The sequence below is a fragment of the Franconibacter daqui genome (assembly GCF_014644275.1).
Taxonomy (GTDB): Bacteria; Pseudomonadota; Gammaproteobacteria; order Enterobacterales; family Enterobacteriaceae; genus Franconibacter; species Franconibacter pulveris.
On record NZ_BMKJ01000006.1, the window covers coordinates 170,293 to 227,801 of the forward strand.

Genomic DNA, 57,509 nt, shown 5'->3' on the forward strand with positions numbered 1-57,509 from the left:
ATGGTCGAGACGTTGTCCACGTTATGCAGGCCGCTGCGCTCAAAGCGGGTCGCCAGACGGGCGATTTTGCCGCCTTTTCCCTTGCCCGCCATGCCAAGGCCCAGCATGGCGTCGACTTCGTAATCCTGAATATGCAGCAGCGTTTTCGCGCCGGAGAGCTTCGCCAGCAGGCGCATGCCCGGCGTGCAGAACAGCGTCGGCACCACGCCGATAATGCGGTCCGGCTTCCAGTTGCGCTGCGCCAGCAGCGGGAAGAACGAACTCACCGCAAAGCTGCCCAGGTGAATCAAACGCTTCAGCGTCGAAGGCTGCTTCGGCACATAAAGCGGGCAGCGCCATACGGTGGCGGCGCCCTGCTCTTTGCGGTAGCGCCAGGCGGAGTAATTCTCTCCTACCTGCCACTGCGGGTAATAAGGGGGTGCGGTAATGACCCGCACCTCATGGCCCTGACGGGCCATCCATTCCACCATCTCGCCGGTGTACTTACCGATGCCGGTCAGCTCCGGCGAGTAGTTGATGCCGTAGACCAGGATCTTCATAGCCCCGGCACCTCCGCCTTGCGTTCGGCAAGGAAATAGGCGCGGCTGTTGTCATGCACCTCTTCGCTTGCCGTAAGCTGTTCGGGCTTCATCCAGCGGTAGGCATTGTGCTGTTCGGTCGGCAGCGTTAACGCCGCCTCTTTCACCCGCAGGCGAAAGCCCAGCACGATGTAGTGCGTGGAGAAATCCTCCCCGGAGAAGTTGTCGTCGTAAAAATGTTGCCAGACGCCGTAAAACTCCCCTTCTTCCATGGCGAAACGCTTGCCGAGCTCGGCCTGCGTCAGGCGCTCAAAGGCGAGCGCGAGCGGTTCGTCCTTCTGCACGCGCCCGCCCGGCACAAACCAGTAGCCCTGCGCCGGTCGGTTGGTGCGTTTGCCCAGCAGGAACTCCCCGCGCTCGTTCTCCACGATCAAATCGATGGAGATGAGCGGCGTGGAACGCACCACGGTGGCAAAGTCTTCCTGGCTTAAAAACATCGCTTACCCCCGGAACCGGTGCTGGTTTTCAAGGAACCACTGGTAAGTGCTGGCGAGGCCCGCCTCCAGGGTTATCTCGTGATACCAGCCCAGGCTGTGCAAACGCGTCACGTCCAGCAGCTTGCGCGGCGTGCCGTCCGGTTTCGAGGCGTCGAACACCACGCGGCCCTTGTAGCCCACCACTTTGGCGATGGTTTGCGCCAGTTCGCGAATGGTGCAGTCCACGCCAGTGCCGACGTTGATGTGAGAAAGCATCGGCTCGGTATTTTCCAGCCACACCTCATGCGCCAGCTCCATCACATGAATGCTGGCGGCCGCCATATCATCCACATGCAGGAATTCGCGCATCGGCGTGCCGCTGCCCCAGACCACCACGTCGGCCGCGTTCTCCTGCGTCGCCTCGTGGAAGCGTCTGAGCAGTGCCGGGATCACGTGCGAGTTGCTCGGGTGGAAGTTATCGTTCGGCCCGTAGAGGTTGGTCGGCATCACGGAGCGATAATCGCGGCCATGCTGGCGGTTGTAGGACTCGCACAGCTTGATGCCCGCTATCTTGGCGATGGCGTAAGGCTCGTTGGTCGGCTCAAGCGTGCCCTGCAGCAGCTCGCTCTCTTTAATCGGCTGGTTCGCCATCTTCGGATAGATGCACGATGAACCGAGGAACAGCAGCTTATTCACGTCATGCTTATGCGCCGCGTGAATAATGTTGCTCTCAATCATCATGTTCTCGTAGATGAAATCCGCCGGGTAAGTGTTGTTAGCGACAATGCCGCCCACTTTCGCCGCCGCCAGGTAAACCTGATCGAGCTTCGCGTCGGCGAAGAAAGCATCCACCGCCGCGCTGTCCAGCAGGTTCAGCTCGTCGCGCCCCTTAAGAACCAGTTCAACGTCGTCGCGCTGCTCAAGCTGGCGGACGATGGCCGAGCCCACCATTCCACGGTGGCCGGCGACAAAAACACGTTGTTTCTTCATCCTCAGGACTCCAGCGCGATGGCCACCTCGTAGCCGTGAGATTTGAGCAGCGAGTGTTTTTTGGCCGCTTCAAGATCTTTGGCTACCATCTCAGAAACCATCTCCTGCAGCGTGATTTCCGGTTTCCAGCCCAGTTTTTCATGCGCTTTGGTCGGGTCGCCGAGCAGGGTTTCCACTTCAGCCGGACGGAAGTAGCGCGGGTCAACCTGAACGATAACGTCGCCCGGTTTTACGCCCGGCGCGTCATGGCCGGTTACAGAAACCACGATGCCTTTTTCTTCCACGCCTTTGCCTTCAAAGCGCAGTTTGATGCCAAGCTGTGCGGCGGCCATTTCGACAAACTGGCGAACGGAGTACTGCACGCCGGTGGCGATAACGAAATCTTCCGGCTGCTCTTGCTGCAGCATCATCCACTGCATTTTCACGTAGTCTTTGGCATGGCCCCAGTCACGCAGGGAGTCCATGTTGCCAAGGTGCAGGCAAGACTCGAGGCCCTGGGCGATGTTGGCGATTGCGCGGGTGATTTTGCGGGTAACGAACGTCTCGCCGCGACGCGGAGATTCGTGGTTGAACAGGATGCCGTTGCAGGCGTACATGCCGTAGGATTCGCGGTAGTTGACGGTAATCCAGTAAGCGTAAAGTTTGGCCACCGCATACGGGGAGCGCGGGTAGAACGGCGTGGTCTCTTTCTGCGGGATCTCCTGCACCAGACCATACAGCTCAGAAGTAGAGGCCTGGTAGAAGCGCGTTTTCTTCTCAAGACCCAGGAAACGGATGGCTTCCAGCAGGCGCAGGGTGCCGATGGCGTCTACATCCGCGGTGTATTCCGGCGATTCAAAAGAGACCGCTACGTGGCTCATTGCCCCCAGGTTGTACACTTCATCCGGCTGCACTTCCTGCAGGATGCGGGTCAGGTTAGACGTATCAGTCAGGTCGCCGTAATGCAGGTGGAATTTCGGGTTAGCGGCGTGCGGATCCTGATAGATATGGTCAACGCGCTCGGTGTTGAACGATGAGGCGCGACGCTTGATGCCGTGTACTTCATAGCCTTTCTCAAGCAGGAACTCAGCCAGATAAGAGCCGTCTTGTCCGGTTACGCCGGTAATGAGAGCAACTTTACTCATAATGTCTATTTCCTCTGTTTAAATCGGACCTTGCCTGCCCACCAGGCTCGTTAATCATTCAGGGTTCAGTCGCCTGTTCCCCTTACTCAGGCCCTCTCGCCTGGAGAGGGGAAAATCTTTCTTATCTGGCGGCGTGACGCCGCCGCGTTAATTCATGCCCGCCGCTTTCTTCCGCTCCTGATGGAGAGGATCCAGGGGGGAGGTTTGCGCCACCCGCTCGCGAACGATGTGCGCCGGGTTGCCGCGACAAATCACATTCGCCGGCAGCGGCTTAAATACGCTGCTTCTGGCGCCGACAACCGTGCCGTCGCCAATGGTCACGCCAGGGGCGACAAAAACATCTGTCGCCAGCCAGCATTTCTCGCCAATCACAATTGGCGTGGCGTTAATATCGAAATGGTCTGACATATAGTCGTGGCTGCCGGTGCAGAGATAACATTTCTGCGAAACCACCGAATTGGCTCCGATGGTAATATCGCCAAGGGTATATAAAACGGCGTCGTCGCCGACCCAGGCATAATCCCCAAGCGTTAATTTCCAGGGGTACGTTATTTTTACCGAAGGGCGAATAACCACCCCTTTGCCGATTCGCGCGCCAAAAAGCCGTAATAAAAAGGCGCGCCAGCGATACAGCACTTGCGGGGACCAGGCAAATAACGTCGCCTGAACCGCCCACCACAGTTGAACCTTAATAGGGTGCCCGCCCCGGAAGCCTTTCGGCACCGAGAATCCGCTTAAATCCTGCATAGTTTTTCCTTATGCTTCAGGCGTTATGCTTTGTGATACATCGCCTTGGCTTTGCCGGTCGTACGCAGGCGCAATAAATAAGATAATTCCGCCCAGAAGCCGGGCACGCCTAATATTTTGCGCTGAACATTTCTGGCGTCGCGGCATAATTCCAGATTATTCGAGGTTGACACGCCGCCCATCGAAAATTCCGAAACCAGACCTTTTAATTTTTTAAAACCATAGCCTGCTTTATAGAGACGAGCGGTTAAAGCGTAATCGGATGAGACTTTATATTGCAGGTCATAAGGATAATTGCGCAGCCCTTCTACCGGAAAGAAGATAGCCTGATGGCTGGCTGGCAGGCTGTGATAAATATACCAGCCATGTTTCGCGCCGCGGCGCACTTTATTGCCATCGCCAAAATCGAGCAGCGCGTCGCCAATATACATAGCGCGTTCAGTGGTCGGCGTAGCGGCGAGTTGATGCGCGACCTCCGCCACTTCCGAATGAAACACGTCGCCGGAATTCAGAAAAATAGCGTAACGGCCTTTAGCCATTGCGATGCCTTTATTCATGGCATCATAAATGCCTTTATCCTTTTCGCTAACGTAGCGTAAATTATATTGGCCGTGCAGATTTTTCAGAAATTCCTCAGTACCGTCGTTAGAGCCGCCATCGACGACAATCCATTCAAATTCAATCCCTTTGGCTTTCGCCAGATGGGCCAGCGACTGCCAGGTTTTCACCACCCCTTCGTAATTGCGCCAGGCGACAGTAATTACACTCAAAAGCATCATGGCTGACCTCATCAGGAAGCTGTAATGTTTAACGCTTTACGCAGAATAAACGGACAAACTATTAAAAACGCATATTCCGGGCTAAATATCGAACCGGTGAAGAACAGCGATACCGGCGTGAACAACCAAAGCTGAACGCGAAAATTCTGATTATTACCAAACGCGTTAAGCATCATTTTCACAACCCGGTACATATACCAGCACGTTAATAAAACCGCGAACCATGAAAAATAAATGATTAGCAGATACAGCCCATTGTCTATGGTTTTACCGACGTCCGCACCGTTAAAAATTCCGAATGATGCGACATATTCATAAAGCGAACCGAAACGCACAACGCCATCGATGTTTGTCAGCGAATACCCGACCATCGCCAGCGGACCGATAATTCGGTAATAAGAGGAAGATCCTTCCGTTCCGAGGTCGCCGAGACGCGTCGCAATATAGGGAAAAGCAAACACAACGCCGACAATGAACACCGCCAGTGAAATAATTGCCAGGGGCAACTTTTTACGGATCGCATTTTTGTTGAGATACTGAAACGCCCATTCCAGCAGATAGAAGAGAATAAACGTCATTACCCCTGAAAACGACCCGGATAAAATTATCCCCAACAGAATCATACCATCCGTTTTCGGTGTTTTGATACCAAACTGTTTGATACTGAGCCAAATTGAGATTAACGCCAGAGCGAAGAAGGCGGGTTCAAAATAGAGCGCCGTAGTTCGCCGCCCGCCAAACTTGATAAAATTCAGTACATAGCTATTGCTGTAGATAAGAAATTTAGAAATATTCTCCATCAGGCTGCTGCCGCCAGTGAGAATAATCTGAGCCATTTCCATCGCCGCGAGCGCCACAATAATCCCCACCACGATGTAAAATAAACGTAATATCTTACGATAGTTTCGCGGCGAGATGGTTTTGAAGCGGATGCTCCAGGTCATGCCAATAATGATGACGATATAAACAAAAAGCATCGTCGAGGTAACATACTTGCTGGCGTCGAGCGACTTGCCAAAAACGAAGTTAAACAGCGTCAGCCCGGTCCCGATCCCCAGTGCAATAAGTAATTTCTTAACGCTTATTTTTTCCACGTACAGCAGCAAAATAAGCGGCAAGAAAGTGACAACGGTAATGGGGAAGCTTTCGCCGAGCTGCAGCAGCTTAACGTTCACCACGAGGTAGATGAACGGCAGCAGCAGATAGCTACAGACTCTGATAGAACGAGACATATTCCTCCAGCATCTGTTCGCCGCTGTATGCCGCCCGGCTGCGCGCGGTAAAGTCCTCAAGAGAGGCGTTAAAGACAGCCTGAGCGATTTGCGCCTTACCCTGCTGCGCTAATCGCAGCGCGGTCTCGTCATCCACGGTTTTACCGCCCGATTTATGCAGCACTTCACGGGCCGCGTCGCTGTGGGTGGCGATAACGGGCACGCCAATAGAGAGCGCTTCGCACAGAATGAGCGGGTAGTTATCCACGCGTGAGGTAAACAGCAGCGCGTCCATCTGATTCAGCTCGCTCATCAACTGGCGCTTGTCGGTCAGAAAGCCGTGATTAATTACGTTGCCGCCTTCGAAGGGGGAAAACTTGCCGAAGGTATGCACTTCCACTTTATCCCCCAGCGCCACCAGCTCACGCACCAGGCGCTGGTTAGTTTTTCCGTCGTAGCGCAGGTCATGGGCCACCACGGCAATCTTCGGCCTGGCTGACGCCGCCTGGACCGGCGGCAGCTCCGCCAGAATCGCCTCGGTGGCAACGTCGATGCCGTTGTTGATGATGTGGCAACGCCCTGCCCCGTAGAGTTCGTTAAACGCGTCCGCCACATGCTGGCTTGGCGAAATAAAGCGGCAGCCCAGGGCCAGCATGTCACGAAAGAGCTGGCGCTTGCCTTCCACCAGGCTGTGGGCGCGGTCGATTTTTACCGGCGGATAGTTGCTGAGCGTCGGACATTTGCGACAGCCGCTCTTCCAGCCTTCGCAGCCGTCGAGAAAGGCGCAGCGGCCGGTCACGCTCCAGTGGTCATGCAGCGTCCAGACAAACGTGACGTCCGCTTTATGCGCTTTCAGTCGTTTGCAGAAATCCACTACCTCTTCCAGATTCAGCCAGTAGCTGTGCAGCACATGAAAATGCAGCACCACCGGTCCTTCGGTACGGGTCAGACGGCGATAAAGGCCGTTGAGATTGCCGAACAGGTCGCGGTTGAAAAGCCGAAACAGCGCGATATTGGCGACTGACGTTAAACGCGGCGTATGTTTTTCAACATGCGGGAAGCGGTCATGGCTGACGCTTTTTTTGCCGCCCTTGCCATAGCCGTAGATAAAGCGAGAACGCAGTCCCTTTTGCAGCGCGCGCTGGTGAAGATCCAGCGCCACGCCCGCCGCCCCGCCCTCGGCGAGGCGAACATTAAATTGCATAATGTTCATTTGATTACCTTTACCCGCGCTTTTTCGCCTACCACCAGCGCGTTGTCCGGCACGCTGTCCAGCACCACGCTGCCTGCGCCAACGGTCACGTTATTGCCGATGGTGATATCGCCAATCATGACGACATTCGCCCCCAGTTCGACGTTATTGCCGATAACCGGACAGGCGAGGTTTTCGGCGCCGCGGTTGCCAATGGTTACGCCGTGACGGATAACAAAATCGTCGCCCGCCACCACGTTTTTGTTAATCACCACCGCGTAGCCGTGATGGATGGTGAAGCGGCGCCCGATGGTGGCGGCCGCCTGAATTTCATAACCAAACAGGCATTCCGTAACAAAACGGTAAAGCAGCAGTACCGGCACCGCCCAGAGGTTGTTCAGTACGTTTTTCTTGCGCCAGACTGAACAGAAATGGGCCACGCGATAGGCGGTCACCATGCAGCAGGGGCGAAGATTCCATGAGTTGGCGCGTAGATCCTCAAGCAGCATTATTTCCCCCGCAGTCCGTCAGCCAGTCGCTTGGTATTGCGAACGGAGAGCAGCGTCAGCAGCGTGCGCCAGGTCATGCGTTTGTTGCGGATCTGGTAGAGCGTGAAGAGCTGATACTTTTTGCTCGCACGGTCGAATTTATCTTTGTGTTTACGGTAGAAGTGAAAATAGCCGGCAAACTTTTTCGCCGATTTGGTTATCTGCATCTCGCCGTGGTTTACGTGCAAGATTTGCGTCGCCTCTTCCACTTTCCACGGTTCGCCGTATTCCACCACCATGCGCAGGAAGATGTCGTAATCCTGCGCGGCGGCAAGCTCCGTATCGAACAGGCAGCTTTTAAAACGCCAGGCGTAGGTAAAAACCTGGTTGCCGACGATATTGCGCTTGAAGAAAAGCTTCAGCGACCAGGGCGATTTGGGATAGAGCGGCAGGCTGGCCGGCTGCGAATAGACCTGCCCTTCGCACAGATAGTCGTTAGCGTACAAAAACGCATGGGTGACCAGCTGGTGCTTATGCTCAAGAAACGTGGAAAGGCGATCCGGCATCCACTCGTCATCGTCATCGATACCGGTAATAAACTCCCCTTTCGCCTGCAAAATAGCCTGGTTGCGCACCGCGCAGGCGCCGGAGTTGTAATCATTGCGGGTATAACGCACGCGAGGGTCGTTCAGCCCCTCCACGAAGCTTTGCAGTTGTTCATAAGAGGACGAACAGTCATCAACTATGATCATCTCCCAATGCTCATAGTCCTGGCGCAGCACCGAATTGATGGCGCGGATGGCCAGCTGTTGGCGATTCCATGTCGGCATATAAATGGAAATTAATGGGCGCGCTGTGCGGGTCATTGTTGTTTCTCCGAATGCAGATGGAAGTTATGCACGTTAGCGGCGACTACCTTTGACTTCCGGCTTCGCTCAGGGAGGTAAACCAGAAGCGTTCTCTTTGTCGTATTCCCCCTCTCCCGGGCAGGCGCTTTTCCCTCTCCCTTTGCGGGAGAGGGCGGGTTCAGGGACGATCGGGGGTTATTTGTGGTCGGACTTATACTCGTACTCGTAATAGCCGTAATCCTGGTACCCGGTCGCGCGGCGGAAAATGGAGTTCAGAATCACCCCTTTAACCTGAATGCCGTTCTGCTCGAAGCGGCTCAGGCTGGTTTCCACCTCTTTCAGGGTGTTGACCGCGTAGCGCGCCACCATCAGCGTGGTGCCCGCATGGCGGCCCACCACGGCGGCGTCGGTGACAGCGAGGATAGGCGGCGTATCGATAAGCACCATGTCATACTGGCTGCTCGCCCACTTCACCAGCTCAGCGAAACGCTCGCTCATCAGCAGTTCAGACGGGTTCGGCGGGATCTGCCCGCGCGGCACCAGGTCAAAGCCGGGGATAGAGGTTTTCTGCGCGCAGCGGGAGATATCCCCCTGCCCTGCCAGCACGTCGGAAAGACCGTTGACGTTAGTGGTGCCGAGCAGCTCGTGGGTATATCCCTTGCGCATATCGCAGTCGATGAGCAGCACGCGCTTGTTGGTCTGACTGATAACCGCCGCCAGGTTGGCGCAAACGAAGGTTTTACCGATAGAAGGGCTTACGCCGGTCAGCATCAGCACGTTGTTGCGCGCCTGCATCATGGCGAAGTGCAGGCTGGTGCGCAGGCTGCGGATCGCTTCAACCGCCAGATCGGTCGGGTTGCCCACCGCCAGCAGTTGGCTTTGCTTGTAACGCTTAACGCCTTTGACGGTTTTCACGCTGTCGCGCTCTTTTTGCCATTCAGAGAGCGGGATGCTGGCGTAAACATTGATACCTGCCTCTTCCAGCGCCTGCGGGCTTTCAATGCCGCGGTTAAAGAGCGAGCGCAGCAGCACCACCACGACCGAGAGCAGCAGGCCAAGAATCAGGCTGCCCAGGATTATCAGCGCTTTTTTCGGCTTCACGATGCCCGGCTGGGTGATAGCCGGGTCGACGATGCGCACGTCGCCCACGGTGCTCGCCTGGGTAATTTTCAGCTCCTGCTGTTTGTTCAGCAGCTGCATGTAAACCTGCTGGCCCGATTCCACATCACGCGTCAGGCGAACAATCTCCTGCTGCGTTTTCGGCATCGCGGTCACGCGCTTGTTCAGCTTCGCCTTTTCATCTTCCAGCGCCTGACGTTTTTCCAGCAGCGTGCGGTACGCCGGGTGCGCCTTGGTATAGAGCTTGGAGATTTCCGCCTCTTTAAAGGTCAGCTCGTTGAGCTGGGCGTCAATGTTAACCATGGAATCCAGCACCGACTTGGCCTCAAGCGGCAGGTCGACCGAGTCTTTTTCCTGGCGGTAAGCGTTAAGCTTGTTCTCTGCATCATCCAGGCGCGCGCGCACTTCCGGCAGCTGTTTATCAAGGAAGGCCAGGCTCTTCGCCGCCTCTTCCGACTTGCGCTGCACGTTCTGCTCAAGGTAGTTGCGGGTAATGCTGTTAAGAATGTCGCGAATCTTATCGCGGTCTTCGCCGGTGAAGGTCAGACTCAGCACGCCGGTATCTTTACCGTTTTCCGTCACCGTCAGGTTGCCCTGCAGCTGATTAATCATGCCGAGCGTGGAGTATTTGGTTACGGTAAAATCGCTGCCTTCGCCAGCCTGAATGGCGCTGACCATCATCTGCACGCCATCTTTCGACAGCATCTGGCCTACGGTGCCGCGCGCGCTAAAGCCCGCATCGCTGGTAAGCTGATACTGCTGCGGCCCCAGCACTTCCAGAGTGAACGTATCCTGCGCCATGCCTTTTGGCAGGTTGAAGGTCGTCACCTTCACCGTGTCATTGGCATGCCCTGTCAGGCGATCCCAACCGGCGCCGAAGACGGGAAAGGTGTTTTTCTCAACCGCGATATCAAGGTCAAGATCGTCCACCGTTTTGCCGAGCACCAGGCGCGACTGGATCAGCTGAATTTCCGCATCGGATGCGGGCGGCTTGTTGGTCAACGCGCTGTTGATATCCTGTACCAGCGAATTGCCGGCATCCTGTTCTATCTGCACCAGCGCGTCGGCGCTGTAAATAGGCGTGGCGAATAAAACATAGATAAGCGCCAGCAGGCCGAACAGCGCGGTGATGCCAAGCACCCACCACTTCGCTTCAATCACCGTGCCGATAAGGCGCCCGATATCAATTTCGTCACTGCCCTCAGACGAGGCGGCAGAATGTCTTACTTTCTCTGTCATCGTTATCCCTGCTGCGTATTCAGTGCCTGCGCCCACTTGCGGGCCGACCGATCGAGAAGTGAATAGACCGCTTCAAACGCTTCGCGGCTTTTACGGTAAGGGTCCGGAATTTCGCTCTCGCCATCCCAGTGGCCAAACAGCATGACCTTGCCGCGCATTTCCGGCGCGATGTCGCACAGCGAATGAATATGCCGCCGCTCCATCGTCAGGATCAGATCGTATTCACGGCACATCTGAGCGGTAAGCTGACGGGCGCTATGCCCGTCGAGCGACAGATCGTTAGCCTGCGCCACGCTCACCGCATTGGCATCGGCCGGCTTTCCCACCAGCGCGCCGAGGCCCGCTGAGTGGACGGTCAGTTCCGGCTGGTAGCGCTTAAGCAGGCGCTCCGCCGTGGGGGAACGGCAAATGTTCCCCACGCACACCACAAGAATTTTGTTAAACATAGGCCGTTACCAGTTGTGAACGTCGCTTGCCGTATCCGTCATATAACGAACACCACTGATGGTCGGCAGCAGTTGGTTGATAAGGCGGTTCCAGCGGGCCACCGGCGCGGTTGTGACGTAAACCACGTCGTACGGCTGCAGGCGGAACTCGGTCGCCATCACAAGCGAGGTGGCATCCGACATATCCAGCTGGTAGATGTTGGCAATCTTGCCGTTGCGCTGCCCTTCGCCTTTGAGCGGACGAATAACAAAGATGCCGCTGGCGTTGGAGGTATTGAGGTCGATGCCCTCCGCCTGGCCGAGCGCTTCGGTCAGCGTCATGCCGCTGAAGTCCATCTTGAGCGTGCTCTGTTTCTTCACTTCGCCCATCACGAACACTTTGAGATCGTCATTACGCGGCACGAAGAGGATATCGCCCGGATAAAGCAGGCGGTTCTGGCTGAGATCGCCGTTTTGCATCAGCGCCTGCAGGGAAATGCGGTTTTCACGTCCGTTATGGGTAAGCACGACGTTGCGCCAGTCGGCGTCTTCGGTCAGACCGCCTGCGGCGTTAATCGCATCCAGAACGGTAAGCGGCACGTTGGTGATAGCCTGCTGCCCCGACTTCTGTACCTGGCCTGATACATAGGCTTTCTGCGAACGGAACGCGGCGATATTAACGTCCACCTGCGGGTCAGCGATGTATTGCGCTAAACGGCCGGTAATATCACTACGAATTTCCGAAAGGGTTTTACCCGCGACATGGACGCGACCGATATAGGGGTAGAACATGGAGCCGTCGGGCTGCACCCAGTTGCCGGTGTCGCTGGAGCTGCGGTACTGCCCCGCTGGCGTGGTCAGTTCAGGGTGATCCCAGACGGTGACGTTAAGCACATCGCCCGGCCCTACCCGATACTGATAATTAGAGATTTCCTGATCCAATGACATATTGGGCTGCGCGACATTGGGCCGGGGTCTTAATTGCTCAACCAGCCTTGGCGTAAGAGGATAAACATTTACCATCCGGTCAAGGTCAAAGTCTGCATCCTGTTGTTTGATCACATCTTTGCCCATTGTGGACATATTACTACCGGGAAAGACGGTGCAACCACCTAGCAAGGTTACAGACACCAATAAAGGCATCAGTTTCAGTCTGGATCTCATCATTGAATATTTATCACTTAGGCAAAGTTATTATCCAGGATGTTTTAAATAAGCAACCCTGTTTTTCACTGCCCGCAATAGTGATGCCTGCGGGCGAAGTTAATAAACAGAATCAGTCCTAAAATTGCTTATTAAACCGCATATCGTTGACAGAAAAATTATCGGCTCATCTCCGGGCGCGGGCATGCTACCGCCCTTGGCTTACAGCAACCAACCCACTGAAATAACGCAGATAATTTAGAGAATATGAGTTAAACCAGAATAATCTTATTTATTAATACCATCAGCAAAACAGCAGTATCCGGCCCCGCAAAGCGTGCGGAAAAAGAATAGCCGGCGCGGCGTTGATGAATATCGAAAGTTAGTTTTGCAGTTCCTGCTCTTTCAGGCAAGGCATGCGGACGGGAACGATTCATTTTAAGAAAATCCCGGTAAATACCCCTCTGGTTTTAGGATTTTCTTCATCTTGACGAAATGGCATTGATAAATTAAAGCCCCAATATTTAATGAAGTGCTACATGCGGAAATTCTTAAAAAAAAGGAGCCATCAGAAAGCGCTATGAAATAATAATGAAGGGTTCATGGCATATCAGTGATTAAATAATGACAAAACAATCAGCCGTCCCGAAATAATAAGATAAATCTCAGTAGTGATTGCTTTTCAGGGCGCCTTTAACCATGATCATCAAAGACATTTGTAGACAACACAGGTAAATAACCCTTTATGGAATGGATTGCCGATCCGTCAATCTGGGCCGGGCTCGTGACGCTGATTGTCCTCGAGCTGGTGCTCGGTATTGATAATCTGGTGTTTATCGCCATCCTCGCCGAGAAACTTCCCCCCGCTCAGCGCGACCGCGCCCGTATCACCGGCCTGCTGCTTGCAATGGGGATGCGGCTGCTGCTGCTCGCCTCTATCTCCTGGCTGGTGACGCTCACAACGCCGCTTTTTACGCTTTACAGCCACGCGTTTAGCGCCCGCGACCTGATAATGCTCGTCGGCGGGCTTTTCTTACTGTTTAAGGCGACGGTAGAGCTCAACGAAAGGCTGGAGGGGAAAGACGCGCAGGGAACCACGCAGCGGCGCGGCGCGAAATTCTGGGCGGTGGTTACGCAAATCGTCATTCTCGACGCTATCTTCTCGCTGGATTCGGTGATTACCGCCGTCGGCATGGTGGATAAGCTTGCGGTGATGATGGCGGCGGTCGTTATCGCCATCTCGCTGATGATGCTCGCCAGCAAGGCGCTTACCCGCTTTGTAAACAGCCACCCGACGATAGTTATCCTCTGCCTGAGCTTTTTGCTGATGATAGGCTTTAGCCTGATTGCCGAAGGCTTTGGCTACCACATTCCGAAAGGCTACCTCTATGCCGCTATCGGCTTCTCGATAATTATCGAGGCGCTAAACCAGCTTGCTATCTTTAACCGCCGCCGCTTTCTTTCCGCCACCAGCCAGAACCTGCGCCAGCGTACGGCGGAAGCGGTGCTGCGGCTGTTGAGCGGCAATAAAGAGGAAGCGGATCTGGACCCGCACACTTCATCCCTGATCGCCGATTATGACAACACCCCGGTGTTCGACCCGCAGGAGCGGCGGATGATTGCGCGCGTGCTGCACCTCAACCAGCGGCGCGTCGGCAGCATTATGACGCCGCGTCACGATATTGAGCATATCGACCTCAGCGCGCCCGAAGAGCAGGTGCGCGCCTTGCTGGATAAAAACCAGCATACCCGCGTGGTCGTGACCGGCGGCGAGGAAGACCTGCTGGGGGTGGTGCATATTATTGACCTGCTGCAACAGGCGCTACACGGACAACGGCTCGACCTGCGCGCGTTGATTCGCCAGCCGCTGGTCTTTCCGGAGTACTTGCCGCTGTTGCAGGCGCTGGAGCAGTTTCGCAATGCGCGTACTCACTTCGCTTTTGTGGTGGACGAATTTGGCTCGGTGCAGGGGGTTGTCACGCTGAGCGACGTTATGGAAACCATCGCCGGCAACCTGCCAAATGAAGTCGATACCCTGGACGACCGGCATGACATCCAGAAAAACCCGGACGGCAGCTGGACGGCGAACGGCCACATGCCGCTGGAGGATCTTATCCAGTACGTGCCGCTGCCGCTGGAGGAGAAGCGCGATTACCACACGCTTGCCGGGTTGATAATGGAATACCTGCAGCGCGTTCCGCAGGAAGGCGAAGAGGTGCAGGTGGGCGACTACCGGCTGAAAACCGTGCAGGTAGAAAACCACCGGGTGCAGAAGGTGCATATCACGCCGCTGGCGCAGCCGGAGCATAATTACGACGTGTAGAAAAGAAAAACCGGGAGACAGGCTCCCGGTTTTTTTATCAGAGTTTATCAAGCAGCTTCTTCAAATCCTTGCTTTTGCTGCTGTCCTGATGGCGTTCCACCCAACCGTTCAGCCGACGCTTAGCCTCTTCCTGCAGCCGCTTACGCAGCAGGTCGTCAACTTCAAGGTTGTAGTTGAGTTTCTGCCAGGGGCCGTAAACCCGCAGCGGCACCGGCGTCTCTTTCAGCCAGGCGATCAGCTTGTCATTGCCCTGCCAGCCGCCGCTGACCAGCACCTTAAAGCGCGTATCGCACTGCTCGCGAACCAGGTCCAGCGCCCCTTCGCCCGTAAGCGTCAGCAAAGACGAGCGCCCTTGCATATCGTTAAGCGTCAGCTCGCCGTTATCCAGCGTCGCCGCCGCGCTGAACTGCTCAAGGGTGGTGGCGTTATCGTAATCCTGCTGCGCTTTTACGTCGCCGTTGCTGCGGGCCACCGCCTGCTGAATAAGCTGCTGGAAATTCATGCCTTCAAGCCGGGAGTGACTCATCATCACGGAAGCGTCGCCGACCCAGCGCTCGCGGAAGGCTCTGGCATCAATTCTGTCGCCTTCAAACTCGCCATTCAGGGAAAGCTTGCCGGTCAGCGCAATGGGGTAATCAAAGGCTTTAAGAATGGAGCCGACTTCAATGTTCTCTAACTGCGCTTTGAACGCGGCGTGCGGCTCGTCGTTTCGCGCGTCCAGGCTGCCCGGCAGCGAAAGTTTGCCGTCGCCGAGATGGCCTTCCAGTTGCGAAATCGTCAACATTCCCGCGTCATTGGCAAGCTGGGCGCCAACGTTGGTGAATTCGAGCCCGCGCCAGCGCACTACGCGGGCGTGAAGATTGGCCCTGGCGGTAAAACCGCGCAGCTCATGATACTGCGCTTCCTCCACCTCGCTTGCGACGACAGGGCGCGGCAGCGAAGCCTGCTGCTGCCCCTGCTGGGGCGCGGCTGAATCGGTGGCGGCGTCAGAGACCAGCAGGTTTTCGAAATTAAGCCGATCAGACTGCAAATCAAGCGTCCACTGCGGCTTATCCGCCAGCACTACGCTCCCCTGCCCTGTCAGCGCGCTGTCGTTCGCTTTAAGATTAAGCTGCGAGAAAGAGAGGGTTTTTGACGCTTCCTGCCACTGCGCCTGCAGCGTCGCCTGGCCATTTATCCCCTGGCGCGGCAAATCGGCGCCCTGAAGCTGCCAGCTGAACTGCGAAACCGAGGCGAGCAGCCGCTGAGGATAGTCCGCCGCGTTCAGGTGCGCCGTTAGCGAGAAGGTTAAATCGCGCTGATCGCGATTCACCCTGGCGCTCATTTCAAGCTGCGCCTGATCTTTCTCATCCTGCTCCATTTGCAGGTTAAGGTTACGCACCGTGACCTGCTCATCGTTTTCATGCTGGAACACCAGCAGGCTGTCGGCCACTTTCAGACGAGAGATATCAAACGACCAGCCGCGCTCGCTTTCCTGCGGCGCCACGCCGCCTTTCGGCCCAACCGGCGCCCCTTGCGGGTGGCGCTCTTCGCTTTGCGGAGTCAGTTGCACCACGGCGCCTTTCAGCATCACCTGGCGCACCTCTAAGCGATGCGAGAACAGCGGCAGGAGCGCTACGTCAAGGCGCATATTGTCGGCGCTCACCATCGGCACGCTCGCGCCCGGCGCGGTAAGACTCATGCGGCCGGACAGAATGCTCAACTGCGGCCATACATGCCAGCGCAACGGGCCGTCGAGCTTGAGCTGATAGCCGCTGCGCGCCTCGACCTGGCGAACCATATACGCGCGAAAATCGTTAGGATTGACCAGCAGAACAAGCGCGGAAAGGCCGGCGAAAAAGACCACCAGCAGAATCATCAGCGCGGTCAGAAGTCGTCTCATGTCATCCTCAGTTGACTGTGCCGACAGGCTCAGTCTTTATCAATTCGACTGGCGACCGCACCCTGCTGATCGCGATATTTAGCATCCTGACGGCGGTTATAAGGCCGCGCGGCGGGGCCTGAAAGCGGCTCGAAGCTGAGCGCACCGATAACCATGCCGGGGCGCAGCGCCAGCGGCAGCTTGCCGGAGTTATAAAACTCAAGCACGATGCAGCCCTGCCAGCCCGGGTCGATTCGGTGCGCGGTCACATGGACCATCAACCCCAGGCGCGCCAGCGATGAGCGCCCGTCAAGCCAGCCGACTAAATCTGCAGGCAGCGTGACGGATTCAAGCGTTACCGCCAGCGCCAGTTCGCCCGGATGCAGGAAAAACGCCTCGCCGTCGTTAAGAACTATCTCGTCGCTCATAACGCGATCGAGCGCGGCGCTGACTTCATCCTTCGGTCCGCTGAGATCGATATACGCGGCGGTATGGCCGCTAAAAGTACGGAATTTATTGCCGAGGCGCACATCCACGGTCGCGCCGTTGATGCGCTCCACCGGTGGACGCGGGGTGATCGACAAACGGCCTTCATCAAGCCAGGCTTCAATATCTCGGTCACAAAGACGCATCGCACGCTCTCCTGTTGTGCTGTTGTCCCGGCCTGCAGGCCGGGAGCGGAGGTAACTCTTTGAACGTTACACGCAAAATCTGCGTTATTCAAAAAACTGGCTGATTTTAGCCTTCAGGATATCAATCGCGATGCGGTTTTTTCCGCCGCGCGGCACGATGATATCGGCATACTGTTTGGAAGGGTCGATGAACTGCAGGAACATCGGGCGCACCGTTTTCTGATACTGCGCCATCACCGAGTCCATTGAGCGGCCGCGCTCATTCACGTCGCGCTTGATGCGGCGCATCAGGCAGATATCAAGCGGCGTATCGACGAAAATAGAGAAGTTCATCTCTTCACGCAGGCGCGCGTCGGTCAACAGCAGGATCCCTTCCAGAATAATGACCTTTTTCGGCTCGATATGAACGGTTTCTTTCATGCGGGTGTGTTCAACATAGCTGTACACCGGCAGCTCGATGGGCTTGCCCGCCTTCAGCATTTGCAGATGTTGAAACAGCAGATTGTGGTCCATCGCGCTTGGATGGTCGTAGTTGGTTTTAACCCTTTCTTCCATCGACAGATGACTTTGATCTTTGTAATAGCTGTCTTCCGGAATTACACCAATGTGTTCATCACCTACCTGTTCACGTAACTCCCGATAGAGCGTACTGGCGATTAAACTCTTACCTGAAGCCGATGCGCCGGCGATACCGATAATGACGCATTGATGGGACTTGTCAGTCATAAATTAGCGACCTGGTTTACTTAATTGTTAAGGAAGGGAGACGCGGGGGGCGTCAAACGCCGCAATTATAGGGATTTCCCTGTGGTGATACCAGCAAGAGCTTAATCGCGTCTGGGTGCGCCATAAAATCTGCTGAAAAAACAATAAGCCAAAAGTCGCAGGCGCAGATAAATCTCTACGAAATAATTATGACGGCGGAAAGGCAATTTCTGATCGTGCGCCATAGGAATTGTAAATTGTTTGTACTAGCATACCGAAAACTCTTTTTAAGATGCGTCCGGGCCTTGCTCCTGACGGCAATGCTTTTGCGGATTATGCGGTAATGACCAATAAAAAGAATAAGCGCGCTTTAGTTGCTACGCCACAGCCCCTGTTGCGCTGCCTGACGCTTGGGCTGCTTTCCTTTATTTTTACGCTATTTTCGCTGGAGCTGACGCTGCTCGGCACGATGCTGGCGCCGCTGTGGTTTCCCACGTCCTTAATGATTGTGGCGTTTTATCGCCACCCGCTGCGGCTGTGGCCCGGCATCGCCGTCGCCTGTTCGCTCGGCAGCATAGCGGCGACCATCGCGCTTTTTTCCGTCCAGCATGTCTTGCTGGGGTATACCTTTATTAACCTGTTCGAAGCGCTGGTCGGCGCGGTTTTGCTGCGAAAGTTACTGCCTTATTACAACCCTCTGCAGAATCTTAATAACTGGCTGCGGCTGGCGCTTGGCAGCGCGCTTATTCCTCCGCTTCTCGGCGGCCTGCTGTTACTCGCCTTTACTCACCCGGCCGACCCGCTGCGCAGCTTTTGCGTCTGGGTGCTTTCTGAAGCTATCGGCGCGCTGTCGCTGGTGCCGCTGGGGCTACTTTATAAATCGCACTATTTATTGCGCCATCGCGACCCGCGCCTGTTGCTGGAAACGCTGGGCACGCTCGCCGCTACGCTTTTCCTGAGCTGGTTCGCGCTGCATTATCTCCCCTGGCCTTTTACCATCGTTATCGTGCTGCTGATGTGGAGCGCTCTCCGGCTGCCGCGCCTTGAGGCCTTCGTCGTTTTTCTCGCAACGGTAATGGCGGTTTCCTTTATGCTCGCCTCCCAACCAGAGCTGGTGCAGTTGCCGAAGCCTAATGCGATGGCGAATGCGCCCTGGTTGCCCTTTTTGATGATTTTGCTACCAGCTAATATCATGACGATGGTGATGTACGCTTTTCGCGAAGAGCGTAAGCATATTTCTGAAAGCGAAGCGCGTTTTCGCAACGCCATGGAGTATTCCGCTATCGGCATGGCGCTGGTCTCTACAGACGGTCAGTGGCTGCAAGTCAACAAAGCGCTGTGCCGTTTTCTCGGCTACACCCCGGAGCAACTGCGCTCGCTGACCTTTCAACAGCTGACCTACCCGGAAGATTTGCACGGCGACCTCGAACAACTCGACAAGCTCACGCAGGGCATTATCAATAATTATTCTCTGGAAAAACGGTATTACACCAGCAATGGGGATATCGTCTGGGCGCTGCTGGCGGTTTCGGTCGTGCGCCACACCGACGGCTCGCCGCTCTACTTCATCGCCCAGGTGGAGGATATTACCGATCTCAAGCATACCGAGTGGGTTAATAAGCGTCTGATGGAGCGCATTACCCTTGCCAACGAAGCGGGCGGCATCGGCATCTGGGAGTGGGAACTGGGTCCTGACGTGATTACCTGGGACAAACGGATGTTTGAGCTTTATGACGTGCCGCTGCATGTCAAACCGACCTGGCAGCTCTGGCGTGAACGGCTCATTAAAGAAGACAGGCCGCTTGCGGAGAAGACCGTTCAGGAAGCGCTGCGCAACCGCATTCCCTTTAAGCTTGAATTTCGCATTCAGGTTCAGGGCCGTATTCGTCATATCCGCGCCCTGGCCAACCGCGTGCTGAATAAAAACGGCGAAGTGGAACGCCTGCTTGGCATCAACATGGACATGACCGAAGTAAAACAGCTTAACGAAGCGTTGTTTCAGGAAAAAGAGCGTTTGCACATTACGCTCGACTCCATTGGCGAGGGGGTTATCTGCGCCGATCAGGAGCTGAACGTAACCTTCATGAATCCGGTGGCGGAAAAAATGAGCGGCTGGACGCAGGAGCAGGCGCTGGGTCAGCCGCTCGCAAACGTGCTGCGCATTACGGTGGGGGATAACGGCCCGCTGCTTGATAACATCCACAGCGGCGACTCATCCCGCACCAGCGCCATTGAACAGGATATCGTTTTACACTGCCGCAGCGGCGGCGCTTACGACATCCACTACACCATCACGCCGCTCAGCACGCTCGACGGGCAGAATATCGGCTCGGTAATGGTTATCCATGACGTCACTGAATCGCGCAAAATGCTGCGCCAGCTCAGCTATAACGCCTCGCATGACGCCCTGACTCATCTCTCCAACCGCGTCAGCTTTGAAAACCACCTCAAGCGCTTGTTGCAAAGCGTAAATGACAACCATCAGCGTCACGCGCTGGTGTTTATCGACCTCGATCGCTTTAAAGCGGTTAATGATACCGCCGGCCACGCGGCGGGCGACGCGCTGCTGCGCGAGCTTGCCTCAATGATGCTTGGCATGCTGCGCACCACCGATGTGCTGGCGCGCCTTGGCGGCGATGAATTCGGCCTGCTGTTGCCTGATTGCAGCGTGGATAACGCCCGCACCATTTCCGAGCGCCTGATTGCCGCCGTCAATGATTACCATTTTATCTGGGAAGGCCGGCTGCACCGTATCGGCGCCAGCGCCGGGATTACCATGATTGACGCCAGCAATAATCAGGCCTCTGAAGTGATGTCGCAGGCGGATATCGCCTGCTACGCCTCAAAAAATAACGGTCGCGGCGTAGTGACGCTGTATGAGCCGCAACAGCAACGGCTACAGCAAAGCCGCGAAGCGCTGCCGCTCGATGAACAGTGGCGCATGATAAAAGAGAACCCGATGGCGTTAGTCGCGCGCCCTGTCGCATCGCCCCGCATACCGGAAAGCACCAGCTTTTTGCTGCTCTCAGTCCGACTGTGGACCAGCGAAGGCACGGTAGTGGAAGAGCAGGCGTTTCGTTCCACCATCAACGAAACGGAACTGTTGCATGCGCTCGATCGCCGCGTACTGCACGACTTCTTTAACGAGCACGCCGCCGACGCGGCGCGCAAAGGCTTTGGCGTCGCGCTGCCGCTCTCCGCGGGAATAACCGGCCCGCGTCTGGTTGATGAACTGCTGGATTTGCTCGACGCCGGTCCCTTCCCGCCTCGCCTGCTGCATCTGGTCATCAATAGCGACGCGTTTGAAAAAGATCCGCTCATGACCAGCCGCCAGCTCGACAGGCTGCGCCAGGCGGGTTGCCATATCATCCTGAGCCATGTCGGCCGCGACCTGGAGGTCTTTAACCACATCAGCCGCGCCGTTGCGGATTATGTCATGCTCGATCCGGAAGTGGTGATGAACGTCCATACCAATCTGATGGACGAAATGCTGGCTACCATCGTGCTGGGCCACGCGCGGCGGCTCAAGGTCGCCTGCATCGCCGGCCCCGTGGCCCATCCGGTCATGATGGAGACGCTGGCGGGCATCGGCGTCGACATGGTTTACGGTGACGCCCTGGCGCCAGGGCAGCCGCTCAGCCTGCTGCTCAACAGCAGCTATTTCGCCATCAACTGATCGTCAGGCCGCCAGCCGTAACTAAACCAGATATGCAGCAGCGCGTAGGAGCGCCACGGCTGCCAGCGCAGCGCATAACGGCGAATTTGCGCAGGCGTCATACCGGCGAAGCGCTGTTTGATGGCGTAGTCGTCAGCCAGAAAAACATCCGGCGCCTGCCAGCCGCGCAGCGCGAAATAGTTCGCCGTCCAGCGGCCTATGCCGGGCATTTGCATGAGCGCTTTCATCCCATGCTCTACATCCGTCGGCCGCGTCAGGGGGAAGCGCCCCGCTTCGCATTCGCGGGCCAGATGAATAAGCGCCTCGGCGCGCTTAAGCGGCATCCCCAGCGCCTTCAGCACCAGCGGGTCGGCCAGCGCCAGCTGCGCGGCGGTGGGAAAAAGCCGCCATTCTCCCTGCTCATCCAGCGGCGCGCCATACGCCGCCACCACTTTGCCGGTCAGCCGCGCCGCCTGTTTGACGCTGACCAGTTGACCGAGAATGGCGCGTACGCCCTGCTCAAACACATCCATGCAGCCCGGCAACCGCAGGCCGGGGCGGTTGCTTGCCAGTTCGCCCAGCGTCTGGTGAACGATAGCCGGGTTCATATCCAGATCCAGCAGCCGACGCACGCGTTCAACCACCTTATCGACGACAGGCTGCAACCCTTCGCTTATCTCCACCTCCAGCTGATGATTTTCCGCACGCGGCGTCAGCGTCAGCCATCCGTGATGCCCTTCCATCGCGAGCGTGCGGCGGTAGCGCTCGGGCGTGACGGTTTCTACGCCTTCAACGGCGCGGTCACCCAGAAAAGCGAACATCCACGTCCAGTCATAGGGCGGCTGATAGCTAAGGATTATCATGGCGTCTCCTTTGTTAATGATTTCCTTAGCATAATGGGTAATCGCGCTTTTCGCCTTGCCCACATATTCTGTTTGCCCGGCAGGCCGCATTCGGCTAAAGTCGCCCCCCTTCTTCACCGGCATGGGGATAACGATGTTTATTGGTTTTGACTACGGCACCGCCAACTGTTCGGTAGCGGTGATGCGCGAGGGCTCGCCGCAGCTGCTGACGCTGGAAAACGGCTCGCCGCTTCTGCCTTCCATGATAAGCGCGCCGACGCGCGAAGCCGTCAGCGAATGGCTTTATCGCCACCACGGCGTCGCCGCGCAGGAAAAAGAGACGCAGGCGCTGTTAAGACGCGCCATCGCTTACAACCGCGAAGAAGATATTGAGGTGACGCCAGGCAGCGTGCTGTTTGGCCTGAACGCGCTTGGGCACTATATGGTCGACCCGGAAGAGGTCTGGTTCGTCAAGTCGCCGAAATCCTTCCTCGGCGCAAGCGGCCTGAAGCCGCAGCAGGTGGCGCTGTTTGAAGACCTGGTCTGCTCCATGATGCTGCACATCCGCAACACGGCGCAAACTCAGACGCAGGAAGCGATAGACCAGGCGGTAATTGGCCGCCCGGTTAACTTCCAGGGGCTCGGCGGCGATGAAGCGAACGCGCAGGCGCAGGGCATTCTGGAGCGCGCGGCGAAACGCGCAGGCTTTCGCGACGTGGTGTTCCAGTTTGAACCGGTGGCGGCCGGGCTTGATTTCGAAGCGACGCTCAAAGAAGAGAAGCGCGTGCTGGTCGTGGATATCGGCGGCGGCACCACCGACTGCTCTTTATTGCTGATGGGCCCGCAGTGGCGTGGACGCCGCGACCGCGAGGCGAGCCTGCTTGGCCACAGCGGCTGTCGCGTGGGCGGCAACGATCTTGATATCGCGCTGGCGTTCAAACAGCTCATGCCGCTGCTGGGGCTTGGCGGCTTGACGGAAAAAGGCACCGCCCTGCCGGCGCTGCCCTGGTGGAACGCCTGCGCGATTAACGACGTCCCGGCGCAGAGCGATTTTTACAGCGCAGCCAATGGCCGCCTGCTGGCGGACCTGGCGCGCGACGCGCGGGAAAGCGAAAAGGTGGCGCGGCTGCAAAAAGTCTGGCGTCAGCGTCTGAGCTACCGGCTGGTGCGCGCGGCGGAAGAGAGCAAAATCGCCCTTTCCGGCGCCCGCGAGACCCGCGCGATGCTGCCGTTTATCGCCGAGGCGCTGCAAACCGATATCACCCAGGAAGCGCTGGAGGCCGCGCTTGCCCAGCCGTTGCAGCGCATTCTTGAGCAGGTTTCCCTGGCGCTGGAGGAGAACCGCGAGCGTCCGGATGTGATTTATCTCACCGGCGGCAGCGCCCGTTCTCCGCTGATTAAAACAGCGCTGGCGCAGCAGTTGCCCGGCATTCCCATCATGGGCGGCGACGACTTCGGCTCGGTTACCGCCGGGCTCGCGCGTTGGGCGCAGGTGGTGTTTGGCTAAGGCTTAAAGGGGAAACGTCGACGTTTCCCCGTTCATTTCCACTTTAAGCGAAAGTTTGCCGCCCAGCGCCTCAATATAGCGTTTGAGCGTAATGAGTTTGATATCCACGCCGCGTTGCTCCAGGGCCGCGATCGCAGGCTGAGTCACGCCCATCATTTCCGCAACCTGCTGCTGAGAGATAGCAAGTGTTTCACGCAGCCGTTGAAGTTCAACCTCCAGCACGCTTTCTTCCGCCATCTTTTTTACCCGCTTGCGCCGTTCTGGCGGCATTTGCGCGATGACATCCTGCAATGTTTTCATTTTGTTTTCTCCACTGAAAGCAGATGGCGCGAAAACGCCTCGTCGGCAAGACGAATGCAGGTCTCGTAAAAACGCTTCTGATTCGATTTATCGCCACCGCACAAAACCACAGCCCGACGCTGCGGGTCGAATGCATAAAACAGTCGATAGGCGCGCCTGAAAAAAGAAAACGCAGCTCTTTCATATTCACAAAAGCCGAACCTTTTACCCGGTCGGTCCAGGGGCGGCCTAACAGGGGACCATACTGTTCAAGCTTCGCCAGTTCCGCGATAGCTTTATCCTGCAACTCAGGGCGTTGCTGCTGATACCACTGCATAAATTCAGGGCTAAAAAGCACAGTCCATGTCATGCCTGCTCCATAAATTGTAGTTTATATTTTATCGATAAACCACACTTTAAGCGCGGATAACCATCACCGCGAGCCTGTCGGCATAACTTTGCGAGGTATTTCCCGCAACCCGCGCCATTCAGACTTATCCTGACCTTGTTTCATATTTCCTCCATTATTCTCCGGCGTCGCGTAACTAAACTAGTATCATTACGCCTAATCGTTTCAGGAAAAGAAGACGTTTAACTTATGAAAGGCAATAAGCATTCCCGCTGGTGGCTGTGGGCTGGCGTTGTCGTGGTGGTGATTGCCGCCGTGCTGTACTGGCACAACGCGCATCAAAGCGCGCCTGAGTCATCGCAAGCTTCCGCGCAGCAGCGCCCGACGACTGGCGGCCGTAAAGGGATGCGCGGCGGAGCGCTTGCGCCCGTACAGGCCGCCGTCGCCACCAGCCAGACCGTGCCGCGCTATCTCACCGGCCTTGGCACCATTACCGCCGCCAATACCGTTACGGTGCGAAGCCGCGTCGACGGCCAGCTGATGGCGCTCCACTTCAAGGAAGGCCAGCAGGTAAAAGCGGGCGATCTGCTCGCAGAGATCGATCCGAGCCAGTTTAATGTCGCGCTCGCCCAGGCGCAGGGGCAACTTGCCCGCGATAAGGCAACCCTCGCCAACGCCCGCCGCGACCTGGCGCGCTACCAGCAGCTTTCAAAAACCAATCTGGTTTCACGTCAGGAGCTTGACGCCCAGCAGGCGCTGGTGAGCGAAACCGCAGGCACCATCAAAGCGGATGAAGCGGCGGTCGCCAGTGCGCAGTTGCAGCTCAACTGGAGCCGCATTACGGCGCCGATTGACGGCCGGGTCGGTTTAAAGCAGGTGGATATCGGCAACCAGATTTCCAGCGGCGACACCACCGGCATTGTGGTGCTGACGCAAACCCATCCTATCGACCTCGTTTTTACCCTGCCGGAGAGCGAAATCGCCACGGTCGTACAGGCGCAAAAAGCGGGCCAGACCCTGACGGTGGAAGCCTGGGATCGCACCAACAAGCAGAAACTCAGCACCGGCGCGCTGCTGAGCTTTGATAACCAGATAGACGCCACCACCGGCACCATCAAGCTGAAAGCGCGTTTTGAAAACCAGGACGACGCGCTGTTTCCTAATCAGTTTGTTAACGCCCGCATGCTGGTGGCTAAAGAAGAGAACGCCGTGGTTATCCCTACCGCCGCGCTGCAAATGGGCAATGAAGGCAACTTCGTCTGGGTGCTGAACGACAAAAACCAGGTCAGCAAGCACACCGTCACCACCGGCATTCAGGACAGCGAAAAAGTGGTGATTACCGCCGGACTGTCGACGGGCGACCGCGTAGTCACCGATGGCATTGACCGTCTGACCGAAGGGGCACACGTAGAGGTAGTTGAGCCTCAGGCGCAGGCGAGCGGTGAACAGAAAAAAGCGCCCGCCACCGGCTCTCACGCCGGGCCGCGCAGTGAGGCCTCGCGCACGGGAGCCGCGTCCTGATGCAGGTGTTACCTCCGGGGTCTACAGGCGGCCCGTCGCGCCTGTTTATCATGCGTCCTGTCGCCACCACGCTGCTGATGGTGGCAATCCTGCTCGCCGGGATTATCGGCTACCGCTTTTTACCCGTTTCGGCGCTGCCGGAAGTCGACTACCCCACCATTCAGGTGGTGACCCTCTACCCGGGCGCCAGCCCGGATGTGGTGACGTCCGCCATTACCGCGCCGCTTGAGCGGCAGTTCGGCCAGATGTCGGGCTTAAAGCAGATGGCGTCGCAAAGCGCCGGCGGCGCTTCGGTGGTGACGTTGCAGTTCCAGCTGACGCTGCCGCTGGATGTCGCCGAGCAGGAAGTGCAGGCGGCGATTAACGCCGCCACCAACCTGTTGCCGAGCGACCTGCCCAACCCGCCGGTCTACAGCAAAGTTAACCCGGCGGACCCACCCATCATGACGCTCGCAGTCACCTCCTCCGCCCTGCCGATGACGCAGGTGGAAGATATGGTGGAAACGCGTGTGGCGCAGAAAATCTCCCAGGTGGCGGGGGTGGGACTGGTGACGCTTTCAGGCGGCCAACGTCCGGCGGTGCGGGTGAAACTTAACGCCCCGGCGCTGGCCTCGCTGGGGCTGACCAGCGAAACGGTGCGCACTGCCATCAGCAATGCCAACGTCAACTCGGCGAAAGGCAGTATGGACGGCCCGACGCGGGCGATCACGCTCTCCGCCAACGACCAGATGACCTCCGCCGCCGAGTATCGCAACCTCATCATCGCGTACCAGAACGGCGCGGCGATCCGCCTGGGCGACGTGGCAACGGTGGAGCAAGGCGCGGAAAACAGCTGGCTTGGCGCCTGGGCTAACAAACAGCAGGCAATAGTAATGAACGTGCAACGCCAGCCGGGCGCCAACATCATCACCACTGCCGACACCATCCGTCAGATGCTGCCAACGCTCACGCAGAGCCTGCCGAAGTCAGTGAAAGTAGAGTTGCTTACCGACCGCACCACCAATATCCGCGCCTCGGTGGATGACACCCAGCATGAATTGATGCTGGCTATCGCGCTGGTAGTCATGATTATTTACCTGTTTCTGCGTAACGTGCCGGCGACCATTATCCCGGCGGTAGCGGTGCCGCTCTCGCTGGTAGGCACCTTTGCGGTGATGGTGTTTCTTGATTTCTCCATCAACAACCTGACGCTGATGGCGCTGACCATCGCCACCGGCTTTGTGGTGGATGACGCCATCGTGGTGATTGAGAACATCTCGCGCTATATCGAAAAGGGCGAAAAACCGCTGGCCGCCGCGCTGAAAGGGGCGGGCGAAATCGGCTTTACCATTATCTCCCTGACCTTCTCACTGATAGCGGTGCTGATCCCCCTGCTGTTTATGGGCGATATCGTCGGCCGTCTGTTCCGCGAGTTCGCCGTTACGCTGGCGGTGGCTATCCTGATCTCCGCCGTCGTCTCGCTGACGCTGACGCCAATGATGTGCGCGCGCATGTTAAGCCATGCCTCGCTGCGCAAGCAGAACCGTTTCTCGCGCGCTTCTGAACGCTTCTTTGACCGGGTGATTGCGGGTTATGGCCGACTGCTGAAACGGGTGCTTAACCATCCGTGGCTCACGCTCGGCGTGGCATTGGGCACGCTGGCGCTCACCGTTCTGCTGTGGGTGCTTATCCCGAAAGGCTTTTTCCCGGTGCAGGACAACGGCATCATTCAGGGGACGCTGCAGGCGCCGCAGTCTACGTCGTTCTCCAGCATGGCGCAGCGCCAGCGGCAGGTGGCGGACGTTATCCTTAAGGATCCGGCCGTAGAGAGCCTTACCTCGTTTGTCGGCGTGGACGGCACGAACCCGTCGCTCAACAGCGCCCGCCTGCAAATCAACCTCAAAGCGCTGGACGAGCGCGACGACCGCGTGCAGACGGTTATCGAGCGCCTTCAACAGGCGGTGGCGAAGGTGCCCGGCGTGCAGCTCTATTTGCAGCCGATTCAGGACCTGACGATTGACACCCAGGTGAGCCGCACCCAGTACCAGTTCACGCTGCAGGCGAACTCTCTTGACGCGCTCAGCGTCTGGGTGCCGAAGCTGATGGATGAGCTGCGCACGCGCCCGGAACTGGCGGACGTCAGCAGCGACTGGCAGGATCAGGGGCTGGTGGCCTACGTCAATGTCGATCGCGCCAGCGCCAGCCGTCTTGGCATCAGCATGGCGGACGTGGATAACGCGCTCTATAACGCCTTTGGCCAGCGCCTTATCTCCACCATCTATACCCAGGCGAACCAGTATCGCGTGGTGCTGGAGCATGACGCCGCGGCGACGCCCGGTCTTGCGGCGCTGGACAACATTCGCCTCGCCAGCAGCGAGGGCGGCGCGGTGCCGCTAAGCAGCATTGCGAAAGTTGAGCAGCGCTTCGGGCCGCTGTCGATAAACCATCTCGACCAGTTCCCGTCCACCACTATCTCGTTCAACGTGCCGGAGGATTACTCGCTGGGCGACGCGGTGCAGGCGGTAACCGAGGCGGAGCAGGCGCTCGCCTTCCCGACCGACATCACCACCTCTTTCCAGGGCAGCACGCTGGCGTTCCAGGCGGCGCTCGGCAGCACCATCTGGCTGATTGTCGCCTCGGTCGTGGCGATGTATATCGTCCTTGGCGTGCTCTATGAGAGCTTTATTCACCCGATAACCATTCTCTCAACGCTGCCCACCGCAGGCGTCGGCGCGCTGCTGGCGCTGCTGCTGGCCGGCAGCGAGCTGGATGTTATCGCCATCATCGGCATCATTTTGCTTATCGGCATCGTGAAGAAAAACGCCATCATGATGATAGACTTCGCGCTGGCGGCGGAGCGCGAACAGGGAATGTCGCCTTATGAAGCGATTTACCAGGCCTGCCTGCTGCGCTTCAGGCCCATTCTGATGACCACGCTGGCGGCGCTGCTTGGCGCGCTGCCGCTGATGCTAAGCACCGGCGTGGGCGCGGAGCTCAGGCGCCCGCTCGGCATCGGCATGGTGGGCGGCCTGCTGGTAAGCCAGGTGCTGACGCTCTTTACTACGCCGGTGATTTATCTGCTCTTCGACCGGCTTGCGAACGCAGCCCGCAGCCGCTTCCCGCAGCGTGAAGAGGAGGCGTAAGTGAAGTTTTACGCCCTCTTTATCTACCGTCCGGTGGCGACCATTCTGCTGACCATCGCCGTGACCCTGTGCGGCGTACTGGGCTTTCGCCTGCTGCCGGTCGCGCCGCTGCCGCAGGTCGATTTCCCGGTTATCATGGTCAGCGCGTCGCTGCCGGGCGCGTCGCCGGAAACCATGGCCTCGTCGGTGGCGACGCCGCTTGAGCGCTCACTCGGGCGCATCGCGGGCGTTAACGAGATGACCTCGTCAAGCTCCCTTGGCAGCACTCGCATCATCCTGGAGTTCAATTTCGACCGCGACATCAACGGCGCGGCGCGCGACGTGCAGGCGGCGATTAACGCCGCGCAAAGCCTGCTGCCAAGCGGCATGCCTTCGCGCCCAACCTACCGCAAGGCAAACCCCTCAGACGCGCCCATTATGATCCTGACGCTCACCTCGGAGACCTACTCCCAGGGCGAGCTCTATGATTATGCTTCGACGCAGCTTGCGCAAACCATCGCCCAGATTGATGGCGTGGGCGATGTGGACGTCGGCGGCAGTTCGCTGCCTGCCGTGCGGGTGGCGCTTAACCCGCAGGCGCTCTTTAACCAGGGCGTCTCGCTTGACGACGTGCGCAGCGCCATCAGCGACAGCAATGTTCGCCGTCCGCAGGGCGCGGTGGAAGACGCCAGCCGCCGCTGGCAGTTACAGACCAACGATGAGCTGAAAACCGCCGCCGAGTACCAGCCGGTCATTGTGCACTACAACAACGGTGCGGCGGTTCGCTTAAGCGATGTGGCGACCATCACCGACTCGGTGCAGGATGTGCGTAACGCCGGGATGACGAACGCGAAGCCCGCTATCTTGCTGATGATCCGCAAGCTGCCGGAAGCCAATATCATCCAGACGGTGGACCGCATTCGCGCCAAAGTGCCGGAGCTTCGCGACACCATCCCCACCGCTATCGATTTGCAGATAGCGCAGGATCGCTCCCCGACTATCCGCGCCTCGCTCGCCGAGGTGGAGCAGACGCTGGCGATTTCCGTCGCGCTGGTCATTCTGGTGGTCTTTTTGTTCCTGCGCGACGGGCGCGCCACCTTTATCCCGGCGGTAGCGGTGCCGGTTTCGCTGATAGGCACCTGCGCGGCGATGTACCTGTGCGGCTTTAGCCTCAATAACCTGTCGCTGATGGCGCTGACCATCGCCACTGGCTTCGTGGTGGATGACGCTATCGTGGTGCTGGAGAATATCGCCCGCCACCTGGAGTCGGGAATGAAGCCGCTGCAGGCGGCGTTGCAGGGGGTGCGCGAGGTCGGCTTTACGGTGCTCTCCATGAGCCTGTCACTGGTGGCAGTTTTTCTGCCGCTGCTGCTGATGGGCGGCCTGCCGGGCAGGCTGTTCCGCGAATTCGCCGTCACGCTTTCGGTGGCGATAGGCATCTCCATGGTCGTTTCGCTGACGCTGACGCCGATGATGTGCGGCTGGCTGCTGAAAAGCGAAAAACCACACCGCCCCGCCCGCAAGCGCGGCGTGGGCCGACTGCTTATCGCCTTGCAGGGCGGCTATGCCCGCTCGCTGAAATGGGTGCTTAACCATGCGCGGCTGGTGGGCGTTATTTTTATCGCCACCCTCGCGCTGAACGTCTGGCTTTATATCGCCATTCCGAAAACCTTCTTCCCCGAGCAGGATACCGGCCAGCTGATGGGCGGCATTCAGGCGGACCAGAGCATCTCGTTCCAGGCGATGCGCGGCAAGCTGCAAAACTTTATGAAGATTATTCGCGACGACCCGGCGGTGGATAACGTCACCGGCTTTACCGGCGGCTCGCGGGTTAATAGCGGCATGATGTTTATTACGCTCACGCCGCGCGACGAGCGCAATGAAAGCGCCCAGCAGGTTATTGACCGGCTGCGTAAAAAGCTCGCCAAAGAGCCCGGCGCCAGTTTGTTTCTGATGGCGGTGCAGGATATCCGCGTCGGCGGGCGTCAGGCCAACGCCAGCTATCAGTACACGCTGCTTTCCGACGACCTCGCCGCGCTGCGGGAATGGGAGCCGAAAATTCGCGCCGCCTTCGCGAAGTTGCCCGAGCTTGCCGACGTTAACTCCGACCAGCAGGACAACGGCGCGGAGATGAACCTGATTTATGACCGCGAGACCATGTCGCGCCTCGGCATCAGCGTGCAGGACGCCAACAGCCTGCTGAACAACGCCTTCGGCCAGCGGCAGATCTCCACCATCTACGAAGCGCTTAACCAGTACAAGGTAGTGATGGAGGTGGACCCGCGTTATACCCAGGATATCAGTGCGCTGGACCAGATGTTTGTGGTCAACGGCGAAGGCAAACCGATCCCGCTCTCTTATTTCGCGAAGTGGCAGCCCGCCAACGCGCCGCTTTCTGTGAACCACCAGGGGCTGTCGGCCTCCTCCACCATCGCCTTTAACCTGCCGACCGGCGTGTCGCTCTCTGAGGCGAGCGCGGCTATCGAGCGCGCCATGGTCACGCTTGGCGTGCCCACAACGGTGCGAGGCAGCTTCGCCGGCACCGCTCAGGTGTTCCAGCAGACGATGAACTCGCAGGTGATTCTGATCCTTGCCGCTATCGCCACGGTCTATATCGTGCTCGGCATTCTCTATGAAAGCTATGTACACCCGCTCACCATTCTCTCCACCCTTCCCTCGGCGGGCGTGGGGGCGCTGCTGGCGCTGGAGTGGTTTGGCGCGCCGTTTAGCTTGATCGCGCTCATCGGTATTATGTTGTTAATTGGCATAGTGAAGAAGAACGCCATCATGATGGTCGATTTCGCCATCGAGGCGCAGCGCAACGGCAATCTGACGCCGCAGGAGGCGATTTTCCAGGCGAGCCTGCTGCGCTTTCGCCCCATCATGATGACCACGCTGGCGGCGCTGTTCGGCGCGCTGCCGCTGGTGCTTTCCGGCGGAGACGGTTCGGAACTGCGTCAGCCGCTCGGCATCACCATCGTCGGCGGGCTGGTCATGAGTCAGCTGTTAACGCTTTACACCACGCCAGTGGTTTACCTTTTCTTTGACCGCTTACGGCTGCGCTTTGCGCGCACGCCAAAACAGGATAAAACGCTATCGATAAGTGAGTAAGCCTATGACAGACCTGCCCAACAGCGTGCGCTGGCAACTGTGGATAGTCGCCTTTGGCTTCTTTATGCAGTCGCTCGACACCACCATCGTCAATACCGCCCTCCCCTCCATGGCGGAAAGCCTGGGGGAGAGCCCGCTTCATATGCACATGGTGATCGTCGCCTATGTGCTGACGGTAGCGGTGACGCTGCCCGCCAGCGGCTGGCTGGCGGACCGGGTTGGGGTGCGCAATATCTTCTTTTGCGCCATTGTCATTTTTACGCTCGGATCGCTGTTTTGCGCCATGGCCAATACGCTCAACGGCCTGGTGGCGGCGCGCGTGGTGCAGGGGATCGGCGGGGCGATGATGGTGCCGGTGGGCAGGCTGACGGTAATGAAAATCGTCCCGCGCGAGCAGTACATGGCGGCAATGACGTTCGTGACGCTCCCAGGCCAGGTCGGGCCGCTGCTTGGCCCGGCGCTCGGCGGTGTGCTGGTGGAGTACGCCTCCTGGCACTGGATCTTCTTAATCAACCTGCCGGTAGGCGTAGTGGGCGCCATCGCTACCCTGTGGCTGATGCCGAATTACACCATGCAGACCCGGCGCTTCGATTTTTCCGGCTTTTTGCTGCTCGCGGTGGGCATGGCGGCGCTGACTATCGCGCTCGACGGGCAAAAAGGGCTTGGCATCTCGCCGGTGGCGCTCAGTTTACTCATCTCGGCGGGGGCCGCCGCCCTTATCTTTTATCTCTGGCACGCGCGCGGTAATGAGTCGGCGCTCTTTAACCTGCGGCTTTTTGACACCCGAACCTTCTCGCTTGGCCTGTTCGGCAGCCTCTGCGGACGCATCGGCAGCGGCATGCTGCCCTTCATGACGCCCATCTTCCTGCAAATCGGCCTCGGCTTTTCGCCGTTTCACGCAGGGCTGATGATGATCCCGATGGTGCTTGGCAGCATGGGGATGAAGCGCATCGTGGTGCAGGTGGTGAACCGCTTTGGCTACCGCAACACGCTGGTGGTTTCCACGCTGGCGCTGGCGCTTATCAGCCTGCTGTTTATGTGGGTGGGGCTGATGGGTTGGTATTCTCTGCTGCCGGTGGTGCTTTTCTTCCAGGGCGTTGTTAACTCCGTGCGCTTTTCTTCCATGAACACGCTGACGCTTCGCGACCTGCCGGACGAGCTGGCAAGCGGCGGCAACAGCCTGCTTTCGATGGTGATGCAACTTTCCATGAGTATTGGCGTTTCGGTCGCCGGGATCCTGCTCGGCGCCTTCGGCCATAACCAGCTGGCGGCCGACAGCGGCATCGCGCATGAGGTTTTCCTCTACACCTATTTCTGCATGGCGGCGATCATCGCCTTGCCCGCGCTGGTTTTCGCCCGCGTGCCTAAGGACACCATGAAAAACGTCGTTATCGCGCGGCGTAAAAGGAGCCACAAGTAAATGAAATTCTGGCGGCCCGGCATCACCGGCAAGCTGTTTTTAGCGATTTTCGCCACCTGCATTCTGCTGCTTATCACCATGCACTGGGCGGTGCGGTTGAGCTTTGAGCGCGGCTTTATTGACTACATTAAGCACGGCAACGAACAGCGAATGTCGATGTTAAGCGACGCCCTTGCCGAGCAATACACCACGCACGGCAACTGGGAATTTTTGCGCCATAACGATCGCTTCGTGTTTCAGATCCTCCGCTCGTTCGATCGGGAAAATGAACATGATGACCGTCCGCCGCCGGATCGCCCGCCGCCGGACCTGCCGCCTCACGGCTGGCGCACGCAGTTCTGGGTGGTCGATCAGGATCAGAACGTACTGGTTGGGCCGCGCGCGCCAGTGCCGCCGGACGGCGCGCGCCACGCAATCCAGGTGAATGGCGCCACGGTAGGCTGGGTTATCGCCTCGCCGGTCGAGCGGCTGACCCGCAGCACGGACATTAACTTCGACAAGCAACAGCGGCGCACCAGCTGGCTGATTGTCGCGCTCGCCACGCTGCTGGCCGCGCTCGCCACCTTCCTGTTGGCGCGGGGGTTGCTGGCGCCGGTAAAACGGCTGGTGGAAGGCACCCACAGACTGGCGGCGGGCGATTTCACCACCCGCGTGGCCTCTACAGGCCAGGATGAGCTTGGCAAGCTGGCGAACGATTTTAACCAGCTCGCCAGTACGCTTGAAAAAAACCAGACCATGCGCCGCGCTTTTATGGCCGACATCTCCCATGAACTGCGCACGCCGCTCGCCGTGCTGCGCGGCGAACTGGAAGCGATACAGGACGGCGTGCGGCAGTTTACGCCGGAATCGGTCGCCTCGCTGCAGGCGGAAGTAGGCACGCTCACGAAGCTTGTGGACGATCTGCATCAGCTTTCGCTTTCTGACGAAGGGGCGCTGGCTTATCAGAAAGCCCCGGTGGATGTGGTGAACCTGCTGGAGATGGCCGCTGGCGCGTTTCGTGAGCGCTTAGCGGGGCGCGGGCTTACGATTGCGCTCTCTTTGCCAGACAGCGCTCAGGTCTTCGGCGACCGCGATCGCCTGATGCAGCTTTTCAATAACTTGCTTGAGAACAGCCTGCGCTACACCGACGCGGGCGGCCAGTTGTTGATTCAGGGCGAAGCGCAACCAGGGCGGCTGGTGCTGACCTTTGCCGACAGCGCGCCGGGCGTGAGCGACGCGCAACTCGGGCTGCTGTTTGAGCGCTTCTACCGCGCCGAAGGGTCGCGCAACCGCGCCAGCGGCGGCTCCGGCCTTGGGCTTGCCATTTGCACCAATATCGTTGAAGCGCATGGCGGCACCATTTCCGCCGCGCATTCGCCTTTGGGCGGTGTAAGCATTACAGTAACCTTACCGCTCGATTCTGACCTGCCGAGAGATGTATGACCGATATGCCGATTGACGACAATGCGCCGCGTATTTTGATTGTGGAAGACGAACCCAAGCTCGGGCAGCTGCTTATCGACTATTTACGCGCCGCGAACTATGCGCCGACGCTCATCAGCCACGGCGACAAGGTGTTGCCCTGGGTGCGCCAGACGCCGCCGGACCTTATCCTGCTCGATTTGATGCTGCCGGGCACCGACGGCCTGACGTTGTGCCGTGAAATCCGCCGCTTCTCTGAGGTGCCGATTGTGATGGTTACGGCGAAGATTGAAGAGATTGACCGCCTGCTGGGGCTGGAGATTGGCGCCGATGACTATATCTGCAAGCCTTACAGCCCGCGCGAAGTGGTGGCGCGCGTGAAGACTATTCTGCGCCGCTGCCGTCCGCAGCGCGAGGTGCAGGCGCTGGATGCCCAAAGCCCGCTGGTTATCGACGAGAGCCGTTTTCAGGCCAGCTGGCGCGAGAAAGCGCTGGATCTCACGCCTGCGGAATTTCGCCTGCTGAAAACACTCTCCAGCGAACCGGGCAAAGTGTTCTCCCGCGAGCAGTTATTAAACCACCTGTATGATGATTACCGCGTGGTAACGGACCGCACCATCGACAGCCACATTAAAAACCTGCGCCGCAAGCTGGAGGCGCTGGACGCCGAGCAGTCGTTTATTCGCGCCGTGTACGGCGTGGGGTATCGATGGGAGGCGGACGCCTGTCGGATGGGGTGATGCGCCCTCTTCGACAGCGGTGCTTCAAAGGCGGGCAGCGCAGTATGACCCGCCTTCTCCCTTTCAGCCTTTCCCCCTTTCAGCCTTTCCCCCTTTCAGCCTCTCAGCCTTTCAGCCTTCAGCGAAAACTTCGGCCTGTTCATTATCGGCCCTTGAAGCGCGGACGTTATCCGGCCTCAAAATTGCCTCAGCTTTTTTACGGTGGCCGGGTCACGCCGGCTGGACCCGGCGTGAGGGCATGTCGGCACAAGGATGTGCCGTCATGCCCGACCCGAAGCCAACGAAAAAAAGATGAGGTTTCCCGCTTAGCGGGCAATTTTGCGAGCCGGGAGCCGGGGTCGCCAGGGGGCTGGCGGCGAAGCCCCCTGGCACGTTCGCAGGAGTAGCACTTACATAGTGAAACAGCGCATCGCGAACGTAACACTAACTGCCCCAGCATAGAGTGATAGCCCCATAGCTCCATAGCTCCATAGCTCCATAGCCCCATAGCCCCATAGCCCCATAGCCCCATAGCCCCATAGCGTTATAAATCTACAACAACCGTGGCTAACCGAAGCCCCGTTTGCACCGCGCTGCGCCTGGCGCTACAATTCCCGCCCTTAACGTGGGGTAAAGGTGCCCCCGTCCGCCTTATTTCAGGCGGGTCTGACCTGTCATCAGAACGAGAACGCCATGTTTAAACCGGAACTCCTTTCGCCTGCGGGCACGCTGAAAAATATGCGTTACGCCTTCGCTTACGGCGCCGACGCCGTCTATGCGGGCCAGCCGCGCTACTCCCTTCGCGTGCGCAATAACGAATTCAACCACGAGAATTTACAGCTCGGCATTAATGAAGCGCACGCGCTGGGCAAGAAATTCTACGTGGTGGTGAATATCGCCCCGCACAACGCCAAGCTGAAAACCTTTATCCGCGATCTTAAGCCAGTGGTGGATATGGGTCCGGACGCGCTAATCATGTCCGACCCGGGGTTAATCATGCTGGTGCGCGAGCATTTCCCGCAGATGGATATTCACCTCTCGGTGCAGGCGAACGCCGTTAACTGGGCGACGGTGAAGTTCTGGAAACAGATGGGCCTGACCCGCGTTATTCTCTCCCGCGAGCTTTCGCTGGAAGAGATTGCCGAAATCCGCGAGCAGGTGCCGGATATGGAACTGGAGATCTTCGTCCACGGCGCCCTCTGCATGGCCTACTCCGGCCGCTGCCTGCTTTCGGGTTATATCAACAAGCGCGACCCGAACCAGGGCACCTGCACCAACGCCTGCCGCTGGGAATATAAAGTGCAGGAAGGCAAAGAGGATGAGATAGGCAATATCGTGCATATCCACGAGCCGATTCCGGTACAAACCGTTGAACCGACGCTTGGCGTCGGCGCGCCTACCGATAAGGTTTTCATGCTGGAAGAGACGATGCGTCCGGGCGAGTACATGACCGCATTCGAAGACGAGCACGGCACCTATGTCATGAACTCCAAAGACTTGCGTGCTATCCAGCACGTTGAGCGGCTGACGAAAATGGGTGTGCATTCGCTGAAAATCGAAGGTCGCACCAAATCGTTTTACTATTGCGCCCGCACCGCGCAGGTTTATCGTCGCGCTATCGACGACGCCGCCGCGGGCAAGCCTTTCGACCCAAGCCTGCTCGAGACGCTGGAAGGGCTGGCGCACCGCGGCTACACCGAAGGTTTCCTGCGTCGTCACACCCATGACGACTACCAGAACTATGAATACGGCTACTCGGTTTCCGACCGTCAGCAGTTTGTCGGCGAATTTACCGGCGAGCGCAAAGGCGACCTCGCCGCCGTGGCGGTGAAAAATAAATTCTCCCTCGGCGATAGCCTGGAGTTGATGACGCCGCAGGGCAACGTGAGCTTTACGCTGGAGCACCTGGAAAACGCGAAAGGCGAGAAAATGGAGGTGGCGCCGGGGGATGGTTATACCGTCTGGCTGCCGGTTCCGCAGGATATGACGCTGGAATATGCGTTATTGATGCGCAATCTCGCTGGACAGACCACCCGCAATCCGCACGGTAAATAATTAATCTTAGTTATTTTTTCGGCGTGAATGATTTTAGAATCGGATCACACACGGTTACGATTGATCCGGTTATTATCCCAGCGCTGAAAAACATAACCGATAAATGCCAGCAGTACCAGGAACCACCTCCTTCGCCTGCGTAATCTCCCTTACGCAGGCTTATTTTTTTCTTCCATTTTCAGCCTCTTCTGACTGGCTGCGATAAACTCTGCGGTAGACTCTTTTCAGTGGGCTTTCAGAGGTCGCAATGGAAAATTACCCGGTGTCACTCATTATTCTTAACGGCAAGAGCGCCGATAACGACCTGCTGCGCAGCGCCGTTGAAATGCTCCGTGAAGAGGGCTTTACGCTGCACGTTCGCATAACGTGGGAAAAAGGCGATGCTATCCGCTTTGTCGCCGAGGCGGCCAGGCTCGGCGTCGATACCGTTATTGCCGGCGGCGGCGATGGCACTATCAACGAAATCGCCACGGCGCTGGCGAAGCTCCCTGCGGATAAGCGTCCGGCGCTGGGCATCCTCCCGCTCGGCACGGCCAATGACTTCGCCACCAGCACCGGTATTCCCGCTGAGCTGGATAAAGCGCTACAGCTGGCGATTATCGGCAAAGCGACGCCGATTGATATCGTGCAGGTTAACGACGACGCCTTTTTTATCAACATGGCGACCGGCGGCTTTGGCACCCGCATCACCACCGAAACGCCGGAAAAACTCAAGGCCGCGCTGGGCGGCGTCTCTTATTTAATCCATGGTCTGATGCGCATGGATACCCTTAAGCCGGACAGCTGCGAGATTCGCGGCGATAACTTTCAGTGGCAGGGCGACGCGCTGGTGATTGGCATCGGCAACGGGCGTCAGGCGGGCGGCGGCCAGCAGCTTTGCCCACAGGCGCTTATCAATGACGGTCTGCTGCATCTGCGGATTTTCACGGGCGAAGAGTTGCTACCGGCGCTGCTGACGACGCTTACCCGCCCGGAAGAGAGCCCAAATATTATTGATGGCATATCGTCGTGGTTTGAAATCACCGCGCCGCATGAGATTACCTTTAATCTCGACGGCGAGCCGCTAAGCGGCCAGCATTTTCGCATCCAGGTGCAGCCCGGCGCGCTGAGCTGCCGTCTGCCGCCTGATTGCGAACTGTTAAAGTAAGCCTGTTGTCTGGCGGGTGGCGCGTCTGAATACCCGGCCGCTTTCCCCGTCGGGAAGAGCGCTACGCAGGCGCGCAATGCCTCCTGTTTCATCGTCAAAAAAAACGCGCCCACAGGCGCGTTTTCTTCTGAGCAGGTCTGTCAGGCAATCGTCACTTTAGCGTCGAGGTAAACATCCTGCACCGCGTTAATCAGCTTCACGCCGTCGGCCATCGATTTCTTAAACGCTTTACGGCCGAGAATAAGGCCCATGCCGCCCGCGCGTTTATTGATAACCGCCGTACGCACCGCCTCTTCCAGGTCGGTATCGCCGCCCGCCGCGCCGCCTGAGTTAATCAGCCCCGCCCGGCCCATATAGCAGTTCGCCAGCTGGTAGCGCACCAGATCGATAGGGTTATCGGTAGTCAGCTTGCTGTAAACGCGCTCGTCGGTGTAACCGAATTTAACCGCGTTGTAGCCGCCATTATTTTCGGCCATTTTCTGCTTAACGATATCGGCGCCGATAGTGGCGGCAAGGTGGTTCGCCTGGCCGGTGAGATCGGCGCTCACATGGTAATCCACGCCATCTTTTTTAAACGATGAGTTACGCAGGTACGCCCACAGCACCGTCACCATGCCAAGCTCATGCGCGCGCTCGAAGGCGCTCGCGATCTCTTCAATCTGGCGGCGGGATTCTTCAGAGCCAAAATAGATGGTCGCGCCTACCGCCACCGCGCCCATGTTGAACGCTTGCTCAACGCTTGCATACAGCGTCTGGTCATACTGGGTCGGGTAGCTCAGGGTTTCGTTATGGTTAAGCTTCACAAGGAAGGGAATGCGGTGGGCGTAGCGGCGCGATACGGAGGCCAGCACACCATAAGTGGACGCGACGCAGTTACAGCCCGCCTCGATAGCCAACTCAACAATGTTCTTCGGGTCGAAGTAGCGGGGGTTAGCGGCAAACGACGCGCCTGCCGAGTGTTCCACGCCCTGGTCGACCGGCAGGATTGAAAGGTAGCCGGTTCCCGCCAGGCGGCCGGTGTTGTACAGCGTTTGCATGTTACGCAACACCGCGGGCGGACGGTTGTTGTCGATCATTACCCGGTCAACATAATCCTCGCCAGGCAGGTAAAGCTGATCTGCCGGAATAGTCATACAACGATGCTGTAACAGGCTTTCGGCATCTTTGCCGAGCAACTGCGCAATATCTGTCATAACTCTCTCCCGTAATTTCGACGGGCTCCATACCCGTCGGCATGATGGTTCCCGCCCACGCAATCATGGGCAGAATCATCATGATACTGAACAGCAAGAATTGCCATACGAAAGAAGTTTTTCAGTTCATTCTGCTGGCACGCTTCACCACCAGGCATGAAAATGATGAACAGGCCCGATGCCTGTGCCGACTTCCAGCGTGTCCGCCTGCGCGAGCGCTTGCGAAAGCCACGTTTTCGCGGCCGCCACGGTCTCTTCCCAGCGTGGATAGCGCGGACGCAGCGCCGCTAACGCGCTGGAAAGCGTGCAGCCGGTGCCGTGCGTATTTTTGGTAACAATGCGTGGCGCGGTAAACCGGCGGGCGCCTTCGCGAGTGAACAGCCAGTCGGGACTTTCCGCATCGTCCAGATGCCCGCCTTTCATCAATACCGCTTCGCAGCCCAGCGTGAGCAGCGCCTCGCCCTGCTGATGCATCTCCTGTTCATTGCGCGCATGCGTGGTGCCAAGCAAGGCGGCCGCCTCCGGCAAATTTGGCGTGATGATTGACACATGCGGCAGCAGACGCTCGCGCAGCGTTTTCACCGCTTCAGCCGAGAGCAACGGATCGCCGCTTTTCGCCAGCATTACCGTATCCAGCACCACGTTTTTCACCTGATAGCGCGACAGCCGCTCCGCCACGGCTTCCACAATATCGCTTTGCGCCAGCATGCCGATTTTGGTGGTATCGATACGCACGTCGCTGAACACCGAATCAAGCTGAGCGGCAACAAACGCAGGCTCGATACGGTAAACGGACTGCACGCCGCGGGTGTTTTGCGCCACCAGCGCGGTAATGACCGAGCAGCCGTAAGCGCCCAGCGCGGAAAAGGTTTTCAAATCGGCCTGGATGCCCGCGCCGCCGCTCGGGTCGGTGCCGGCGATAGTTAAGGCGTTGATGCGTTTCATGCGCAGGCCTCCCTATTCAACTGGTATAGCGCGTCGAGGAAAGCGGGTGTGAACGAGCCGGGCCCGGCGCAGCGTGTAACCGCCAGGCTGCCAGCGCGTTTCATCATCCAGCAGCCTGCCGCCACGTTTTCAAGCTGGCTGCCGGGCAGCGACGCGCAGGCGGCGACCACGGCGGAAAGCGCGCAGCCGGTGCCGACAACGCGCGTCATCAGCACATCGCCGCCGCGTACTGCCAGCGTGCGTTCGCCGTCTGTCACATAATCCACCTCGCCCGTCACGGCGACGACCGCGCCGCTGCGCCCGGCCAGTTCCCGCGCAGCGCTTAACGCCGCTTCGGCGCGTTGCGTGCTGTCAACGCCGCGTCCGCCGCCGCGCTCCCCCGCCAGCGCGAGGATTTCAGAGGCGTTGCCGCGTATCGCCGCCGGGCGCAGCGCCAGCGATTCACGGGCGAAACCGGTGCGAAAATCGAGCGCGCCGACGGCGACCGGGTCCAGCGTCCAGGGACGGCCCGCCTGGTTTGCGCTCTCGATAGCCGCGAGCATCGCCCCGGCCCGCTCGCGGGTAAGCGTGCCGATGTTAATCAGCACGGCGTCGGCAAGACGAGCAAACTGCGCGGCTTCATCAGGCTCAATGACCATCGCCGGCGACGCGCCAAGGGCGAGCAGCACGTTTGCGGTAAAGGTTTGCACTACCTCATTGGTCATGCAGTGAACGAGCGGGGAACGGGTATGAAATTGGTTTAAAACCGCGGCCGCTTGCGGGCCGGACAGCAGGTCAGGTTGCATCACGCTCTCCTGCCAGGCTTAAAAGAAGGGATACCGGGCAGGCATCTGACTTCCCTACGCTGGCATTATCCAGATCAGGTGGTACGGGTATTTCTCAGCCTTCACAAAGAAGGGCACCCCGAGTCATTAAAACAGCTTATTGTTCCGGCTTTTGCCGTGGTGAATCAGGATATTCGTGAAGGCCGGGGAAGTAAAGGCGCGGTCGCGGCTGGCACTCGTCCGCCGCCAGGATAACTCTCAAAAGGGAGCGACAGCGCAGCGCAGAGCCCGCTGGCCGTGGTAAATATCCCTTTCACTTTTTTATGTCATATTTCTATACACAGAAGCCCTTGCAACGCTTTGGCATGGCAAGGAAAGATACGCTGTCTTGCGAACCGTGAAACAAGCCCTGTACAACGTGGAGAGTATATGAACAAAACTAAAATGATGATTCTGGGCGCGCTGCTGACCGTAGCGGGAACCACTTTTGCCGCGCAGCCTGCGGCACCAAAGGGGCTGGACGCCTATGAAGTCAAAGAATTTCATTCTGACTCGCGCAAGTTCGTCATCGGCGACATTGTGCCGGACATGTATCGCACCGAAGAGTACAACATCAAAAAATGGCAGCTTCGCAACCTGCCTGCGCCGGAAGCCGGAAGCCACTGGACCTACATGGGCGGCAACTATGTGCTGATAACCGACGCCGAAGGCAAAATCCTTAAGGCGATGAACGGCGATATTTTTTATCACCACTAACCGGGCCAGTCTGGCTTTACGCGTTTAGCCTCCCTCCTCAGGCCGCGCTCATTAAAGCGCGGCCTTATCGTTATCCTCTCTCTTCCTTCGCTGCTGCACCTTCCTTTTCCATTAAAGCAAATCGTTAAAATGCCGATACGTTTTAAATGATTAACAGTAAGGATGCTCTATGAAACGCGTGCTCGTTTTCCTTGCGCTGCTGTCTGGCGCTGCCAGCACCGCCGCCGCGAAACCGCTTACCGAAAGTTTACTGCGCTGCGACAGCCAGTTTTTTAATGCGCTTTATGCCGAACAGGCGAAATTTACCCATGCCGCCCCGCTCGTGAAAGACAACCAGGGCCACGCCTGGTTTGCCCCGCCCAAAGATAACGCCGGGATAGTCTGGTTCGCCCAGCCAGTCCACCTACAGCAGTTAACGCTTTCGGGCTACTACACGCAGCAGTCCGATCTGGATGAGTTTGGCAAATATTTCTTCTGGGGATGGGTTATTGAAGAGTCGCCGCAGGCGGTGATGGCGGCCCTTCCCACGGCGCACTGGCAATCCGCAGGCGACGATTACATCACCAACGCAATGATCAAACGCCCGGGCGACAGCGCATGGCAGGTAAACAACACGGCGGTAAGCGGCATCGCGCCCGCCAAAGGCAGCGTGGAGAAACTGGCGATGTTGAGCGTGACCAAAGGCAAAACAACCCTGCTGTGTTCGTTGCAGGGAAGTGTTACCGAGGAAATTTTACTGCCGCTACGCCCGGATTTAACTGGAGGCAAAAAATGATTAAACCCCTTTTACTCTGTAGCGCCGTCGCGTTACTGACCGCGTGCGCAGGGGCAGGCAAACCGCAGCCGGTCGTGGCAGGCGATCCGCCGCACGGCGTGATTAAACTGCTGCTTGATGATAAAGGCGGCACGTACGCCGATCTGCGCGCCGTCTCCACCTGGCAGGGCAACGCCCGCCTGCGCCGGTTTTATCTTATCAATAATTACAGTGAGCAGACCGTTCTCAACAAGGACCCACGGCTTGTTATCACCAGCTCACGCGCAAATAACGTGATTAACTGCGATACGCAGGAGCGCACCCTGTTTGAGCGTATCTATTTTTCACAACCGTATGCGCAGGGTGAAGCCATCGCCGCGTCCAGACAAGACGCCATCGGACAGTGGCGTTCTTTTCCTAAAGAGTCGCTTATCGGTATCGTCGCGGAGATGGTTTGCCAGATTGATCCCTCTCGGCTGAAGCCTGAGCCTGCAAAAAGCGAGCCGACGCTGTTGGGCGAGCTGTAAAAAATGCGATAAAGCCGCTAAACAGCGGCTTTATCGTCTCAGGCTGGCCGTAGCCGCGCCGCCAGACCGCGCAGGAAGTTACGCAGGAACTGGTCGCCGCACTCACGGTAATTTTTGTGGTCTTCAGCGCGCATCATGGCGGTCACTTCAGGCAGGGAGATACGGAATTTCTGCTCCAGCATGATAGCGACGATATCGTCGGTTTTCAGCGCGAACGCCACGCGCAACTTCTTGAGAATGAGGTTGTTATTGGTCTTACGCTCGGCGCGCAGCGCCGGTTTGCTCTCATCTTTGCCGCGGCGGGAGTAAATAAGCCCGTTGAGAAAGGCGTTCAGCACCACGTCCGGGCAGCGCAAAAAGCCGGGCTCCTCCTCTTTTTTGGCAAAGCCGACCATCTGCTCCACCGGCACGACGCTGTCTGCCAGCGCCAGAATAGCGACCATGTCATTGTTGTTGAGTTTCAGCATGTAGCGCAGGCTACGTATTACATCGTTATTAATCATTGCGGGCGTGTCTCACCGTTTTAGCTTTGCCGGGGGGCGGCAGTATAGCCCCATGACAGCGAAATACTACTACGCCGTTTTTAGCCCCAGCGTCTCTTTGAGCTTTTTCAGGTAGCGACGGCTTACCGGCACCGTCTGCCCATGGCGCAGCAGCAGCTCCGCCTGGCCGTTCTCCTCAAGGCGAATCTCTTTCAGGTGCGACATATTCACCAGATACTGACGATGGCAGCGCAGCAGCGGCGTGCGGCTCTCCAGCGTGCGCAGCGTGAGTTCGGTAAACCCCTCCTGCCCTTCGCTGTTAGTGACAAACACGCCGCTCATCCGGCTGGTGACAAACGCCACCTCTTCCATTTGTAGCAGGTAAATGCGGCTGTGTCCGGTACAGGGAATATACCTAAGCCCCTCTTCGCCAGGGCTTAGCAGCGAAATATCCTGCGTATGACGCTCGCTGCGCAGCCGGTTCAGCGTGCGGGAGAGCCTTTTAGTTTCAATTGGTTTCAGCAGATAATCAAAAGCGTGCTCTTCGAACGCTTGCACCGCGTACTCATCGAACGCCGTTAAAAAGACGATATAGGGGCGCTGCTCCGGGTCAAGCATGCCGACCATCTCCAGCCCTGAAATGCGCGGCATCTGGATATCCAGAAACAGCACGTCCGGGCGCAGGCGATGCACTGCGCCGATAGCCTCCACCGCGTTGGCGCATTCGCCGACGATGTCGATATCGCTCTCGTCCTGCAGCAACAGGCGCAGGTTCTCGCGCGCCAGTGGTTCATCATCCACGATCAGCACTTTTATCATGCTGTCTCCTCCAGAGGTAAACGTAGGGTAATACGGGTAAAACAGTCGGTTTTATAATCCACTGAGATGCCGCACTCGTCGCCGAAGCGCGCGCGCAGGCGTTTATCCACAAGGCTCATCCCAAGGCCGCTCTGGCCGGGCGTTGGCTGATAAAGCCCGGCGTTATCTTCTATTTCCACCAGCAAGTGGCCACCTTCGCAGCGGGCGTTAAGCCTGATCTCTCCCGGCCCGAGCAGTTGCGACGTGCCGTGCTTGATGGCGTTTTCCACGATCGGTTGCAGCGTAAAGGCCGGCAGCCGCACATGGGCGTGTTCCTGCGGCAGGTCGAGCCGCACTTTGAGATGTGACTGAAAGCGCGCCTGCTCAATTTGCAGGTAAGCGTTCACATGCTCGATTTCATCGGCCAGCGTGACGATTTCCGCCGGACGCTTAAGGTTTTTACGAAAGAAGGTCGAAAGATACTGCACCAGCTGGCACGCCTGGTTGCTGTCGCGGCGGATAACCGCCATGAGCGTGTTGAGCGCGTTAAACAGGAAATGCGGGTTTACCTGAGCGTGCAGCAGCTTAATTTCAGACTGCGCCAGCAGCGCGTTTTGCCGCTCATACTGCCCGGCCAGGATCTGCGCGGAAAGCAGCTGCGCGATGCCCTCGCCCAGCGTACGGTTGATAGAACTAAACAAGCGGTTTTTCGCTTCATAAAGCTTGATGGTGCCGATAACCCGGCGGTTTTCGCCACGCAGCGGAATAACCAGCGTCGAGCCAAGCTTGCAGTTCGGGTGCAGCGAGCAGCGGTACGGCACTTCGTTGCCGTCAGCGTAAACCACCTCGCCGGTTTCCAGCGCACGCTGCGTCCAGCGCGAAGAGATGGGGTTGCCGGGAAGGTGGTGATCGTCGCCGATGCCGGTGAAGGCGAGCAGCTTTTCGCGATCGGTGATAGCCACCGCGCCGATATCCAGCTCCTTATACAGCACCTGCGCCACCTTCATGCTGTTCTCCACGTTAAACCCCTGGCGCAAAATCCCCTCGGTGGAGGCGGCGACCTTCAGGGCGGTGGCGGAAAAAGCGGTAGTGTATTTTTCAAACATGGCGCGCTTGTCGAGCAGAATGCGCATAAAGAGCGCCGCACCGACGGTGTTAGTGACCATCATCGGCGCGGCGATGTTTTTCACCAGTTCCAGCGCATCGGCCCACGGACGGGCTATCAGCAAAATGATCCCCATCTGCACCAGCTCCGCCACGAAAGTGATAGCGCCCGCGGTCAACGGCGTAAAGACTTTGTCGCTGCGCCCGCGGCGCACCAGAAAGCTGTGCACCAGCCCACCGAGCAGCCCTTCTACAATGGTAGAGACCATACAGCTCAGCGCCGTCATGCCGCCCATGGAATAACGATGCAGCCCGCCGGTCAGCCCGACCAGGCCGCCCACCAGCGGGCCACCGAGCAGGCCGCCCATCACGGCGCCGATGGCGCGGGTGTTGGCGATGGAATCCTGAATATGCAGGCCGAAATAGGTGCCCATGATGCAGAAAATGGAAAAGGTGACATAGCAGAGCAGCTTGTGCGGCGGGCGTACCGTCACCTGCATCAGGGGAATGAACAGGCGGGTTTTGCTCATCAGCCAGGCGATGACCAGAAAGACACACATCTGCTGAAGCAGCAACAGCACCAGATTGAACTCGTACATCATCCCACCCCTTCGTTCGAAAGGGCGTAAAATACTCCGCCGCGCTATAACTTTCTATGAAGGTATACAAAAAATTGATGTCATTACGCCTCACTTAAGAAAAAGGAGTGGTTGTGGAGATAAGAGCCTGGCAGGAGAGCGACAGACCTTTTTTACGCACGCTTTATCTGCATGCGCGACGTGAAAGCTGGCCCTGGCTTCAGGGGGAGCGCTGGCGGCTTGAGGATTTTGATGCCGAAACGCTGGGAGAGAAAATTTGGGTGGCGCTGGACGAGGGGCGTCGGGTGGGGTTTGCGTCCGTGCTTGAAAGCGACAATTTCCTCCACTGCCTGTTTGTCGACCCGGACGCCCAGCGTCGCGGCGTGGGCAGCGCGCTGCTTAAACACGTGCAGCGCCAGTTCAGCGGCACGGGCGCGCTGAAGTGCCTCGCGAAAAACGAACGGGCGCTGGCTTTTTACGAACGACACGGCTGGCAGCCGCAGGCGCGGGGGGAGAGCGAACAGGGAGAGTATGTGCTGATGCATTACCGGCTGCCCTGAAGCCAGGGCAGCCGCGAAGGTTACACCGCGCGGAAGGCGATGTCGCCGGGGATGACTTCCCCCTGCCAGTAAAGCTGAGCCGCCACGCGTCCCGCCAGCTGGCGGTAAAGGGTGGTGAACTCGCTGTCCGGACGGGCGATAACGGTCGGCGTGCCGTTATCGAGATCTTCACGCAGCGAAATGTGCAGCGGCAGTTGGCCGAGCAGCTGCGTATGGTAGGTTTCCGCCAGCTTCTGCGCGCCGCCGGTGCCGAAAATCGGCTCGTGGTGGCCGCAGTTGCTGCAAATGTGCATGCTCATGTTCTCGACAACGCCGAGCACCGGCACTTCTACCTTTTCGAACATCACGATGCCTTTTTTGGCGTCGATCAGCGCGATATCCTGCGGCGTTGTCACCACCACCGCGCCGGTGACCGGAATATTCTGCGCAAGCGTCAGCTGAATGTCGCCCGTGCCCGGCGGCATATCCAGCACCAGATAGTCGAGATCCGGCCACATGGTCTCCTGGAGCAGCTGCATCAGCGCTTTGCTCGCCATCGGCCCGCGCCACACCATGGCGTTGTCGTCGGTGACCAGATAGCCGATGGAGTTAGTGGCAAGCCCATGCGCCACGATCGGCGCCATGTGCGTGCCGTCCGGCGATGTCGGGCGTTGTCCTTCCGCGCCAAGCATCGTCGGCACGGACGGACCGTAGATATCGGCATCAAGAATGCCGACTTTCGCCCCTTCCGCAATAAGCGCCAGCGCCAGGTTAACGGCAGTGGAGGATTTCCCCACCCCGCCCTTGCCGGAGCTGACGGCGATGATATTTTTCACGCCGTTCACGCCCGGCTGGTTTTTCACCCGCTTTAAGGTGGCGATGCTGTGAGAAAGCTTCCAGTCGATAGCTTTCGCGCCGGTCATGCGCAGCAGTTCGGCGCTGCATTGCTCTTTGAGATCTTCAAAAGCGCTGTTCCAGGCGAAGGGCATTTGCAGCTCGATGTGAATGGTATCGTCGAGCCATGCCACATGGTGCAACGCTTTCAGCGCCGTGAGGTTGTGCTTCAAAGTCGGGTGTTGAAAATTGGCCAGCGTCCCGGCAACCATGGCGCGCAGGGCTTCCGGTGAAGTGGTCTGGGATTGCGAACTCATCCCGTCTCCTTTGTTTTAGGCTTGTTCTGGGGTTGTGCTACGAATTTGTTAAGCATACCAAAGAATGCGCCAGGGTCTGGAGAGAAAAAAGTGCCGCGTCGAGGATAACATCGCCCGCAAGGCACGCCGCGACGCATTTTCCCCTCGCTTTGCATACCCAACGCGCCCCTTTTCGGGTAACATCGAAAGCCCTTTTTACAACTGAAGATGCAATATTCACTATGGATCAGGTCGCAAAAAAAATTCTGGTAACGTGCGCGCTGCCGTACGCCAACGGCTCCATTCACCTCGGTCATATGCTGGAGCACATCCAGGCTGATGTCTGGGTGCGTTACCAGCGAATGCGCGGCCATCAGGTGAATTTTATCTGCGCGGACGATGCCCACGGCACGCCAATCATGCTCAAAGCCCAGCAGCTTGGCGTTACCCCCGAGCAGATGATTGCCGAAATGAGCCAGGAGCATCAGACCGATTTTGCTGGCTTCAACATCAGTTACGACAACTATCACTCCACCCACAGCGACGAAAACCGCGAGCTGTCGGAGCTTATCTACTCACGCCTGAAGGAGAACGGTTTTATTAAAAACCGCACCATCTCCCAGCTTTACGATCCGGAAAAAGGGATGTTCCTGCCGGACCGTTTCGTAAAAGGCACCTGCCCGCGCTGCAAATCGCCGGATCAGTATGGCGATAACTGCGAAGTGTGCGGCGCTACCTACAGCCCGACCGAGCTTATCGAGCCGAAGTCGGTGGTCTCCGGCGCGACGCCGGTGATGCGTGAATCTGAGCACTTCTTCTTCGACCTGCCCTCCTTTAGCGAAATGCTGCAGGCGTGGACCCGCAGCGGCGCGCTGCAGGAGCAGGTGGCGAACAAAATGCAGGAGTGGTTTGAATCCGGCCTGCAGCAGTGGGATATCTCCCGCGACGCGCCGTATTTCGGTTTTGAGATCCCGAACGCGCCGGGCAAATATTTCTACGTCTGGCTGGACGCGCCGATTGGCTACATGGGTTCGTTCAAAAACCTGTGCGACAAGCGCGGCGATACCGAAAGCTTCGATGCGTACTGGAAGAAAGAGTCCGACGCCGAGCTGTATCACTTTATCGGTAAAGATATCGTCTACTTCCACAGCCTGTTCTGGCCGGCAATGCTGGAAGGCAGCGGTTTCCGTAAGCCGACCAACCTGTTCGTTCACGGCTACGTGACGGTGAACGGCGCGAAGATGTCTAAATCGCGCGGCACCTTCATCAAGGCCAGCACCTGGCTGAACCATTTCGACGCCGACAGCCTGCGCTACTACTATGCGGCGAAGCTCTCTTCCCGCATCGACGACATCGACCTGAACCTGGAAGATTTCGTGCAGCGGGTGAATGCCGACATCGTTAACAAAGTGGTGAACCTGGCGTCGCGCAACGCAGGCTTTATCGCCAAACGCTTTGACGGCGAGCTGGCGGCTGAACTGGCCGACCCGGCGCTCTACAAAACCTTTACCGACGCCGCGTCGGTGATTGGCGAGGCGTGGGAGAGCCGCGAGTTTGGTAAGGCTATCCGCGAAATCATGGCGCTTGCCGATCTCGCTAACCGCTATGTCGATGAGCAGGCGCCGTGGATCGTGGCGAAGCAGGAAGGCCGCGACGCTGACCTGCAGGCTATCTGCTCCATGGGCATTAACCTGTTCCGCGTGCTGATGACCTACCTCAAGCCGGTGCTGCCTTCCCTGAGCGAGCGCGCAGAAGCCTTCCTCAATACCACACTTGAGTGGAACGCCGTGGCCGAGCCGCTGTTGAACCACAAAGTAAACAGCTTTAAAGCGCTCTATAACCGTATTGATATGAAGCAGGTGGAAGCCCTGGTGGACGCGTCCAAAGAAGAAGTGAAAGCGGCGGCGGCCCCGGTAACCGGCCCGCTGGCGGACGATCCTATCCAGGAAACCATCAGCTTTGACGATTTCGCCAAAGTAGATCTGCGCGTTGCGCTGATTGAAAACGCCGAGTTTGTGGAAGGATCCGACAAGCTGCTGCGCCTGACGCTGGATCTTGGTGGCGAGAAGCGCAACGTCTTCTCCGGCATCCGCTCCGCCTATCCGGACCCGCAGGCGCTGATTGGCCGTCTGACGGTGATGGTGGCGAACCTTGCGCCGCGTAAAATGCGCTTCGGCATTTCTGAAGGCATGGTGATGGCCGCAGGCCCCGGCGGGAAAGATATCTTCCTGCTGAGCCCGGACAGCGGCGCGCAACCTGGTCAACAGGTGAAATAAAACCGTCACATTCTTGCCAGCGCCCCCATTCCGGAGGCGCTTTTTTGGCACTTCTTACAAAAAATTAAGCTTTTTTCCTGGTACACAAACAACCGTCTACAGTTAAAGAGGGGTGTCCCGGGCGAAACGAGAAACCAATATGGCGCTTTACACCATCGGTGAAGTGGCGGAACTTTGTGAGGTCAATCCTGTCACCTTACGCGCGTGGCAAAGGCGTTATGGCCTGCTCAAACCGCAGCGAACGGACGGCGGTCACCGGTTATTCAACGACCAGGATATTGACCGCATCCGCGAAATTAAACACTGGATTGATAACGGCGTTCAGGTCAGTAAAGTCAAAGCCTTGCTCAGCAGCGAAACCCAGGACGCCCACGATGACGGCTGGCGCGAGCGCCAGGAAGCGTTGTTGCACCTGCTGCGCGAAGGCAGCCCCGCTCAACTGCGCCACTGGATAAGCGACATCGGGCGCGATTATCCCGCCGATGCGCTGGTCAACCATCTTTTTAACCCGCTTCGCCGCCGCCTGCAGTGCCAGCAAGGCACGCTGCTGGCGCTGCTGAGCCTGCTTGACGGCGCGCTTATTAACTACATCGCCCTGTGCCTTAACTCCTCACGCAAGAAGCCCGGCAAAGACGCGCTGGTGGTGGGATGGAATGTTAACGACGGTACGCGACTGTGGCTTGCGGCGTGGGTCGCCGCGCAGCAAGGCTGGCGCGTTGATGTGTTGGCCAATCCCCTTTCGCAGTTACGCCCGGAGACCTTTAACGGCAGAACGTTGCTGGTATGGTGCGGCGAAGCGCCAAACCAGCAGATGCTCGTCCAGCTCGAACGTTGGCGCGAAAAAGGCCATGCGCTGATCCCGTTGCATGAGCTGAGCGCCATTTAAGGGTTCATTAACAGCCCCGCTTCACCTTATAATCATCCGGCTAACAAAGGAGCACAGGATGAAATTAGTCAGAATGAGCCTGGTCACAGGCATGGTCCTCATGGCCATTGGCGGTATCGGCGGCGTAATGCTGGCAGGCTACACAATTATCCTGCATTCCGTGTCATAACCCGCTCCAGCCGGTCAAAGGCGCGGTCGACGATAATCGCCGCCAGCCCTACCAGAATCGCTCCCTGCACCACATAAGCGGTGTTAAAACCGCTTAAACCCATGATGATTGGCGTGCCAAGCGTATTCGCCCCCACGGTAGAGGCAATGGCGGCGGTGCCGATATTTACAATCGTAGAGGTGCGAATCCCCGCCAGTATCACCGGCGCGGCGAGCGGCAACTCAACCTTAAACAGACGCTGCGTATCGCTCATGCCCACCCCTTTCGCCACCTCTTTTACACCTTGCGGCACGCTGGCAAGCCCGGCAAGGGTGCCCTGTAACACTGGCAGCAGCCCGTAAAGGATAAGCGCGATGATCGCAGGCTCGCGGCCAAAGCCCATTACCGGTACCGCGATAGCAAGCACCGCCACCGGGGGAAAAGTTTGCCCCGCCGCCGCGATGGTCTCCACCAGTTGGCGGAATTCCGCCCCGGCCGGGCGCGTGACCGCCACGCCAAGCCCCACGCCGAGAAGCGTCGCCGCCAGACTTGAAACGCCCACCAGCAGCAGATGCGCCAGCGTCAGCGTGACGAAACTTTCCTGCTGATAGAGCGGACGCGGCTGTTCAGGGAACAGCCAGCCAAACAGCGCGCCGCTGTGCGGCAGCAGAAAAAGCAGCGCAACGTAAGTCGCAATAAGCCATAACAGCGGATCAAGATAGCGGCGCATCGGCTTTCTCCCGCTCGGCTTTCAGCAGATCGCGAAAATGCAGCACGCCTGCGGGTTTGCCCGGCGCGGATAGCACAGGCAGCTGTTCACACTGACGTTCGACAAAAACGGACAGCGCCTCGCGCAGGGAGAGGCTTTGCTCAATAGCGTCTCCGGCGCAAACGCCGGGCCTCATCGCGTCGCCCACCGTGCGCAAAGAGAGCAGCCGCACGCCGCGTTCGCTGCGGCCAAAAAAGTCGCTGACGAAGCCGTTGGCGGGGCGCAGTAATATCTCCAGCGGTTTTCCCTGCTGCACCACCTGGCCTTTATCCATCACCACCAGATGTTCCGCCAGCAACAGCGCCTCGTCGATATCATGCGTCACCAGCACGATAGTGCGGCCAAGCAGCCGGTGAATGCGGCGCATCTCCTGCTGCAACGCACTGCGGGTGACCGGGTCGAGCGCGCCGAAGGGCTCGTCCATCAGCAAGACTTCCGGGTCCGCCGCCAGCGCCCGCGCCACGCCGACGCGCTGCTGCTGTCCGCCGGAGAGCTCATGAGGCGCGCGATGGCGAAACGCATCCGGCGCCAGGCCCAGCAGGTCGAGCAGTTCATCCACCCGCGCGTTGATGCGCGCCTTCGGCCATTTCAGCAACTGCGGTACGGTGGCGATATTCTGCGCCACCGTCCAGTGGGGAAAGAGGCCGATAGACTGAATGGCGTAGCCCATCCGCCTGCGCAGGCTCTCGGGCGAAAAGCGGCGGATTTCCTCGCCCGCAAAGCGTATGCGCCCTTCATCGTGTTCCACCAGCCGGTTGATCATCTTGAGCGTAGTGGATTTGCCGGACCCGGAGGTGCCGACAAGCACCGAAAACGCGCCTTCGCGAAAGTTGAGCGACAGATCTTTTACCGCAGGCTGGCCCTGAAAATATTTACTGACGTTATCAAACTCAATCATGGCGCTTCGCCTCCAGCCCTGCGATCAGCAGGTTAAATAGCGCATCCACAATAACCGCCAGCGCGATCGTCGGGATCACGCCGAGCAACACTAAATCAAGGGCGCTGCTGAGCAGCCCCTGGAAGACCAGCGCGCCGAAGCCGCCTGCGCCGATAAGCGCCGCTACCACTGCCATGCCGACAGTTTGCACTGCCACCACCTTCAGGCCACGCAGCAGCACCGGCAGCGCCAGCATAACTTCCACCTGCCAGAATATCTGGCTGCGGGTCATGCCCATGCCGCGCGCGCTTTCGCGCACCGTCTCCGGCACCTGATTCAAGCCCGCCACCACGCTCCTTGCCAGCGGCAGCAGCGCGTAGAGCACCAGCGCAATCAGCGCCGGCGCCATGCCGATGCCGGAAACGCCCAGTTCGCCAAGCCAGGGCAGCGCCCGCGCAAGCCCGGCGAGCGGCGCGATAAGCAGGCCAAACAGCGCGACCGAAGGCACCGTCTGAATCACATTCAGCACGCCGAAGATAGCGGGTCGCAGGCGTCGGTTGCGATAAGCCGCAAGTCCCAGCGGCACGCCGAAAAGCAGCCCCGGGATAAGCGTGCCGAAAAGCAACGTAAGGTGGCGCGCCAGCGCGTCATTAAAAACATCCTGACGGTTGGCATACTCTTTTAGCAGCGACAGCTCGTGAAAGTGACCAGACAGCAGCAAGAAGGTGGGAATAATCCAGAGCTGCGCCTGCAGCAGCCAGCGCCGCAGCGGCCGCTTCGTCAGCCGGGCAATAGCGTCGCTGCACAGTAAAAGCGTCAGCGCGAGCATCAACCACAGCCCGCTGCCAAATGAGGTGCGCGCCAGCGCGCTGCCCTCCTGCGCAAGCCTTGTCGCCGCCGCGCCGCCGAGAAACAGCAGCAGGATAAAAAACAATTGCGAGACCCCAAGCGTTGCCGCGAGCGCCGCCCGGCCCGGCGTAAAAGCGAGGACCAAGAGCAGCGCCACGGGTATCGCGAGCCCGCCATAAAAAGCGGGAAAAGCCTGCGGCAAACTTAAGGCGGCGCCGGAGACCAGCCGGTTCGGCGCGTAAGTGAGAATGGGCAACAGGGCGGCTGCGGCCAGCAGTAAAGCCAGCAGCAGCGCCACCCGGTTATAGCAGCGTAAAGACAAAAGCCGTTCCTTGTACGTTCGCTTACTTCACGAAGCCTTTCTGTTTCAGGTAATCCGCCGCCACTTTTTTCGCATCCAGCCCTTCCACCGCGATGCTGGCGTTAAGCTTCTGCAGCGTTTTTTCATCCAGCGACGCGAAAACCGGGTCCAGCCACGTCGGCAGTTCCGGATAGGCTTTCAGCACCGCATCGCGCACGACTGGCGCCGGCGCGTAAATAGGCTGAACGCCTTTCGGGTCGGTCAACGTTTGCAGCCCCAGCGCCGCGACCGGGCCGTCGGTGCCGTAGGCCATCGCCGCGTTAACGCCGGACGTTTGCTGCGCGGCGGCTTTAATGGTCACCGCCGTGTCGCCGCCGGCGAGCGACAGCAGCTGGTTCTGCTTAAGATCAAACCCGTAGGCTTTTTCAAACGCAGGCAGCGCGTCGGGGCGTTCGATAAATTCCGCCGACGCGGCGAGCTTAAAGTCGCCGCCCGCTTTCAGGTAGCGACTTAAATCGTCAAGGGACGTAAGCTTGTTTTTCTTCGCCAGATCGTCGCGCACGGCGATGGTCCAGGTGTTATTAGCGGGCGCCGCGGCAAGCCAGGTCAGCTTATTTTGCTGCTGGTCGAGCTTTTTCACTTTTTCATAGCCCTGCTGCGCGTTCTTCCACGCCGGGTCGTTTTCATCTTTGAAAAAGAAAGCGCCGTTGCCGGTGTACTCCGGGTAGATATCCAGCTCGCCGGACGTAATAGCGCCGCGCACGACAGGCGTCGTGCCAAGCTGGACCTTATTAACGGTTTTAACGCCGTGGCTTTCCAGCACCTGCAAAATGATGTTGCCTAGCAACGCGCCTTCGGTGTCGATTTTAGAGCCAACCTTGACCGGCTCCGCCGCCTGCGCGCTCGCAGCCAGCATCAGCAGTCCTGCCGCGCTCCATTGCTGAAGTGATTTCATGTCGATTCCTCTTTGTTATTGTCTCCCCTGGATTCGGGGCTTTGCAAAAAGCGTAGTTGAGAATCGCACGGGAAGATATTTTCAGCTCATAATTTGCGGTTTCAGGTTAGACGAAGCGGTTATATCGCTGAAAAACCGCAATAAAAAAGGCCGGATTAACCGGCCTTAACGTTGAGCGTGAAATTAAAGCAACTCGAAAGCGCCCTGCTTCACGCGGGCGGAATCCAGCCCGATGAAGACGTTGAATTTGCCCGGCTCAGCGTCGTACTTCATGCGCGCATTCCAGAACTTCAGCGCTTCGACGTCAATCGGGAAGCTGACGGTCTGGCTTTCGCCAGGCTTCAACGTCACTTTCTCAAAGCCGCGCAGCTGCTTGACCGGACGGCTGATAGAGGCGGTCACGTCCTGCAGATACATTTGCACCGCCGTCGCCCCTTCCCGTTTGCCGGTGTTAGTGACCGTGACGCTTGCGGTAATGCTGCCGTCGCGCTTCATGGTCGGTGCGGAGAGCTTCACGTCAGAGACGCTGAAAGTGGTGTAGCTCAGGCCGTAACCGAACGGATAAAGCGGACCATTGGCTTCGTCAAAGTAGCGCGAGGTGTATTTGTTGGGGTTCTCCGGGTTATACGGGCGACCGGTGTTCAGGTGGCTGTAGTAAACCGGGATCTGCCCGACGGAGCGCGGGAAGGACATCGGCAGCTTGCCGGAAGGGTTGTAGTCGCCGAACAGCACGTCGGCGATAGCGTTGCCGCCTTCAGTGCCCGCAAACCAGGTTTCCAGAATGGCGTCCGCCTGCTGGTTCTCTTTCACCAGCGCCAGCGGGCGGCCGTTCATCAGCACCAGCACCAGCGGCTTGCCGGTCGCTTTCAGGGCCGCTATCAGGTCGCGCTGGCTTTGCGGAATAGTAAGGTCGGTGCGGCTCGACGCTTCATGCGCCATGCCCTGCGCCTCGCCCACAGCGGCCACTACCACATCCGCCTGCTCAGCCGCTTTCACCGCTTCGTCAATCATCGCCTGCGGCGTGCGCTCGTCCACCTTTACCGCCTCTTCATATTTGTTGAGGAAGGCGACGATGTCTTTATCGTTGGTCAGGTTGGCGCCCCTGGCGTAGATGATTTTCGCCTTGTCGCCCACCGCATTTTGCATGCCGGTCAGCAGGGTCACGGACTGATCGACAACGCCCGCGGCGGACCAGCTGCCCATGATATCGCGCTTGCTGTCGGCAAGCGGCCCGACGAGCGCGATGGTGCCCGATTTTTTCAGCGGCAGCGTTTCAAGACGGTTTTTCAGCAGCACCATGCTTTCACGCGCCACCTTGCGGGCGTCGTCACGGTGCAGGCGGCTCTCCGCATTGGTGTCCTGCGGGTCGGACGCTTTCGGCCCGAGGTGGCTGTAGGGGTCGTTAAACAGGCCCATATCATATTTTACGTTCAGCACATGGCGGGCGGCTTCGTCCAGCTCCGCCATGGTGACTTTTCCGCTCTTGATAAGGTTCGGCAAATACTTGCTGTAGTACTCGTCGGCCATGCTCATGTCGACGCCCGATTTAATCGCCACGCGCACCGCGTCTTCCGGGTCGGAGGCGGTACCGTGCTTGATGAGTTCTTTAATAGCACCATGATCGGAAATGGTGATGCCCTTAAAGCCCCACTCGCCGCGCAGCAGATCTTTAAGCAACCACGGGTCGGAAGAGGCGGGCGAACCGTTCAGCGAGTTAAGGGCTATCATCACCCCGCCGCTGCCCGCGTCCAGCGCCGTTTTGTAAGGCGGCATGTAGTCATTGAAAAGGCGCTGCGGACTCATGTCTACAGTGTTGTACTCTTTCCCCCCTTCCACCGCGCCGTAGGCGGCGAAGTGCTTCACGCTGGTCATGACCGAGTAGCGGTCCGCCGGGCTTTTGCCCTGCATCGCCTCAACCATGGTTTTGCCCATCATGGCGGTAAGGTAAGTG

At 58.2% G+C, this 57,509-nt stretch carries 50 protein-coding genes and 1 riboswitch (2 of these 51 only partly in view); of the genes, 18 read left to right on the forward strand and 32 right to left on the reverse strand.

What is annotated here, in order from left to right; translation table 11 throughout:
• The 14 genes from wcaI to IEX01_RS18210 form a co-directional block, all read right to left on the reverse strand.
• Positions 1-539, reverse strand: the 5' end (the start) of a protein-coding gene (gene wcaI, locus IEX01_RS18145; RefSeq protein WP_048888097.1) for a colanic acid biosynthesis fucosyltransferase WcaI. Its footprint begins 685 nt before the window's first position; the window shows 539 of its 1,224 coding nt (coding positions 1-539); the start codon lies at positions 537-539; its stop codon lies off the left edge, out of view.
• Entirely contained in the window at positions 536-1,015 is a 480-nt protein-coding gene (locus IEX01_RS18150; protein ID WP_188724290.1) for a GDP-mannose mannosyl hydrolase, read from the reverse strand. Before IEX01_RS18150 ends, wcaI begins: the two co-directional genes overlap by 4 nt.
• Positions 1,016-1,018: 3 nt before the next feature.
• Positions 1,019-1,984: a GDP-L-fucose synthase gene (fcl, locus tag IEX01_RS18155; RefSeq protein ID WP_188724291.1), complete on the reverse strand. Its 966-nt coding sequence runs from the start codon at positions 1,982-1,984 to the stop codon at positions 1,019-1,021.
• 2 nt (positions 1,985-1,986) lie between these two features.
• On the reverse strand, positions 1,987-3,108 hold the full coding sequence (gmd, locus tag IEX01_RS18160) for a GDP-mannose 4,6-dehydratase (RefSeq protein WP_024555776.1): 1,122 nt from the start codon (positions 3,106-3,108) through the stop codon (positions 1,987-1,989).
• A gap of 147 nt (positions 3,109-3,255) precedes the next feature.
• Positions 3,256-3,855 carry a colanic acid biosynthesis acetyltransferase WcaF gene (gene wcaF / locus IEX01_RS18165; RefSeq protein WP_188724292.1) on the reverse strand — a complete coding sequence of 200 codons (600 nt, stop codon included), beginning with the start codon at positions 3,853-3,855 and terminating at the stop codon, positions 3,256-3,258.
• A 23-nt stretch (positions 3,856-3,878) separates the two neighbouring features.
• Positions 3,879-4,631 carry a colanic acid biosynthesis glycosyltransferase WcaE gene (gene wcaE, locus IEX01_RS18170; RefSeq protein ID WP_024555774.1) on the reverse strand — a complete coding sequence of 251 codons (753 nt, stop codon included), beginning with the start codon at positions 4,629-4,631 and terminating at the stop codon, positions 3,879-3,881.
• Between the two features lie 14 nt (positions 4,632-4,645).
• Positions 4,646-5,866, reverse strand: a complete 1,221-nt coding sequence (gene wcaD / locus IEX01_RS18175) for a colanic acid polymerase WcaD (protein WP_024555773.1) — start codon at positions 5,864-5,866, stop codon at positions 4,646-4,648.
• A complete protein-coding gene (wcaC, locus tag IEX01_RS18180; RefSeq protein ID WP_188724293.1) occupies positions 5,841-7,058 on the reverse strand; it encodes a colanic acid biosynthesis glycosyltransferase WcaC in 1,218 nt (405 codons plus the stop codon). The genes wcaD and wcaC overlap by 26 nt, the downstream gene beginning before the upstream one ends.
• Entirely contained in the window at positions 7,055-7,543 is a 489-nt protein-coding gene (gene wcaB, locus IEX01_RS18185) for a colanic acid biosynthesis acetyltransferase WcaB (protein WP_188724338.1), read from the reverse strand. Before wcaB ends, wcaC begins: the two co-directional genes overlap by 4 nt.
• 2 nt (positions 7,544-7,545) lie before the next feature.
• Positions 7,546-8,391: a colanic acid biosynthesis glycosyltransferase WcaA gene (gene wcaA / locus IEX01_RS18190; RefSeq protein ID WP_024555770.1), complete on the reverse strand. Its 846-nt coding sequence runs from the start codon at positions 8,389-8,391 to the stop codon at positions 7,546-7,548.
• Positions 8,392-8,568: 177 nt separating this feature from the next.
• Entirely contained in the window at positions 8,569-10,731 is a 2,163-nt protein-coding gene (gene wzc / locus IEX01_RS18195) for a tyrosine-protein kinase Wzc (protein WP_035895342.1), read from the reverse strand.
• A gap of 2 nt (positions 10,732-10,733) precedes the next feature.
• On the reverse strand, positions 10,734-11,177 hold the full coding sequence (wzb, locus tag IEX01_RS18200) for a low molecular weight protein-tyrosine-phosphatase Wzb (RefSeq protein WP_024561259.1): 444 nt from the start codon (positions 11,175-11,177) through the stop codon (positions 10,734-10,736).
• A 6-nt stretch (positions 11,178-11,183) separates the two neighbouring features.
• A complete protein-coding gene (locus IEX01_RS18205; protein ID WP_034881860.1) occupies positions 11,184-12,323 on the reverse strand; it encodes a polysaccharide export protein in 1,140 nt (379 codons plus the stop codon).
• Between the two features lie 248 nt (positions 12,324-12,571).
• Positions 12,572-12,736, reverse strand: a complete 165-nt coding sequence (locus IEX01_RS18210; RefSeq protein WP_154663415.1) for a hypothetical protein — start codon at positions 12,734-12,736, stop codon at positions 12,572-12,574.
• A 308-nt stretch (positions 12,737-13,044) separates the two neighbouring features.
• Between IEX01_RS18210 and IEX01_RS18215 the strand changes: the two genes are divergently transcribed.
• Positions 13,045-14,622: a TerC family protein gene (locus IEX01_RS18215; protein WP_024555767.1), complete on the forward strand. Its 1,578-nt coding sequence runs from the start codon at positions 13,045-13,047 to the stop codon at positions 14,620-14,622.
• 37 nt (positions 14,623-14,659) lie between these two features.
• On the opposite strand, the gene asmA is transcribed toward IEX01_RS18215, so the two are convergent.
• From asmA to udk, 3 genes are all read right to left on the reverse strand, one after another.
• Positions 14,660-16,504, reverse strand: coding sequence for an outer membrane assembly protein AsmA (asmA, locus tag IEX01_RS18220; protein ID WP_024561261.1), 1,845 nt, complete (start codon positions 16,502-16,504; stop codon positions 14,660-14,662).
• A 29-nt stretch (positions 16,505-16,533) separates the two neighbouring features.
• The gene (gene dcd / locus IEX01_RS18225; protein ID WP_024555765.1) at positions 16,534-17,115 is read right to left on the reverse strand and encodes a dCTP deaminase; all 582 of its coding nucleotides are present in this window, start codon (positions 17,113-17,115) and stop codon (positions 16,534-16,536) included.
• Between the two features lie 84 nt (positions 17,116-17,199).
• Complete coding sequence (gene udk / locus IEX01_RS18230; RefSeq protein ID WP_024559524.1) at positions 17,200-17,841, reverse strand: uridine kinase; 642 nt, start codon at positions 17,839-17,841, stop codon at positions 17,200-17,202.
• Positions 17,842-18,163: 322 nt separating this feature from the next.
• Between udk and IEX01_RS18235 the strand changes: the two genes are divergently transcribed.
• Complete coding sequence (locus IEX01_RS18235) at positions 18,164-21,496, forward strand: diguanylate cyclase (RefSeq protein ID WP_229701874.1); 3,333 nt, start codon at positions 18,164-18,166, stop codon at positions 21,494-21,496.
• Here the strand turns inward: IEX01_RS18235 and alkA are convergent.
• Positions 21,478-22,338 (reverse strand): DNA-3-methyladenine glycosylase 2, encoded by an 861-nt coding sequence (alkA, locus tag IEX01_RS18240; protein ID WP_188724295.1) that lies wholly within the window; start codon positions 22,336-22,338, stop codon positions 21,478-21,480. The two genes, IEX01_RS18235 and alkA, sit on opposite strands and share 19 nt — an antisense overlap.
• A gap of 133 nt (positions 22,339-22,471) precedes the next feature.
• Here alkA and yegD point away from each other — a divergent pair, with 133 nt between their 5' ends.
• Complete coding sequence (gene yegD / locus IEX01_RS18245) at positions 22,472-23,824, forward strand: molecular chaperone (protein ID WP_188724296.1); 1,353 nt, start codon at positions 22,472-22,474, stop codon at positions 23,822-23,824.
• A gap of 3 nt (positions 23,825-23,827) precedes the next feature.
• On the opposite strand, the gene IEX01_RS18250 is transcribed toward yegD, so the two are convergent.
• Complete coding sequence (locus IEX01_RS18250; RefSeq protein WP_188724297.1) at positions 23,828-24,124, reverse strand: helix-turn-helix domain-containing protein; 297 nt, start codon at positions 24,122-24,124, stop codon at positions 23,828-23,830.
• Positions 24,033-24,473 (reverse strand): hypothetical protein, encoded by a 441-nt coding sequence (locus tag IEX01_RS18255; RefSeq protein ID WP_505675733.1) that lies wholly within the window; start codon positions 24,471-24,473, stop codon positions 24,033-24,035. The genes IEX01_RS18250 and IEX01_RS18255 overlap by 92 nt, the downstream gene beginning before the upstream one ends.
• A gap of 228 nt (positions 24,474-24,701) precedes the next feature.
• Here IEX01_RS18255 and IEX01_RS18260 point away from each other — a divergent pair, with 228 nt between their 5' ends.
• The 8 genes from IEX01_RS18260 (at position 24,702) to yegS (ending at position 38,927) form a co-directional block, all read left to right on the forward strand.
• Positions 24,702-25,973, forward strand: a complete 1,272-nt coding sequence (locus IEX01_RS18260) for an MdtA/MuxA family multidrug efflux RND transporter periplasmic adaptor subunit (RefSeq protein WP_188724298.1) — start codon at positions 24,702-24,704, stop codon at positions 25,971-25,973.
• Positions 25,973-29,095 carry an MdtB/MuxB family multidrug efflux RND transporter permease subunit gene (locus IEX01_RS18265; protein ID WP_024561784.1) on the forward strand — a complete coding sequence of 1,041 codons (3,123 nt, stop codon included), beginning with the start codon at positions 25,973-25,975 and terminating at the stop codon, positions 29,093-29,095. The genes IEX01_RS18260 and IEX01_RS18265 overlap by 1 nt, the downstream gene beginning before the upstream one ends.
• Complete coding sequence (gene mdtC, locus IEX01_RS18270; protein WP_188724299.1) at positions 29,096-32,185, forward strand: multidrug efflux RND transporter permease subunit MdtC; 3,090 nt, start codon at positions 29,096-29,098, stop codon at positions 32,183-32,185.
• A 4-nt stretch (positions 32,186-32,189) separates the two neighbouring features.
• On the forward strand, positions 32,190-33,605 hold the full coding sequence (locus IEX01_RS18275) for an MFS transporter (RefSeq protein WP_024561786.1): 1,416 nt from the start codon (positions 32,190-32,192) through the stop codon (positions 33,603-33,605).
• Complete coding sequence (baeS, locus tag IEX01_RS18280; RefSeq protein WP_188724300.1) at positions 33,606-35,027, forward strand: envelope stress sensor histidine kinase BaeS; 1,422 nt, start codon at positions 33,606-33,608, stop codon at positions 35,025-35,027.
• The gene (gene baeR, locus IEX01_RS18285) at positions 35,024-35,746 is read left to right on the forward strand and encodes an envelope stress response regulator BaeR (RefSeq protein WP_024556361.1); all 723 of its coding nucleotides are present in this window, start codon (positions 35,024-35,026) and stop codon (positions 35,744-35,746) included. The genes baeS and baeR overlap by 4 nt, the downstream gene beginning before the upstream one ends.
• Before the next feature lie 672 nt (positions 35,747-36,418).
• Complete coding sequence (gene trhP / locus IEX01_RS18290) at positions 36,419-37,780, forward strand: prephenate-dependent tRNA uridine(34) hydroxylase TrhP (protein WP_188724301.1); 1,362 nt, start codon at positions 36,419-36,421, stop codon at positions 37,778-37,780.
• Positions 37,781-38,027: 247 nt separating this feature from the next.
• Entirely contained in the window at positions 38,028-38,927 is a 900-nt protein-coding gene (gene yegS, locus IEX01_RS18295; RefSeq protein WP_024556359.1) for a lipid kinase YegS, read from the forward strand.
• Positions 38,928-39,067: 140 nt separating this feature from the next.
• Here yegS and fbaB read toward each other — a convergent pair whose 3' ends face one another.
• From fbaB to thiM, 3 genes are all read right to left on the reverse strand, one after another.
• A complete protein-coding gene (gene fbaB, locus IEX01_RS18300; RefSeq protein ID WP_188724302.1) occupies positions 39,068-40,120 on the reverse strand; it encodes a class I fructose-bisphosphate aldolase in 1,053 nt (350 codons plus the stop codon).
• A gap of 144 nt (positions 40,121-40,264) precedes the next feature.
• Positions 40,265-41,065: a bifunctional hydroxymethylpyrimidine kinase/phosphomethylpyrimidine kinase gene (thiD, locus tag IEX01_RS18305; protein WP_024556357.1), complete on the reverse strand. Its 801-nt coding sequence runs from the start codon at positions 41,063-41,065 to the stop codon at positions 40,265-40,267.
• Entirely contained in the window at positions 41,062-41,850 is a 789-nt protein-coding gene (gene thiM / locus IEX01_RS18310; RefSeq protein ID WP_188724303.1) for a hydroxyethylthiazole kinase, read from the reverse strand. The genes thiD and thiM overlap by 4 nt, the downstream gene beginning before the upstream one ends.
• 34 nt (positions 41,851-41,884) lie before the next feature.
• A riboswitch (TPP riboswitch) is annotated at positions 41,885-41,981 on the reverse strand.
• Between the two features lie 277 nt (positions 41,982-42,258).
• Between thiM and IEX01_RS18315 the strand changes: the two genes are divergently transcribed.
• From IEX01_RS18315 to IEX01_RS18325, 3 genes are all read left to right on the forward strand, one after another.
• Positions 42,259-42,585: an RcnB family protein gene (locus IEX01_RS18315; RefSeq protein WP_024556355.1), complete on the forward strand. Its 327-nt coding sequence runs from the start codon at positions 42,259-42,261 to the stop codon at positions 42,583-42,585.
• A gap of 169 nt (positions 42,586-42,754) precedes the next feature.
• Positions 42,755-43,360, forward strand: a complete 606-nt coding sequence (locus tag IEX01_RS18320) for a hypothetical protein (protein WP_188724304.1) — start codon at positions 42,755-42,757, stop codon at positions 43,358-43,360.
• Complete coding sequence (locus IEX01_RS18325) at positions 43,357-43,866, forward strand: surface-adhesin E family protein (protein ID WP_188724305.1); 510 nt, start codon at positions 43,357-43,359, stop codon at positions 43,864-43,866. Before IEX01_RS18320 ends, IEX01_RS18325 begins: the two co-directional genes overlap by 4 nt.
• 38 nt (positions 43,867-43,904) lie before the next feature.
• Here the strand turns inward: IEX01_RS18325 and IEX01_RS18330 are convergent, their stop codons facing one another.
• The 3 genes from IEX01_RS18330 to IEX01_RS18340 all read right to left on the reverse strand — a co-directional run bounded on the left by IEX01_RS18330 (position 43,905) and on the right by IEX01_RS18340 (position 46,849).
• Positions 43,905-44,369: a YehS family protein gene (locus IEX01_RS18330; protein WP_024556352.1), complete on the reverse strand. Its 465-nt coding sequence runs from the start codon at positions 44,367-44,369 to the stop codon at positions 43,905-43,907.
• Between the two features lie 69 nt (positions 44,370-44,438).
• Positions 44,439-45,167: a two-component system response regulator BtsR gene (gene btsR / locus IEX01_RS18335; RefSeq protein WP_024561007.1), complete on the reverse strand. Its 729-nt coding sequence runs from the start codon at positions 45,165-45,167 to the stop codon at positions 44,439-44,441.
• Positions 45,164-46,849, reverse strand: coding sequence for a sensor histidine kinase (locus tag IEX01_RS18340; RefSeq protein ID WP_024556350.1), 1,686 nt, complete (start codon positions 46,847-46,849; stop codon positions 45,164-45,166). Before IEX01_RS18340 ends, btsR begins: the two co-directional genes overlap by 4 nt.
• A 113-nt stretch (positions 46,850-46,962) precedes the next feature.
• Between IEX01_RS18340 and IEX01_RS18345 the strand changes: the two genes are divergently transcribed.
• Positions 46,963-47,388 carry a GNAT family N-acetyltransferase gene (locus IEX01_RS18345; RefSeq protein WP_024556349.1) on the forward strand — a complete coding sequence of 142 codons (426 nt, stop codon included), beginning with the start codon at positions 46,963-46,965 and terminating at the stop codon, positions 47,386-47,388.
• A gap of 20 nt (positions 47,389-47,408) precedes the next feature.
• On the opposite strand, the gene apbC is transcribed toward IEX01_RS18345, so the two are convergent.
• Complete coding sequence (gene apbC, locus IEX01_RS18350) at positions 47,409-48,518, reverse strand: iron-sulfur cluster carrier protein ApbC (protein WP_024556348.1); 1,110 nt, start codon at positions 48,516-48,518, stop codon at positions 47,409-47,411.
• 221 nt (positions 48,519-48,739) lie between these two features.
• Between apbC and metG the strand changes: the two genes are divergently transcribed.
• From metG to IEX01_RS21620, 3 genes are all read left to right on the forward strand, one after another.
• Positions 48,740-50,773, forward strand: coding sequence for a methionine--tRNA ligase (gene metG / locus IEX01_RS18355; RefSeq protein ID WP_188724306.1), 2,034 nt, complete (start codon positions 48,740-48,742; stop codon positions 50,771-50,773).
• A gap of 139 nt (positions 50,774-50,912) precedes the next feature.
• Positions 50,913-51,659 carry a MerR family transcriptional regulator gene (locus IEX01_RS18360; protein ID WP_024556346.1) on the forward strand — a complete coding sequence of 249 codons (747 nt, stop codon included), beginning with the start codon at positions 50,913-50,915 and terminating at the stop codon, positions 51,657-51,659.
• A gap of 73 nt (positions 51,660-51,732) precedes the next feature.
• Complete coding sequence (locus tag IEX01_RS21620) at positions 51,733-51,828, forward strand: YohO family small membrane protein (protein ID WP_373289696.1); 96 nt, start codon at positions 51,733-51,735, stop codon at positions 51,826-51,828.
• On the opposite strand, the gene IEX01_RS18365 is transcribed toward IEX01_RS21620, so the two are convergent.
• From IEX01_RS18365 to bglX, 5 genes are all read right to left on the reverse strand, one after another.
• Entirely contained in the window at positions 51,806-52,537 is a 732-nt protein-coding gene (locus tag IEX01_RS18365) for an ABC transporter permease (protein WP_024556344.1), read from the reverse strand. The genes IEX01_RS21620 and IEX01_RS18365 overlap by 23 nt on opposite strands.
• The gene (locus IEX01_RS18370; protein WP_188724307.1) at positions 52,521-53,474 is read right to left on the reverse strand and encodes an ABC transporter ATP-binding protein; all 954 of its coding nucleotides are present in this window, start codon (positions 53,472-53,474) and stop codon (positions 52,521-52,523) included. Before IEX01_RS18370 ends, IEX01_RS18365 begins: the two co-directional genes overlap by 17 nt.
• Positions 53,467-54,624 carry an ABC transporter permease gene (locus IEX01_RS18375; protein WP_229701875.1) on the reverse strand — a complete coding sequence of 386 codons (1,158 nt, stop codon included), beginning with the start codon at positions 54,622-54,624 and terminating at the stop codon, positions 53,467-53,469. Before IEX01_RS18375 ends, IEX01_RS18370 begins: the two co-directional genes overlap by 8 nt.
• A gap of 22 nt (positions 54,625-54,646) precedes the next feature.
• Complete coding sequence (gene osmF, locus IEX01_RS18380; protein ID WP_024556341.1) at positions 54,647-55,558, reverse strand: glycine betaine ABC transporter substrate-binding protein OsmF; 912 nt, start codon at positions 55,556-55,558, stop codon at positions 54,647-54,649.
• A 183-nt stretch (positions 55,559-55,741) separates the two neighbouring features.
• Positions 55,742-57,509 carry the 3' portion of a beta-glucosidase BglX gene (gene bglX / locus IEX01_RS18385; RefSeq protein ID WP_024556340.1) on the reverse strand. Its footprint extends 530 nt past the window's final position, so 1,768 of the gene's 2,298 nt are visible here — the last part of the coding sequence; the start codon falls outside the window, past its right edge — the gene reads right to left on this strand; it ends in the stop codon at positions 55,742-55,744.

What these genes read in the sequence shown, in the direction of transcription:
- IEX01_RS18255 (WP_505675733.1), bottom strand. Translation starts at nt 24,473, where the DNA reads ATGACATGGACTGTGCTTTTTAGCCCTGAATTTATGCAGTGGTATCAG.
- IEX01_RS18260 (WP_188724298.1), top strand. Translation starts at nt 24,702, where the DNA reads ATGAAAGGCAATAAGCATTCCCGCTGGTGGCTGTGGGCTGGCGTTGTC.
- IEX01_RS18265 (WP_024561784.1), top strand. Translation starts at nt 25,973, where the DNA reads ATGCAGGTGTTACCTCCGGGGTCTACAGGCGGCCCGTCGCGCCTGTTT.
- IEX01_RS18340 (WP_024556350.1), bottom strand. Translation starts at nt 46,849, where the DNA reads ATGTACGAGTTCAATCTGGTGCTGTTGCTGCTTCAGCAGATGTGTGTC.
- thiM (WP_188724303.1), bottom strand. Translation starts at nt 41,850, where the DNA reads ATGCAACCTGACCTGCTGTCCGGCCCGCAAGCGGCCGCGGTTTTAAAC.
- IEX01_RS18210 (WP_154663415.1), bottom strand. Translation starts at nt 12,736, where the DNA reads ATGAATCGTTCCCGTCCGCATGCCTTGCCTGAAAGAGCAGGAACTGCA.
- osmF (WP_024556341.1), bottom strand. Translation starts at nt 55,558, where the DNA reads ATGAAATCACTTCAGCAATGGAGCGCGGCAGGACTGCTGATGCTGGCT.
- IEX01_RS18325 (WP_188724305.1), top strand. Translation starts at nt 43,357, where the DNA reads ATGATTAAACCCCTTTTACTCTGTAGCGCCGTCGCGTTACTGACCGCG.
- IEX01_RS18150 (WP_188724290.1), bottom strand. Translation starts at nt 1,015, where the DNA reads ATGTTTTTAAGCCAGGAAGACTTTGCCACCGTGGTGCGTTCCACGCCG.
- IEX01_RS18370 (WP_188724307.1), bottom strand. Translation starts at nt 53,474, where the DNA reads ATGATTGAGTTTGATAACGTCAGTAAATATTTTCAGGGCCAGCCTGCG.
- wcaE (WP_024555774.1), bottom strand. Translation starts at nt 4,631, where the DNA reads ATGCTTTTGAGTGTAATTACTGTCGCCTGGCGCAATTACGAAGGGGTG.
- yegD (WP_188724296.1), top strand. Translation starts at nt 22,472, where the DNA reads ATGTTTATTGGTTTTGACTACGGCACCGCCAACTGTTCGGTAGCGGTG.
- IEX01_RS18320 (WP_188724304.1), top strand. Translation starts at nt 42,755, where the DNA reads ATGAAACGCGTGCTCGTTTTCCTTGCGCTGCTGTCTGGCGCTGCCAGC.
- IEX01_RS18315 (WP_024556355.1), top strand. Translation starts at nt 42,259, where the DNA reads ATGAACAAAACTAAAATGATGATTCTGGGCGCGCTGCTGACCGTAGCG.
- fbaB (WP_188724302.1), bottom strand. Translation starts at nt 40,120, where the DNA reads ATGACAGATATTGCGCAGTTGCTCGGCAAAGATGCCGAAAGCCTGTTA.
- wzb (WP_024561259.1), bottom strand. Translation starts at nt 11,177, where the DNA reads ATGTTTAACAAAATTCTTGTGGTGTGCGTGGGGAACATTTGCCGTTCC.
- metG (WP_188724306.1), top strand. Translation starts at nt 48,740, where the DNA reads ATGGATCAGGTCGCAAAAAAAATTCTGGTAACGTGCGCGCTGCCGTAC.
- IEX01_RS18205 (WP_034881860.1), bottom strand. Translation starts at nt 12,323, where the DNA reads ATGATGAGATCCAGACTGAAACTGATGCCTTTATTGGTGTCTGTAACC.
- wcaC (WP_188724293.1), bottom strand. Translation starts at nt 7,058, where the DNA reads ATGAACATTATGCAATTTAATGTTCGCCTCGCCGAGGGCGGGGCGGCG.
- alkA (WP_188724295.1), bottom strand. Translation starts at nt 22,338, where the DNA reads ATGATAATCCTTAGCTATCAGCCGCCCTATGACTGGACGTGGATGTTC.
- thiD (WP_024556357.1), bottom strand. Translation starts at nt 41,065, where the DNA reads ATGAAACGCATCAACGCCTTAACTATCGCCGGCACCGACCCGAGCGGC.
- wcaD (WP_024555773.1), bottom strand. Translation starts at nt 5,866, where the DNA reads ATGTCTCGTTCTATCAGAGTCTGTAGCTATCTGCTGCTGCCGTTCATC.
- baeR (WP_024556361.1), top strand. Translation starts at nt 35,024, where the DNA reads ATGACCGATATGCCGATTGACGACAATGCGCCGCGTATTTTGATTGTG.
- baeS (WP_188724300.1), top strand. Translation starts at nt 33,606, where the DNA reads ATGAAATTCTGGCGGCCCGGCATCACCGGCAAGCTGTTTTTAGCGATT.
- fcl (WP_188724291.1), bottom strand. Translation starts at nt 1,984, where the DNA reads ATGAAGAAACAACGTGTTTTTGTCGCCGGCCACCGTGGAATGGTGGGC.
- IEX01_RS18215 (WP_024555767.1), top strand. Translation starts at nt 13,045, where the DNA reads ATGGAATGGATTGCCGATCCGTCAATCTGGGCCGGGCTCGTGACGCTG.
- udk (WP_024559524.1), bottom strand. Translation starts at nt 17,841, where the DNA reads ATGACTGACAAGTCCCATCAATGCGTCATTATCGGTATCGCCGGCGCA.
- IEX01_RS18235 (WP_229701874.1), top strand. Translation starts at nt 18,164, where the DNA reads ATGACCAATAAAAAGAATAAGCGCGCTTTAGTTGCTACGCCACAGCCC.
- IEX01_RS21620 (WP_373289696.1), top strand. Translation starts at nt 51,733, where the DNA reads ATGAGCCTGGTCACAGGCATGGTCCTCATGGCCATTGGCGGTATCGGC.
- asmA (WP_024561261.1), bottom strand. Translation starts at nt 16,504, where the DNA reads ATGAGACGACTTCTGACCGCGCTGATGATTCTGCTGGTGGTCTTTTTC.
- apbC (WP_024556348.1), bottom strand. Translation starts at nt 48,518, where the DNA reads ATGAGTTCGCAATCCCAGACCACTTCACCGGAAGCCCTGCGCGCCATG.
- btsR (WP_024561007.1), bottom strand. Translation starts at nt 45,167, where the DNA reads ATGATAAAAGTGCTGATCGTGGATGATGAACCACTGGCGCGCGAGAAC.
- IEX01_RS18275 (WP_024561786.1), top strand. Translation starts at nt 32,190, where the DNA reads ATGACAGACCTGCCCAACAGCGTGCGCTGGCAACTGTGGATAGTCGCC.
- yegS (WP_024556359.1), top strand. Translation starts at nt 38,028, where the DNA reads ATGGAAAATTACCCGGTGTCACTCATTATTCTTAACGGCAAGAGCGCC.
- dcd (WP_024555765.1), bottom strand. Translation starts at nt 17,115, where the DNA reads ATGCGTCTTTGTGACCGAGATATTGAAGCCTGGCTTGATGAAGGCCGT.
- trhP (WP_188724301.1), top strand. Translation starts at nt 36,419, where the DNA reads ATGTTTAAACCGGAACTCCTTTCGCCTGCGGGCACGCTGAAAAATATG.
- wzc (WP_035895342.1), bottom strand. Translation starts at nt 10,731, where the DNA reads ATGACAGAGAAAGTAAGACATTCTGCCGCCTCGTCTGAGGGCAGTGAC.
- IEX01_RS18330 (WP_024556352.1), bottom strand. Translation starts at nt 44,369, where the DNA reads ATGATTAATAACGATGTAATACGTAGCCTGCGCTACATGCTGAAACTC.
- IEX01_RS18360 (WP_024556346.1), top strand. Translation starts at nt 50,913, where the DNA reads ATGGCGCTTTACACCATCGGTGAAGTGGCGGAACTTTGTGAGGTCAAT.
- gmd (WP_024555776.1), bottom strand. Translation starts at nt 3,108, where the DNA reads ATGAGTAAAGTTGCTCTCATTACCGGCGTAACCGGACAAGACGGCTCT.
- wcaA (WP_024555770.1), bottom strand. Translation starts at nt 8,391, where the DNA reads ATGACCCGCACAGCGCGCCCATTAATTTCCATTTATATGCCGACATGG.
- IEX01_RS18250 (WP_188724297.1), bottom strand. Translation starts at nt 24,124, where the DNA reads ATGAAAACATTGCAGGATGTCATCGCGCAAATGCCGCCAGAACGGCGC.
- IEX01_RS18365 (WP_024556344.1), bottom strand. Translation starts at nt 52,537, where the DNA reads ATGCGCCGCTATCTTGATCCGCTGTTATGGCTTATTGCGACTTACGTT.
- wcaF (WP_188724292.1), bottom strand. Translation starts at nt 3,855, where the DNA reads ATGCAGGATTTAAGCGGATTCTCGGTGCCGAAAGGCTTCCGGGGCGGG.